Origin of the sequence: Deinococcus indicus (assembly GCF_002198095.1) — a bacterium.
Lineage (GTDB): Bacteria > Deinococcota > Deinococci > Deinococcales > Deinococcaceae > Deinococcus > Deinococcus caeni.
In genome coordinates this window covers 1-54756 of record NZ_NHMK01000014.1, presented here as the reverse complement: position 1 = coordinate 54756, position 54756 = coordinate 1, and the positions used below count along the sequence as shown (strand labels likewise).

General features: G+C 71.2%; 58 protein-coding genes, 1 tRNA gene and 1 rRNA gene (1 of these 60 only partly in view). 33 read left to right on the top strand and 27 right to left on the bottom strand.

Annotation, left to right across the window (positions count from 1 at the left end; all coding sequences use genetic code 11):
• The 3 genes from CBQ26_RS10790 to CBQ26_RS10780 form a co-directional block, all read left to right on the top strand.
• Positions 1 to 627: the final stretch of a DUF512 domain-containing protein gene (locus tag CBQ26_RS10790; protein ID WP_172418048.1), read on the top strand. The gene continues 876 nt to the left of window position 1, outside the view; 627 of the gene's 1503 nt are visible here — the last part of the coding sequence; its start codon lies off the left edge, out of view; it ends in the stop codon at positions 625 to 627.
• A gap of 334 nt (positions 628 to 961) precedes the next feature.
• The gene (gene mscL, locus CBQ26_RS10785; RefSeq protein ID WP_088248649.1) at positions 962 to 1339 is read left to right on the top strand and encodes a large conductance mechanosensitive channel protein MscL; all 378 of its coding nucleotides are present in this window, start codon (positions 962 to 964) and stop codon (positions 1337 to 1339) included.
• 78 nt (positions 1340 to 1417) lie between these two features.
• On the top strand, positions 1418 to 1870 hold the full coding sequence (locus tag CBQ26_RS10780; RefSeq protein ID WP_088248648.1) for a DinB family protein: 453 nt from the start codon (positions 1418 to 1420) through the stop codon (positions 1868 to 1870).
• A gap of 92 nt (positions 1871 to 1962) precedes the next feature.
• Here CBQ26_RS10780 and CBQ26_RS10775 read toward each other — a convergent pair whose 3' ends face one another.
• Complete coding sequence (locus tag CBQ26_RS10775) at positions 1963 to 3171, bottom strand: vWA domain-containing protein (RefSeq protein WP_088248647.1); 1209 nt, start codon at positions 3169 to 3171, stop codon at positions 1963 to 1965.
• 133 nt (positions 3172 to 3304) lie between these two features.
• On the opposite strand from CBQ26_RS10775, the gene CBQ26_RS10770 reads away from it, so the two are divergent.
• Positions 3305 to 5098 carry an HRDC domain-containing protein gene (locus tag CBQ26_RS10770; RefSeq protein WP_088248646.1) on the top strand — a complete coding sequence of 598 codons (1794 nt, stop codon included), beginning with the start codon at positions 3305 to 3307 and terminating at the stop codon, positions 5096 to 5098.
• Positions 5099 to 5119: 21 nt separating this feature from the next.
• On the opposite strand, the gene CBQ26_RS10765 is transcribed toward CBQ26_RS10770, so the two are convergent.
• From CBQ26_RS10765 to CBQ26_RS10745, 5 genes are all read right to left on the bottom strand, one after another.
• On the bottom strand, positions 5120 to 5479 hold the full coding sequence (locus tag CBQ26_RS10765; RefSeq protein WP_088248645.1) for a (2Fe-2S) ferredoxin domain-containing protein: 360 nt from the start codon (positions 5477 to 5479) through the stop codon (positions 5120 to 5122).
• A gap of 4 nt (positions 5480 to 5483) precedes the next feature.
• Positions 5484 to 6209 (bottom strand): ABC transporter ATP-binding protein, encoded by a 726-nt coding sequence (locus tag CBQ26_RS10760; protein WP_088248803.1) that lies wholly within the window; start codon positions 6207 to 6209, stop codon positions 5484 to 5486.
• 79 nt (positions 6210 to 6288) lie between these two features.
• Positions 6289 to 7308: a FecCD family ABC transporter permease gene (locus CBQ26_RS10755; protein WP_088248644.1), complete on the bottom strand. Its 1020-nt coding sequence runs from the start codon at positions 7306 to 7308 to the stop codon at positions 6289 to 6291.
• Between the two features lie 4 nt (positions 7309 to 7312).
• Positions 7313 to 8185, bottom strand: coding sequence for an ABC transporter substrate-binding protein (locus CBQ26_RS10750; RefSeq protein WP_088248643.1), 873 nt, complete (start codon positions 8183 to 8185; stop codon positions 7313 to 7315).
• Between the two features lie 575 nt (positions 8186 to 8760).
• Positions 8761 to 9423: a lysophospholipid acyltransferase family protein gene (locus CBQ26_RS10745; protein WP_088248642.1), complete on the bottom strand. Its 663-nt coding sequence runs from the start codon at positions 9421 to 9423 to the stop codon at positions 8761 to 8763.
• 152 nt (positions 9424 to 9575) lie between these two features.
• Between CBQ26_RS10745 and CBQ26_RS10740 the strand changes: the two genes are divergently transcribed.
• Positions 9576 to 10208: an NAD(P)H-binding protein gene (locus CBQ26_RS10740; RefSeq protein WP_088248641.1), complete on the top strand. Its 633-nt coding sequence runs from the start codon at positions 9576 to 9578 to the stop codon at positions 10206 to 10208.
• Between the two features lie 55 nt (positions 10209 to 10263).
• Here the strand turns inward: CBQ26_RS10740 and xseB are convergent, their stop codons facing one another.
• Positions 10264 to 10527, bottom strand: a complete 264-nt coding sequence (xseB, locus tag CBQ26_RS10735; RefSeq protein ID WP_088248640.1) for an exodeoxyribonuclease VII small subunit — start codon at positions 10525 to 10527, stop codon at positions 10264 to 10266.
• Positions 10528 to 10556: 29 nt separating this feature from the next.
• Between xseB and CBQ26_RS10730 the strand changes: the two genes are divergently transcribed.
• The gene (locus CBQ26_RS10730; protein ID WP_088248639.1) at positions 10557 to 11219 is read left to right on the top strand and encodes a flavin reductase family protein; all 663 of its coding nucleotides are present in this window, start codon (positions 10557 to 10559) and stop codon (positions 11217 to 11219) included.
• Positions 11220 to 11282: 63 nt separating this feature from the next.
• Here CBQ26_RS10730 and CBQ26_RS10725 read toward each other — a convergent pair whose 3' ends face one another.
• From CBQ26_RS10725 to CBQ26_RS10715, 3 genes are all read right to left on the bottom strand, one after another.
• Positions 11283 to 11903, bottom strand: coding sequence for a DNA-3-methyladenine glycosylase family protein (locus CBQ26_RS10725; protein ID WP_088248638.1), 621 nt, complete (start codon positions 11901 to 11903; stop codon positions 11283 to 11285).
• A gap of 88 nt (positions 11904 to 11991) precedes the next feature.
• A complete protein-coding gene (locus tag CBQ26_RS10720; protein ID WP_088248637.1) occupies positions 11992 to 12858 on the bottom strand; it encodes a serine protease in 867 nt (288 codons plus the stop codon).
• Between the two features lie 84 nt (positions 12859 to 12942).
• Positions 12943 to 14484 carry a S8 family peptidase gene (locus CBQ26_RS10715; RefSeq protein WP_088248636.1) on the bottom strand — a complete coding sequence of 514 codons (1542 nt, stop codon included), beginning with the start codon at positions 14482 to 14484 and terminating at the stop codon, positions 12943 to 12945.
• Between the two features lie 531 nt (positions 14485 to 15015).
• Here CBQ26_RS10715 and CBQ26_RS21885 point away from each other — a divergent pair.
• Entirely contained in the window at positions 15016 to 15552 is a 537-nt protein-coding gene (locus CBQ26_RS21885; protein ID WP_172418034.1) for a YbaY family lipoprotein, read from the top strand.
• Positions 15553 to 15573: 21 nt separating this feature from the next.
• Here the strand turns inward: CBQ26_RS21885 and tmpR are convergent, their stop codons facing one another.
• The 4 genes from tmpR to CBQ26_RS10690 are packed head-to-tail and all read right to left on the bottom strand — an operon-like array spanning position 15574 to position 19163.
• A complete protein-coding gene (gene tmpR / locus CBQ26_RS10705; RefSeq protein WP_229844139.1) occupies positions 15574 to 16335 on the bottom strand; it encodes a bifunctional dihydropteridine reductase/dihydrofolate reductase TmpR in 762 nt (253 codons plus the stop codon).
• On the bottom strand, positions 16332 to 16742 hold the full coding sequence (locus CBQ26_RS10700; protein WP_088248634.1) for an NUDIX domain-containing protein: 411 nt from the start codon (positions 16740 to 16742) through the stop codon (positions 16332 to 16334). The genes tmpR and CBQ26_RS10700 overlap by 4 nt, the downstream gene beginning before the upstream one ends.
• Positions 16743 to 16788: 46 nt before the next feature.
• Complete coding sequence (locus CBQ26_RS10695; protein WP_088248633.1) at positions 16789 to 18258, bottom strand: ABC transporter permease subunit; 1470 nt, start codon at positions 18256 to 18258, stop codon at positions 16789 to 16791.
• On the bottom strand, positions 18255 to 19163 hold the full coding sequence (locus CBQ26_RS10690; RefSeq protein ID WP_088248632.1) for a DMT family transporter: 909 nt from the start codon (positions 19161 to 19163) through the stop codon (positions 18255 to 18257). The genes CBQ26_RS10695 and CBQ26_RS10690 overlap by 4 nt, the downstream gene beginning before the upstream one ends.
• 156 nt (positions 19164 to 19319) lie before the next feature.
• Between CBQ26_RS10690 and CBQ26_RS10685 the strand changes: the two genes are divergently transcribed.
• From CBQ26_RS10685 to CBQ26_RS21880, 3 genes are all read left to right on the top strand, one after another.
• On the top strand, positions 19320 to 19592 hold the full coding sequence (locus CBQ26_RS10685; protein WP_191299784.1) for a hypothetical protein: 273 nt from the start codon (positions 19320 to 19322) through the stop codon (positions 19590 to 19592).
• Positions 19593 to 19662: 70 nt separating this feature from the next.
• Complete coding sequence (locus CBQ26_RS10680) at positions 19663 to 20310, top strand: SRPBCC family protein (protein ID WP_055362732.1); 648 nt, start codon at positions 19663 to 19665, stop codon at positions 20308 to 20310.
• A gap of 188 nt (positions 20311 to 20498) precedes the next feature.
• Positions 20499 to 20660, top strand: coding sequence for a hypothetical protein (locus CBQ26_RS21880; protein ID WP_172418033.1), 162 nt, complete (start codon positions 20499 to 20501; stop codon positions 20658 to 20660).
• Positions 20661 to 20695: 35 nt separating this feature from the next.
• Here the strand turns inward: CBQ26_RS21880 and CBQ26_RS10675 are convergent, their stop codons facing one another.
• Positions 20696 to 21025, bottom strand: a complete 330-nt coding sequence (locus CBQ26_RS10675) for a hypothetical protein (RefSeq protein ID WP_088248631.1) — start codon at positions 21023 to 21025, stop codon at positions 20696 to 20698.
• Positions 21022 to 21621 carry a TetR/AcrR family transcriptional regulator gene (locus CBQ26_RS10670; RefSeq protein WP_088248630.1) on the bottom strand — a complete coding sequence of 200 codons (600 nt, stop codon included), beginning with the start codon at positions 21619 to 21621 and terminating at the stop codon, positions 21022 to 21024. The genes CBQ26_RS10675 and CBQ26_RS10670 overlap by 4 nt, the downstream gene beginning before the upstream one ends.
• Positions 21622 to 21812: 191 nt before the next feature.
• Here CBQ26_RS10670 and hisC point away from each other — a divergent pair, with 191 nt between their 5' ends.
• Together hisC and CBQ26_RS10660 are read left to right on the top strand one after the other, a co-directional pair.
• Positions 21813 to 22898: a histidinol-phosphate transaminase gene (gene hisC / locus CBQ26_RS10665; protein ID WP_088248629.1), complete on the top strand. Its 1086-nt coding sequence runs from the start codon at positions 21813 to 21815 to the stop codon at positions 22896 to 22898.
• A complete protein-coding gene (locus CBQ26_RS10660; protein WP_373297148.1) occupies positions 22895 to 23248 on the top strand; it encodes a YkgJ family cysteine cluster protein in 354 nt (117 codons plus the stop codon). Before hisC ends, CBQ26_RS10660 begins: the two co-directional genes overlap by 4 nt.
• 7 nt (positions 23249 to 23255) lie before the next feature.
• Here the strand turns inward: CBQ26_RS10660 and chrA are convergent, their stop codons facing one another.
• Positions 23256 to 24404, bottom strand: coding sequence for a chromate efflux transporter (gene chrA / locus CBQ26_RS10655; protein WP_088248628.1), 1149 nt, complete (start codon positions 24402 to 24404; stop codon positions 23256 to 23258).
• 90 nt (positions 24405 to 24494) lie between these two features.
• On the opposite strand from chrA, the gene CBQ26_RS10650 reads away from it, so the two are divergent.
• The 3 genes from CBQ26_RS10650 to CBQ26_RS10640 all read left to right on the top strand — a co-directional run bounded on the left by CBQ26_RS10650 (position 24495) and on the right by CBQ26_RS10640 (position 25837).
• Entirely contained in the window at positions 24495 to 25298 is an 804-nt protein-coding gene (locus tag CBQ26_RS10650; protein ID WP_088248627.1) for a VC0807 family protein, read from the top strand.
• Between the two features lie 111 nt (positions 25299 to 25409).
• Positions 25410 to 25494, top strand: a tRNA-Leu gene (locus CBQ26_RS10645).
• A gap of 94 nt (positions 25495 to 25588) precedes the next feature.
• Positions 25589 to 25837, top strand: a complete 249-nt coding sequence (locus CBQ26_RS10640; protein WP_088248626.1) for a hypothetical protein — start codon at positions 25589 to 25591, stop codon at positions 25835 to 25837.
• 66 nt (positions 25838 to 25903) lie between these two features.
• On the opposite strand, the gene CBQ26_RS10635 is transcribed toward CBQ26_RS10640, so the two are convergent.
• Positions 25904 to 27052: a glycosyltransferase family 4 protein gene (locus CBQ26_RS10635; RefSeq protein ID WP_088248625.1), complete on the bottom strand. Its 1149-nt coding sequence runs from the start codon at positions 27050 to 27052 to the stop codon at positions 25904 to 25906.
• A 70-nt stretch (positions 27053 to 27122) separates the two neighbouring features.
• On the opposite strand from CBQ26_RS10635, the gene hisA reads away from it, so the two are divergent.
• On the top strand, positions 27123 to 27836 hold the full coding sequence (gene hisA / locus CBQ26_RS10630; RefSeq protein ID WP_088248624.1) for a 1-(5-phosphoribosyl)-5-[(5-phosphoribosylamino)methylideneamino]imidazole-4-carboxamide isomerase: 714 nt from the start codon (positions 27123 to 27125) through the stop codon (positions 27834 to 27836).
• A gap of 143 nt (positions 27837 to 27979) precedes the next feature.
• Here hisA and CBQ26_RS10625 read toward each other — a convergent pair whose 3' ends face one another.
• Positions 27980 to 29140, bottom strand: a complete 1161-nt coding sequence (locus CBQ26_RS10625) for a YihY/virulence factor BrkB family protein (protein WP_088248623.1) — start codon at positions 29138 to 29140, stop codon at positions 27980 to 27982.
• 145 nt (positions 29141 to 29285) lie between these two features.
• Here CBQ26_RS10625 and CBQ26_RS10620 point away from each other — a divergent pair, with 145 nt between their 5' ends.
• From CBQ26_RS10620 to dnaX, 3 genes are all read left to right on the top strand, one after another.
• The gene (locus tag CBQ26_RS10620) at positions 29286 to 29711 is read left to right on the top strand and encodes a thioesterase family protein (RefSeq protein WP_088248622.1); all 426 of its coding nucleotides are present in this window, start codon (positions 29286 to 29288) and stop codon (positions 29709 to 29711) included.
• A 119-nt stretch (positions 29712 to 29830) separates the two neighbouring features.
• Positions 29831 to 31564, top strand: a complete 1734-nt coding sequence (locus CBQ26_RS10615) for an NAD-dependent malic enzyme (RefSeq protein ID WP_088248621.1) — start codon at positions 29831 to 29833, stop codon at positions 31562 to 31564.
• A gap of 224 nt (positions 31565 to 31788) precedes the next feature.
• Entirely contained in the window at positions 31789 to 34107 is a 2319-nt protein-coding gene (gene dnaX, locus CBQ26_RS10610) for a DNA polymerase III subunit gamma/tau (protein ID WP_088248620.1), read from the top strand.
• Positions 34108 to 34331: 224 nt separating this feature from the next.
• On the opposite strand, the gene CBQ26_RS10605 is transcribed toward dnaX, so the two are convergent.
• The gene (locus tag CBQ26_RS10605) at positions 34332 to 34772 is read right to left on the bottom strand and encodes a hypothetical protein (RefSeq protein ID WP_088248619.1); all 441 of its coding nucleotides are present in this window, start codon (positions 34770 to 34772) and stop codon (positions 34332 to 34334) included.
• Positions 34773 to 34892: 120 nt separating this feature from the next.
• Here CBQ26_RS10605 and CBQ26_RS10600 point away from each other — a divergent pair, with 120 nt between their 5' ends.
• From CBQ26_RS10600 to CBQ26_RS10575, 6 genes are all read left to right on the top strand, one after another.
• A complete protein-coding gene (locus CBQ26_RS10600; protein WP_088248618.1) occupies positions 34893 to 36536 on the top strand; it encodes a glycoside hydrolase family 10-like protein in 1644 nt (547 codons plus the stop codon).
• Positions 36537 to 36622: 86 nt separating this feature from the next.
• The gene (locus CBQ26_RS10595; protein ID WP_088248617.1) at positions 36623 to 37141 is read left to right on the top strand and encodes a flavin reductase family protein; all 519 of its coding nucleotides are present in this window, start codon (positions 36623 to 36625) and stop codon (positions 37139 to 37141) included.
• A 57-nt stretch (positions 37142 to 37198) separates the two neighbouring features.
• Positions 37199 to 37933: a metallophosphoesterase family protein gene (locus tag CBQ26_RS10590; protein WP_088248616.1), complete on the top strand. Its 735-nt coding sequence runs from the start codon at positions 37199 to 37201 to the stop codon at positions 37931 to 37933.
• 140 nt (positions 37934 to 38073) lie between these two features.
• Positions 38074 to 38499, top strand: a complete 426-nt coding sequence (locus CBQ26_RS10585; protein WP_088248615.1) for an EF-hand domain-containing protein — start codon at positions 38074 to 38076, stop codon at positions 38497 to 38499.
• 107 nt (positions 38500 to 38606) lie between these two features.
• On the top strand, positions 38607 to 39692 hold the full coding sequence (locus CBQ26_RS10580; protein ID WP_088248614.1) for a M20/M25/M40 family metallo-hydrolase: 1086 nt from the start codon (positions 38607 to 38609) through the stop codon (positions 39690 to 39692).
• Between the two features lie 150 nt (positions 39693 to 39842).
• Positions 39843 to 41213, top strand: coding sequence for a S41 family peptidase (locus tag CBQ26_RS10575; RefSeq protein WP_088248613.1), 1371 nt, complete (start codon positions 39843 to 39845; stop codon positions 41211 to 41213).
• 84 nt (positions 41214 to 41297) lie between these two features.
• Here CBQ26_RS10575 and CBQ26_RS10570 read toward each other — a convergent pair whose 3' ends face one another.
• Entirely contained in the window at positions 41298 to 42545 is a 1248-nt protein-coding gene (locus tag CBQ26_RS10570) for an MFS transporter (RefSeq protein WP_268248321.1), read from the bottom strand.
• Positions 42546 to 42664: 119 nt separating this feature from the next.
• Between CBQ26_RS10570 and CBQ26_RS10565 the strand changes: the two genes are divergently transcribed.
• The 3 genes from CBQ26_RS10565 (at position 42665) to CBQ26_RS10555 (ending at position 44802) form a co-directional block, all read left to right on the top strand.
• A complete protein-coding gene (locus CBQ26_RS10565) occupies positions 42665 to 43567 on the top strand; it encodes an MBL fold metallo-hydrolase (protein WP_088248611.1) in 903 nt (300 codons plus the stop codon).
• Between the two features lie 48 nt (positions 43568 to 43615).
• Positions 43616 to 44233: a Dps family protein gene (locus CBQ26_RS10560; RefSeq protein ID WP_088248610.1), complete on the top strand. Its 618-nt coding sequence runs from the start codon at positions 43616 to 43618 to the stop codon at positions 44231 to 44233.
• Between the two features lie 77 nt (positions 44234 to 44310).
• On the top strand, positions 44311 to 44802 hold the full coding sequence (locus CBQ26_RS10555) for a DUF4385 domain-containing protein (RefSeq protein WP_088248609.1): 492 nt from the start codon (positions 44311 to 44313) through the stop codon (positions 44800 to 44802).
• A 45-nt stretch (positions 44803 to 44847) separates the two neighbouring features.
• Here CBQ26_RS10555 and mobA read toward each other — a convergent pair whose 3' ends face one another.
• The 5 genes from mobA to rimO form a co-directional block, all read right to left on the bottom strand.
• A complete protein-coding gene (gene mobA / locus CBQ26_RS10550) occupies positions 44848 to 45432 on the bottom strand; it encodes a molybdenum cofactor guanylyltransferase (protein ID WP_229844140.1) in 585 nt (194 codons plus the stop codon).
• Positions 45429 to 46874, bottom strand: coding sequence for an aldehyde dehydrogenase family protein (locus tag CBQ26_RS10545; protein WP_088248799.1), 1446 nt, complete (start codon positions 46872 to 46874; stop codon positions 45429 to 45431). The genes mobA and CBQ26_RS10545 overlap by 4 nt, the downstream gene beginning before the upstream one ends.
• A 252-nt stretch (positions 46875 to 47126) precedes the next feature.
• Positions 47127 to 48272, bottom strand: a complete 1146-nt coding sequence (locus CBQ26_RS10540; protein ID WP_088248608.1) for a prepilin peptidase — start codon at positions 48270 to 48272, stop codon at positions 47127 to 47129.
• 55 nt (positions 48273 to 48327) lie between these two features.
• Positions 48328 to 48837: a hypothetical protein gene (locus CBQ26_RS10535; protein WP_088248607.1), complete on the bottom strand. Its 510-nt coding sequence runs from the start codon at positions 48835 to 48837 to the stop codon at positions 48328 to 48330.
• 273 nt (positions 48838 to 49110) lie between these two features.
• Entirely contained in the window at positions 49111 to 50601 is a 1491-nt protein-coding gene (gene rimO, locus CBQ26_RS10530) for a 30S ribosomal protein S12 methylthiotransferase RimO (RefSeq protein ID WP_172418032.1), read from the bottom strand.
• 187 nt (positions 50602 to 50788) lie between these two features.
• Between rimO and minD the strand changes: the two genes are divergently transcribed.
• From minD to CBQ26_RS10510, 4 genes are all read left to right on the top strand, one after another.
• Positions 50789 to 51589 (top strand): septum site-determining protein MinD, encoded by an 801-nt coding sequence (gene minD / locus CBQ26_RS10525; RefSeq protein WP_088248605.1) that lies wholly within the window; start codon positions 50789 to 50791, stop codon positions 51587 to 51589.
• A 1-nt stretch (position 51590) separates the two neighbouring features.
• Positions 51591 to 51848 carry a cell division topological specificity factor MinE gene (gene minE, locus CBQ26_RS10520; protein ID WP_088248604.1) on the top strand — a complete coding sequence of 86 codons (258 nt, stop codon included), beginning with the start codon at positions 51591 to 51593 and terminating at the stop codon, positions 51846 to 51848.
• Positions 51849 to 51929: 81 nt separating this feature from the next.
• Complete coding sequence (gene ruvC / locus CBQ26_RS10515) at positions 51930 to 52433, top strand: crossover junction endodeoxyribonuclease RuvC (RefSeq protein WP_088248603.1); 504 nt, start codon at positions 51930 to 51932, stop codon at positions 52431 to 52433.
• Between the two features lie 5 nt (positions 52434 to 52438).
• Positions 52439 to 53155, top strand: coding sequence for a PrsW family intramembrane metalloprotease (locus CBQ26_RS10510; RefSeq protein ID WP_308430613.1), 717 nt, complete (start codon positions 52439 to 52441; stop codon positions 53153 to 53155).
• A gap of 59 nt (positions 53156 to 53214) precedes the next feature.
• Here CBQ26_RS10510 and moaD read toward each other — a convergent pair whose 3' ends face one another.
• Positions 53215 to 53907 carry a molybdopterin converting factor subunit 1 gene (gene moaD / locus CBQ26_RS10505; protein ID WP_088248602.1) on the bottom strand — a complete coding sequence of 231 codons (693 nt, stop codon included), beginning with the start codon at positions 53905 to 53907 and terminating at the stop codon, positions 53215 to 53217.
• Between the two features lie 342 nt (positions 53908 to 54249).
• Here moaD and CBQ26_RS10500 point away from each other — a divergent pair.
• Positions 54250 to 54756, top strand: a 23S ribosomal RNA gene (locus CBQ26_RS10500); the annotation flags it as partial.

The following is a 54756-nucleotide window of genomic DNA, read 5'->3' as shown; positions in this document are numbered from 1 at the left end:
GGCACCCGGTTCGTGTTCCCGTCGGACGAACTGTACCTGCTGGCGGGCGAGCCGCTGCCGCCCGAGGAGGAGTACGAGGGCTTCCCGATGCTGGAAAACGGCGTGGGCATGATCCGCGACTTCCTGACCGAGGCCCTGCCGGAACTCCCGGCGGCGCTGCCCGAGCCGCGGCGCGTGATCCTGGGCACGGGGTCGCTGTTCGCCGAGTCGCTGGACCGCGCCGTCGAGCCGCTGCGGGCCATCGAAGGCCTGACCGTGGAGGTCCGGTCCATCGAGAACAAGACCTTCGGGAAGGTCACGACCGTGGCGGGCCTGCTGACGGGCCGCTGCTTCCGGCACGCGATCAAGCCGGGCGAGGCGGACCTGCTGATCGTGCCGCCCACCACCCTGCGCTACGGCACGGAGCTGATGCTGGACGACGTGAGCCTGGACGAACTGCGCGCCGAACTGCGCATGGACATCCGGCCGGGCGGCGCGACGCTGGGCGAACTGGCCCGCGTGATCCTCCAGGGCGCGCAGAGCAGCGGTCACCAGTGGGGCATGAGCGCCCACGCCGTGAAGGACGGCGGCCGCGACGAACCGGTGTCCGTGCAGGTCGCCGAGCAGAACATGCGCGGTCAGGCCTGAACGATTAGGAGGCAACCTCCGAACGGTTGCAGTCGGGGCGGGCACCGGGTCGTGGACCGGGTGCCCGTTTCCCATGTCGTACTGCGCGTAGAAAATACCCTCCGGGCGGGGACTCGGCACCCCGGCATTCTTGCGGTCGGGTACTGGAACAGACGGAGTCGGCCGCAGCGTGATGCCCGCTGAAGTGGTATAGCCCGCTGGGGGGGGTTGTCTGGGATTGCTAGCATAAATTTCTGTTTTTCAATCAGAAATACCCCACATCCCCCCAGAGAAGTCTAGACAATCTTATGTGAATTGCATTGTCAAGCGATGAATCGAGTGTAAAACTTCACGCATGATCAGCGGATTCAAGGACTTCATCATGCGCGGCAACATCGTCGACCTCGCCATCGCCGTCGTGACCGGCGCGGCCTTCGCGGCCCTCGTCACGGCCTTCTCGAACGCCTTCATCAACCCGCTGATCAAACTCGTCACGGGCGGCGGCGCCGTCGGCGGCAAGTTCACCATCAACGGCGTGGACTTCGACTACGGGCTGTTCATCACCGCCCTGATCACCTTCCTGCTCACCATGGCCGTCATCTACTCCGTGGTCGTCGTGCCCTACAACAAGTTCCGCGAACGCATGGCCAAGCCCGTCGAGGCCGCCCCCGCCGGACCCACCAACGAGGAAAAACTCCTGATGGAAATCCGCGACGCCCTGCGCGCCCGCTGAACCCCCAGCATCAGACTGAACCCCAGACTGAAGCGCGGCCCTCACACAGGTGGGGGCCGCGCCCTTATGCTGCCATGCATGACCCGATCCGCGAACTACGCCCGCTCCTTCCAGATGCACCGCGCCGCCCTGATGGACCTCTACGAGCAGCTGCCCGAGGACCAGGGCGGCTTCAGCGCCTGGGAAGGCGGCATGAACTTCATGGCGCAGGCCGACCACCTGTCCGTCAGTGCCACCCGTTTCCTCAGCATGATCCAGGGCCAGACGCCCGCGCCCGCCCCGGAACCCAGCCAGACCCTCACCGAGGCGCGCGGCCGCCTGTGGGACACCAACGAGCAGACCCTGGCCGCCATCAGCGCCCTGACCGACGAGGACCTCGCCCGCCGGGTGCCCGCATTCGGGGGCCGCGAGATGCCCGTCACCGCCCTGCTCGACATGATCATCACGCACGAGGCGCACCACAAGGGCCAGGTGTGGGTCATGGCGCGCATGATCGGGGTCAAGCCGCCCATGTTCGTCAAGATGGGCTGAGCCACCCCGCAGCCACCGAATAGCACGTCAGGACATCAGAAAAAGCCGCTGGCAGCGTGAATGCGCCAGCGGCTTTCGGTGCGCCCTGTCGTTCAGTTCACCAGTTTGGTCTTGTTCGTCACGAAGTCCATCAGCACGTACTGGCCGATGTTCTGCGGCGTCGTGAAGTACGCCTTGCCGCGCGTCATCTCGCTGACGCGGCGCACGAAGCCCACCAGTTCCGGGTCGCGGGCCAGCATGAAGGTGTTCACCTGAATGCCGCTGCGGCGGCAGCTGGCGACCTCGCGCAGCGTCGCGCCCAGCACGTAGGGGTCCAGGCCGTACGCGTTCTTGTAGATGCGGCCGTCCGGGAGGGTCAGGGCGCTGGGTTTGCCGTCCGTGATCATCACGATCTGCTTCATGTCCTTGTTCTCGCGCTTCAGCAGCTGCTGCGCCAGCCGCAGGCCGCCCGCCGTGTTCGTGTGGTACGGCCCGATCTGCGCCTGCGCGAGCTTGGAAACCGGGACTTCCTCGGCGCTGTCGTGGAACAGCACGAACTTCACGGTGTCGCCGGGGTACTGCGTGCGGATCAGGTGCGCCAGCGCCAGCGCCACCTGCTTGGCCGGCGTGAAGCGGTCCTCGCCGTACAGGATCATGGAGTGAGAGCAGTCCAGCAGCACCACCGTCGCCGCCGACGAGTTGTACTCGGCCTGCCGGATCACCAGATCGCTCTCCTCAAGGTTGTCGAAGCCCTTGCCCATCACGTTGCCCAGCGTGGCGGTCGTGTCGAGGTTCATGGTGTCCCCGAACTCGTAGGCTTTCAGTTCGCCGCTCATCTCGACGCCGCTGGCGTACTCGCGGGTGTCGTGCGCGCCCGCGCTGCTGCGGCCCAGGCCGCCCATCAGGTCGCGCAGGCTCTTGTACCCCAGGAAATCGATGCTCTTGTCGGTCAGCTGGAATTTCGCGTCGCCGGGGTCGCCCGCGCCGCCGCCCTCTCCGTCCTCGAATTCCTTGCGGATGAACCCGTCCTGTTGCAGGCGGTCCATCAGCTGCTGAATCTGCTGCCCCAGGCCCGTCTCGCGGATGTCGTCGGCCTGCATGGCTTCGAGCAGCTGCTCCTCGGGAATCATGCCGCGCTCGGCCAGCGCCTCCAGGATCGCGTCGAACAGGTCGTCCATGCTGGGCCGGGCGTCCGGGTCCGGGTCGTACGGGTCGTTCATGCCCTGCCCCAGCAGCGCCTCCTGAATCATCTGCATCAGTTCACTGGAATCCAGCTGGTCCAGTTCCCCCTCGAACTTGCTGTACCGGGTAATGCGCGCCATGAAGACCTCCGTTCCCTTCCAGCATGGCGCGTTTGGCCGCCGCACTTTGTAAGGGTCTGGGCGTTTGCGCGTGAACGCCGCCGCGCCGGGACGCTATTCCCCCCGCTGCGCCGGGTGCGTCACAATGGCGGGTATGACTGATGCTCCTGCCTCCCTGCGTCCTGACGCCCGCCTCGTGCGCCTGCACGCCGAACGCGGTGATCCGCAGGCGCGGCTGTCCGGCGCGCTGGCCGCGCTCGAGGGCGCCGACTGGGGCCTGCTGCTGCGCGACCACGCCGCCCTGGCCCACCAGCTCGCCGCGCAGCTGGGCCGCGGCACCCTGCGCGTAGACCCGCGCCTGCGCGTGAACCGCGACGCCCTCGCCGACGCCGGACTGGCCGCCGCGCCCCTGGACGCCGACTGGCGCGGCGCACGCGCCGTGTGGTTGATGGAACCCAGCGCCGACGACCTGGACCGCGCCCGCCGCGCCGGGGTGCCGGTCATCGCGGACGCCACCCTGGCCCCCGGCGGCGACTGGCTGCGGCGCGGCGCGACACTCGCCGTGTACCGCGACAGCGTCACCCTGACCGGCCACGGGGACGCGCCGCTGGCCGCGCTGTTCGGCACGGGCCGCACCCCGGACGCCGCCGGCGCGCCCCCCAGCGACCTGAGCGTGTCCCTGGCCCTGCGGGACGCCGCGACCCTGCCGCTGCGACTGGCCCGCTCGGCCCGCACGGCGGCGCAGCTGGCCGAGCGGCTGGGCGGCGCGGCGCAACCCGCCGGCCCGACCGCGCTGCTGCTGTCGCCGGACGCGGCGGCCGACACGACCGCGCCGTCCGGTGGGGTGCTCGCGGCGGCCCGCAGCGTGGGCGGGGGCGTGCTGCTCACGCCGGGCCTGGAGGACCTGAGCGTCAGCCTGGGCCTGCTGCGCGCCGGAGCGGCCCGGCCCGAGCAGTCCGGGTCGTTCCAGCCGGAACGCGCGCCGGCCGACGCGAACCGGCCCGGCCGGGACCGCGACGGCTCGCCCGAGGGCCGGGGAGAGGAGCGCCGCGAGTTCCGCCGGGGCGGCCGTGACCGCGCCGCGTTCGACCGGAGCGGCCGTCCCCGCCGGGACGAGGGGCGCCGGGATGATGGACGCCGCGACGAGCCGCGCCGTGAGGACCGCCCGCGCCGCGACGCCGGCCCCGACCGCGTGACCTTCGAGGCGGCGCCCACGCCTGCGCCCGCCCCGATTCCCGCGCCGGCCGAGGAGATCTGGGAACCGGAGATCGTGTTCAGCGACACGCCCGCCCCGGCGCACCTGCCGCTGCCGACGCCTGTCAGCTCCGGCCCGGATGCCCCGAACCAGCCGGCGGGCCTGCCGGACGTGCGGCATCTGGACCCGCTGCCCGCCGACGCGCTGTCTGGAACGCCGGACACCCTGACGGCGCCGGACGACGCGGAGGAGCGCCCGGAAGCGACCGACCCGAGCACCCCCGACCTGACCACCCCCGACGCGAGCGCTGCCGCACCACAGCCGGAGGAGACGCCCGCCGCGCGCCGCGACCGGCCGTCCCCGGAGCGGGCCGCCCGTGGCGAGCGTCCGGCCCGTGGGGAACGCCCGGCCCGCCATGAGCGCCAGGGCCGCCCGCTGCCGCGCGGCGCGGCGCCCGTGACGGCCGACCCCACCCCGGTCACGCTGGTGCCGGACCTGCCCGGCGGCCGCGAGGACCCGGCAGCCGACCTGACGGACGAGCAGGCCGCCGTGTACGCCCGCCTGCGCGACTGGCGCAACAGCGAGGCCAAACGCCAGGAGATCAGCCGGTTCATCGTGGCGAGCAACGCCACCCTCGCCGAGATCGCCCGCCGCATTCCCTACACCGAGGCGGACCTGCAGGAGGTGCGCGGCATGGGCCCCGAGCGCCTGCGCAAGTACGGCCAGACGATTCTGGAAGTCGTGCGCGGCTGACCTGCACCCGCCGCTCCTGCGTTACCGCTGCGTGCCGTCCCCGGGGCCGTAGCGGTGCTCGGCGGGGAGGGGCGCGCCGTCATGCACCGCCTGCGCCACGCGGGCCGCCAGCGGGAAGTCCACGGCGGCGTACCACGCTTCCTCCAGGCCTGCCCCGGCCGGGTCGGCGCGGTACACGCACAGGGCCGGGCCGTAACTGCACGCGCCCAGGCAGCCGCTCTCGGTCAGGCGCAGCGTGCCGCCGCGTTTGTAGTACGCCAGCGAGGCGCGTTCCAGGTGGTTCCACAGGGCGCGGTGCAGCAGCGCCGACCCGCGCGCCTGACAGTTGGGCCCCTGGCAGACGAGCAGGTGGCCGTTCGTTCGGAAGTACTTGGCTGGCATCGCCCTAATCCTCGGGGATGACCAGCAGGCGGTCTGCGTCCTGCACCACCCTGACCCGCACCCCGTACGCCGCGTGCAGGTGCGCGGGCGTCAGGACGTCGGCGGGCCGCCCGCTGGCAAGCACCTGCCCGGCGTGCAGCAGCACCAGCCGGTCCGCGCGGGCCGCGAGGTTCAGGTCGTGCAGGACTGCCACGACACCCAGCCCCCCGGCGACCTCGCAGCGCAGGTAGCGCACGACTTCCAGCGCGTACGCGAGGTCCAGGTGGTTGGTGGGTTCGTCCAGCAGCAGGAAGCGGGGCTGCGCGGCCAGCGCGCGGGCCAGGGCGGCGCGCTGCGCCTCGCCGCCCGACAGTTCCGACACGCGCCGGTCCTCGAAACGGCGGGTGTCCGTGCGGTCCAGCGCGGCGTCCACGGCGGCCTCGTCCTCGGCGGTCCAGGGGGAACGGGGCAGCAGCCCGAAGCGCCAGTCGCCCGCGCCGCGCCCCAGGGCGACCACGTCCCGCACGCGCGCGGCGGCCGGCAGGCCCTCGCTCTGCGCCAGGAACGCCAGCGCCCGCGACCGCTCGGCGCGGCTCCAGTCCCGCAGGGGCCTTCCGGCCAGTCGCACCTCGCCGCGCGTGACCGGGGTCAGGCCGACCAGGGCGCGCAGCAGCGTGCTCTTGCCCGCGCCGTTCGGGCCGATCACGGCCGTGAACTCGCCCGGCGCGAACGCCGCACTCACGCCCCGCACCGCCGGGAACGACCCGGCCTGCACGTGCACGTCGTGCGCCTCCAGCCGGTCCGGGCTACTGGTGGGACTGCTGGCCGGACTACTCACTGGACTGCCGCCTCAGCAGCCACAGGAAGAACGGCCCGCCCAGCAGCGTGGTCACGATCCCCACCTGCGACAGCGGCGTGGTGCGGGCCAGCAGGTCCGCGTACACCAGCAGCGCCCCGCCCAGCAGCGCCGAGAGCGGCAGCAGCGTCCGGTGGCCGGGACCGAACAGCAGCCGCACCACATGCGGCACGATCAGGCCCACGAACCCGATCACGCCCACGTACGCCACCGCGCCCGCCGTGGCGACGCTGGCCGCCACGACCGTGATCAGCCGCAGCCGCTCAACCGGCACGCCCAGACTGCGGGCCGTCAGTTCCCCCAGTTGCAGGGTGTCCAGCGCGCGGGCCAGCAGCAGCAGCACCCCGCCGCCCAGCGCCGCGTACGGCAGGACCGTCAGCACGTCCAGCCAGCCGCTGAAGCCCAGGTCGCCCAGCGTGTACGCCAGCACCTGCCGCGCGCGGTCCTCGCCCCGCAGGATCAGTGCCGTGGTGGCCGCGCTCAGGACGCTGCCCACCACCACGCCCGCCAGGATCAGGCGGTTCGGCGGAAAGCGGCGGCCCTCGCGCGCCAGGATCAACGTGCAGGTCACGGCCGCGAGCGCCAGCAGCAGCGCCGTCACGGGAATCAGGGTGCGCGGCCAGCCCGCCACGATGGCGATGGTCGCGCCCAGCGCGCTGCCGCTCGCCACGCCCAGCAGGTACGGGTCCGCCAGCGGGTTACGGAACACGCCCTGAAACGCGCCGCCACACACGCTGAGGCTCGCCCCCACCAGCACGCCCATCACCACGCGCGGCAGGCGGATCTGCCACACGATCACGTCGTTCCCGGCCAGCTCCTGACCGGTCACGCCGCGCCACAGCGCCCCCAGCACCTCGCCCGGCGGCACGGTCACGCTGCCCAGGCCGGTGCCCAGCACCACCGCCGAGAGCAGCAGCAGCACCAGTCCGGCCGTCTTCAGGGGCAGCGCCAGGGCGCCGGCCGCTCCCCGGCGGTCACTCGCGGCGGCCTCCACGGGCTTACTTGAACAGTTCCGGGTGAACGATCTTCGCCAGACCGCGCAGCGCCTGCGGCAGACGCGGACCGGGGCGGCCCAGCATGGTGTTCAGCTCGGTGGGGATGGTCACGACCCGCCCGGTCTTCAGCGCGCCGATGCTGTTCCAGCCGGGCCGCGCGCCCGCCGTCTTCGCGTCCACGCCCAGGATCAGCTGCGGGTTGGCCTTCACGATGAATTCCGGGTCCACCTTCGGAAAGTCGCCCATGCTGGCGGGAATGATGTTCCGCGCGCCCGCCTTGGTCAGCAGCACGCCCATGAACGAGTTCGGGCCGACCGAGTACGGCGTCGGGTCGATCTCCAGGTAAGCGGTGGGTTTACGCACCACGTTCCTCGTCAGGATCTCCACGCGGGCGATGTCGCTCTTCATGCGCGTCACGAGCGCCCGCGCCTGCGCCTCGCGGTTCACGACGCGGCCCAGCGTCAGGGTCTTGCTGAACACCTCGTCGTACGTCTCGGGGTTCACGGCCACCACCGTGATGCCCGCCTGCGTCAGCGGTCCCTCCAGCTTGCCGTACTTGCTGACAAGCACCAGATCCGGCTTCTGCGCGATGATCGCCTCGATGTTCGGGTCGTACAGGCCGCCCATCTTCGGCAGTTTCGTCACCTGCTGCGGGTAGTCGCTGTACGTGTCCACGCCCACCAGCTTCTCGCAGGCGGCAATGGCGCACAGCGTCTCGCTGGTGCTGGGCAGCATGCTCACGATCCGCCTGGGCTCGGCCTTCACCGTCACGGTGCGGCCCAGGTCGTCCTTCAGGGTCAGCGGGTAGGAGGTCGCGGAGGCCGCGCCGCTCAGGGCGGCACTCAGGGTGATCAGGGTCAGGACCGGAAACTTCATGGGAACTCCTTCCCCCCGGTAACGCAGCGCGCCGCCCGGAGTGGGCGGCGGCGGGGAAACACAGTGTCCGTGGCAGGCCCCCGGCAGCGGAAGCGCTCACGGCGTGCCCCCAGTCCGCGAGGGGTCAAGCCACGCCCGCCCACTCCGGGCGGCGCGAACGGCGGGGGTGCTCGGCCTTCACCGCCGCCTGTCACATCAGGGGGCCGGGGTTACCGTTGCGCGACAGGACCGGACTCTCACCGGATTTCCCCCCGCAGCCGTCACCGCCCAGCATAGCGCACGCCGCCCCCGACGGATTCCGTCCGTCCCGCTGGGCTGTCTCCGGCTGAAGGACCTGCCGGGTCCGGGCGGCGCGACTCAGCAATGGTGGGGACACTGTTCAAGCGGCAGAGGGGACAAGTATGGAACACGTCTTCTGTCACGCCATGCCTGCTCACCCCCTCAAGGGGGAGGAGCAAACACGGCGTGTTCACCGCTGGTCTGCCCGGAAGTGATGAACCTGTCCGCACCACTGCTCGTACCGACTCCGATTGAATGGGCTGTCAAGCCCGCTGGCTCCACGTCCGGAACCCGTGTCAGTACGTCCGGCCGACCGGTACGGCCAGTTCCCGCAGTGCCCCGGCCAGTTCCGCCGTGACGTTCCTGATTCCGCCGCGCGGCGAGATCGGCGCGCCGAAACGCACGATCCAGCGTTTCCCCTCGCGGCTGATGCCGGCCGGCAGGATCGGCGCGCGGCCCTTCGCGGCGATCAGGGCCGCCCCGCCGTGCAGTTCGCCGCCGCCGCGCGTGCCCTGCGGGAAGATGCCGACCGTGCCGTCCGCCTTCAGGATCCGCAGGGACGTGCGGACCGCGCCCAGGTCGTTGCCGCTGCGGTCCACCGGGAACGACCCCCCGGCGCGGATCACGTCCCCGACGAGTGGCACGAACAGTTCCTTTTTCGCCATGAACTGCAGGAACCGCCCCGGCGGCAACGCCCGCGCCACCAGGAACGGGTCCAGAGCGCTGACATGGTTCGCCGCGACGACCAGCGGCGTGCCCGGCGCGGGAACGTGCTCGCGGCCATGCACTTCCAGATGCATCCCGCTCGCCAGGACCGGCAGGTACGTCACGTTCACCACGAAGCGGTACACGGCCGGAATGACGGCGGGCGGGCCGGGTTCCGGGCGGGCCGGGCGCGGGTCATGCACCGACTCGGGAGAGCCGGAGCCGTTCAGGTCGGGGCGGGCAACGTCACTCATCAAGTTCAGAGGATACGCCCGCCGCGCGCCCGTGCAGGCCCGGTCTGCCCGGCCGCCACGTCCGCAACGCTAAGGGCCGCGTGAAGACTGCCCGTGGCGCACCGTGAGCGGCCCGACAGTGACCGGCGGGGGCGGCGCTCAGGCTGGGCGGCATGAAGATCACTGTCATCGGAGCAGCCGGAGGCGTCGGCCGCCGCGTCGTTCATCAGGCCGCGCAGGCCGGCCACGCGGTCACGGCCCTCGTCCGCACGCAGGAGCAGGCGGACATGGTCACCCTGCACGGCGCAGCCCCCGTCCTGGGCGACCTGACCGGCGACTGGCAGCACGCCCTGGACGGCGCCGAGGCGGTCGTGTGGGCGGCCGGGGCGGGCGTCAGCGGCCACCCCCAGGCCATCGACGGAGACGCCCTGATCGCCCTGACCGACGAACTCGTGCGCCGCGCCCCGCAGGGAGGACCGCGCCGGCTGGTGGTCGTCAGTTCCATGGGCGTGGACCGCCCGGACCAGATGCCGCCCTTCCTGAACGCCGTGCTGCGCGTCAAGGTTGCCTCGGACGCGCACGTGCAGGCCAGCGGCCTCGACTGGACCGTCCTGCGGCCCGGCGGCCTGACCGACACGCCCGGCACCGGTCAGGTCAGCGCCGGACTGCCCGCCCCGCGCGGCATGATTCCCCGCGACGACGTGGCCGCCGCCGTCGTGGCTGCCCTGCACGAACCCGGCAGCGTCGGCCTGACCACCGAACTCGTCAGCGGAACCACGCCCGTCCGCGAGGCCATCGCGGGATAACGGCAGGGGGAGTGGACCGCAGGGCGGCCGCGACCCACTCCGCACCCGCCAGGGTCTACTCCGCGCCGGAGTCGTCTTCCGGGTCGGTGTCGGCCCCGTCGCTGGCCCCGTCGCCGGCCCAGTCGCCAGTCAGGACGCCGCGCACCGCCTCGATGCGCGCGCGGCACTGGGCGTAGGCCTCGCGGGCTTCCTCCAGCAGGGGCAGCACGCGGTCCAGGTCGGCCTCGCCGGACTCCAGTTCCGCCGCGATGCGCGACAGGCGCGCGTACGCCTCGCGGTACGGGACGGGGCCGGTCGGGGTGGGCTGAGGCTCAGTCATGACCGGCATGCTACCGCTACGCTGCCCGCATGACCCAGGCCCCCACCACCCCGCCGGACGCGCAGCACTTCGACCTGACCGCGCTGCCCGCCGCCGCGCGTTACAAACTGCTGACCGCCACCGTCGTGCCGCGACCCATCGCGTGGGTCGGGACGCTCGGCGCGGACGGGCACGTGAACCTCGCGCCGTACTCGTTCTTCGGGCTGATGGGCAGCGACCCGCCCGTCGTGGCGTTCGCGCCCGGCGACCGCGCCGACGGCACCCCCAAGGACACCGCGCTGAACATCCCGCCCGGCGGCGAGTTCACCGTGAACATGGTCAGTGCCGCCCTGGCCGACGCCATGAACGCCACCGCCACCGACTTCCCGCACGGGCACGCCGAACCCGACGCGCTGGGCATTGCCCTCACGCCCGGCGTGAAGGTGCGTGTGCCGCGCGTGGCCGCCGCGCCCGCCGCGCTGGAATGCCGCGAGGTGCAGACCCTGACCATCGGCCGCACCCGCATCATCCTGGGCGAGGTGCTGGGCCTGACCCTGCGCGCTGACGCCGTGCAGGACGCCGAAAGGCACCACGTGGACACTGCCGCCCTGGACCTGATCGGCCGCCTGGGCGGGCGCGGCACGTACGCCCACACCCGCGACACCTTCACCATCGACCGCATTCCCTTCGAGGAGTGGCAGAAGGGACAGTAGGGGTAGGCCTTGACGTGCGCGCAGGCGCCGTGCAGACGCTGTTGACCATCAACCATCAACCACTCACACCGGTTCCCCACCGCCCTTCACGCGGGCGTTGTCGGCCCAGACGTAGCGGGCGGCGAGGGTGCGGTACGGCGCCCAGCGGGCCAGTACGTCGGCGCTCGGGGTGTCCGGGTGCAGCCGCGCGAGGCCCTGGCGCAGCGCGAGGTCCCCGAGGCTGAACACGTCGGGGCGGGCCAGGGCGAACATCAGGAACATCTCGGCGGTCCAGCGGCCGATGCCGGGAAGGGGCAGCAGTTCGCGGATCACGGCCTCGTCGTCCTGCTCGCTCAGGTGCGTGAAGTTCACCGCGCCGGTCTTCGCGGCCTGCGCGATGGCCTGCACGGTCCGCACCTTCGCCCAGGACAGGCCCGCGCCGCGCAGGGTGTCGCCGCTGGCAGCGAGCAGGGTGTCGGCGCTCACCTCGCCCAGCGTGGCGGTCAGGCGGGCGTGGATGCTGGCGGCGGCCTTCACGCTCAGCTGCTGTCCGGTCACGTTGCGGATCAGCGTTCCGAACGGGTCGGGGGTGGGCGTCAGGACCGGCAGGTCGCCCACGCGGGCGATCACGGCGGCCAGGACGGGATCGAGGGACAGGTGCGTGGTCGCCGGGGCGTGGCTGGTCAGCGGAGCGGAGGGAGGCACGCGCCCATTCTCGCGGATGGGGTGGGGCCGGACAGGGAAAGGCGAACCGGGCGGGGGGACGCCCTGGTTCGCCTGTGGGTGGAGGCGGTTACTGCGCGGCGATGCCGGTGTTCTGCGCGATCCAGTTGATGAAGCCGTTCACGCGGGTGTACACGCCGTAGCCGCGGCACTCGGCCGGGCCGTAGCTGACGGCGCCCAGGACGTAGAACTTGCCGTTGTACGGCGCGGCGAGCGGGCCGCCGCTGTCGCCGTTGCAGGAGTCCTTGCCGCTGGAGTACTTCCCGCAGATGGTGTTGGCGGGGCGGGTGCCGCAGTCGCTGCCGGTGGGCGTGATCGGTATGGTGACTTCACGCAGCGCGGTGGGGCTGGACGCGCCGGTCTCGGTCTTGCCCCAGCCGCTGACGGTGGCGCTCTTGCCGTTCACGTCCAGGATGGCCTCGACGGCGTTGCCGGGGAGCGCGGCGGTCTGCACGGTGCTGCCCAGCGTGAAGGCGCTCACGCGGATCAGGGCGATGTCGTTGGCGTAGGTGCTGGGGTTGTAGCTGGGGTGCTTGATGATCTGCGCGGCGGTGCGCAGCTGCCCGGTGCTGGTGGTCAGGTTGTTGATGCCGGCGCGCACCCGCATGGAGCTGGCGCTGTAGCCGTCCACGCAGTGCGCGGCGGTCAGAACCCAGGTGGAGCTGATCAGGGTGCCACCGCACCAGCCACCCGCGAGTTCGGTGCTGGGCGTCACGCTGACCTGATAGGGCCGGTTGGTGACGTTGGTGACCGTGCCGTACACGATCTGGCTGCTCAGGTCCCCGAAGGCGGGGGCAGTGCCGGTGACGGTCAGCGACTCGGCGGGCAGAGCGGCGGCGGGCAGGGCGGCTTCCGGGGTGGGGGTGCTCTGGGTGGAGCAGGCGGACAGGGCCAGGATGCCCAGGGCGGTCAGAGCGGCGTGCAGGGGCTTGAACATGGTGGAACCTCGTGAGGGGAGAGGAGGGGGCGGGCGAAGGAAACGGACCGCCCCGTGGGGAGGACGGCCCGTGGTAGACGCGCTTTAGCGGGTTTCGGTGAGGGTGTAGCTGCCGCTGCCGGAGTAGGCGTACACGCGCCAGCGGTACGTGCCGCTCGTGCCGGTGTAGGTGATGGCCTCGGTGCTGGTGCTGCCCTCGGCGCTCGCGACGGTGGTCCAGGTGCTGCCCGAGAGTTTCTGCAGGTACAGGTCGAAGTCGGTGCCCGAGGGGCCGCTCAGGTTGCCCTTCAGGGTGCCGCCCGCGTAGCTGAAGCCGGCGGTGCCGGGCTGGTAGGAGTTGCCCCGGCTGGCGACCGTGCCGGTGTAGGTGGTGCCGGTGGGGGGCGGGGTGACGGTGCCGGTGCCGGTGTACAGCAGGCGGTTGGGGCTGCCGGTGCCGGCGCTCGTGACCTTGCCGGTGGTGGCGTTGTTGATGAGGGTGCTGGTTACACCGCTGCTGGTGCTGCCGCCGTTCGCCAGTGCCAGCGCGGCGGCGCCCGCCACGTGCGGCGAGGCCATTGAGGTGCCGCTGATGGTGTTCGTGGCGGTCGTCGAGCCGATCCAGGTGCTGGTGATGTTGCTGCCCGGCGCGAAGATGTCCACGCAGGTGCCGAAGTTGCTGAACGAGCTGCGGGCGTCCGTGTTGGTGGTGCTGCCGACCGTGATGGCGCTGGCAGCGCTGGCGGGCGAGACGTTGCAGGCGTTCTGGTTCTCGTTGCCGGCCGCGACGACCATCACGAGGTTCTGGCTGGCGGCGCTGTTCACGGCGTCGTTCACGGCCTGGCTGAAGCCGCCGCCCAGGCTCATGTTCGCCACGGCCTTGCTGGTGCCCTTGTTGCTCACGGCCCAGTTCACGCCGGCGATCACGCCGGAGTTCGTGCCGCTGCCCGAGCAGTCCAGCACCTTCACGGCGACCAGACTGACGCCCTTGGCGACGCCCCAGGTGCTGCCGCCGACCGTGCCGGCGACGTGCGTGCCGTGGCCCTGGCAGTCGGTGTTGTTGCCGTCGCCGGTGGTGTTGGTGCCCCACACGGCGCGCCCGCCGAAGTTGGTGTGGGCGGTGTTGATGCCGGTGTCGATGATGTACGCCTTGATGCCGCTGGCGGTGGTGTCGTAGGTGTAGTTCCCGTCCAGTGGGAGGTTGCGCTGGTCGATGCGGTCCAGGCCCCAGGTGGCGCCGGTCTGGGTGGCGCTCATGCGCATGACGGCGTCCTGCTCGATGTACTTGACGCGGGGGTCGGCCTGCAGGCGGCTCAGGTTCTGGGCGTCGAGTTTCGCGGCGAAGCCCTGGATGGTCTGGGTGTACAGCTGCTGGACCTGCACGCCCTGCGGGTCGAGGCCCAGCGAGCTGATCAGGGCGTCGGCGCTCTGGAGTTTGATGCTGCCGGCGTTCTCGCCGCCGCTCAGGACGACGATGTACTGGCCGGGGATGGCGTCGGGGTTGCTGGTGCCCAGGAGGGGAGCCTGCGTGCGCGTGACGGCCGCGTCGGTGGCGGTGTCGGCGCTGGGGGCGGCCGCGTTCTGCGTGCCGCACGAGGCGAGGGCCAGGGTAAGGGCAAGTGTTCCAAGAGCGATACGTGCGTTCATGGTGGACCTCCTGGGGTGTTCCTGGGGTGTCATGCGGGAATGACGGCAGGAGAACCGCTGCGCTGGGCGCGGTTTTCTGCGGTGCTTCTCGTATGAGGGTGGGAACTTGGCCGATGATACCCACAGCGGGGGCGGCGCTGCATGAATCGCTGTGGAATTGGTCACATTTGTCTTTTCACGGATCGGAATGGAAGAAAAAACCCGACACCCACACCGAAAACGCTGTCCCGTATATCCGAACGCTTCTGGCTGGACCGATCTTCTATGAGGCGTCTCTCATTTTACTCATTATATTTTGATGGTGCGCTCGCCGAACGAATGGCTCTGGAACGTCAAAAAAGGGCGGCCTTCCGCGCCGACCTCTGCCGGAAGGCCGTTCGAAAGCACGACCGGTCACTTCTGGCTCATAAAACGGGAACGGCGGAAATGCGGCAACCTCGCTTGACGGCCCGCCCGGACCGCCTTCCAGGCAGGCAAACAGGCAGTTGCGGGCCTCTTGCAACGCCACGCGGCACGGGGCACCATGAAGATATGAACTTTTTCACACTCGATTCCCGGTCGCTGCCGCGCCTGCTGCTCGCGTGCGCCCTGCACGCCGCGCCCGCCGGCGCCCAGATCGTCCTCACGCCGGTCACGCCGCCCACCGCTGCGCCGCCCGCCACTCCGCAGCCCATCAGCCCGCGCTCCACCACGTCCGAACCGGCCCCCAGGGCGGACCTGCCGGCCGGCTGGCGCGAGGTGCGCGGCACCCTGCGACCCGACCCGGCCCGCCCGTTGTCCGCCCTGCCGCCCGGCACGCAGGCCACCCTGACCATCCGCGACAGCGCCCGGCCGGACACCCCGCTGGTCCGCGTGAGTTTCCCGGTCCGGCGCCTGCCCACCCCGTACTGGCTGAACTTCAACCCCGCCCGCCTCCAGAGCGGACACCGCTACACCGTGCAGGCTGTCCTGACCGACCCGTCCGGCGTGACCCTGTGGCGCGCCCAGGCGCCGCTGCCCACCACGACGCGCGCCCTGCTGCCCCTCACGCCCCAGCCGAGCGCGTCCCAGCCGGGCACCTCACGCTGAGCAGGGCGGCGCGGTTCCGGACTACAGGTTCCAGCCGCCCGCCACTTCCAGTTCCTGTCCGGTCAGGTAATCGCTGGCCCGCACGAACGACAGCGCCGCCCCGACCAGTTCCGGCACCGTCCCGCAGCGCCCGGCCGGAATCTGCGCGACCGGCTGGCTGACGCTCGTCTCGATCACGCCGGGGCTGACCACGTTCACGCTGACCCCACTGCCGGCCAGCACCACCGCCAGCGACCGGCTCAGTTGCAGCACCCCGGCCTTGGCGATCACGTACGGCACGATGCCGGGCCGCGCCACGTTCAAGGAGGCCCCCGCGTACCCCAGGTTCACGATGCGCCCCCAGCCGCGCGCGCGCAGCAGCGGCGCCGCCTCCTGACAGGTGGCGAAGGTGGCGGTCAGGTTGCTGCCCAGCATGTCGGCCCACTCGGCGTCCGTGGTGTCCAGCAGCGGGCGGTTCACGTAGTTGCCCACGTTGTTCACCAGCACCGCCAGTCCCGAGTCCGGAAAGGCCGCGTGGGCGGCGCGGACCAGCGCCCGCGCCTGCGCCGGGTCGGTCAGGTCGGCCTGCAACGCGGCGGCCCGCACCCCGCGCTCCCGGCACAGCTGCGCCGTTTCCTGCGCGTCGGCCTCGCTGCCCCGGTAATGCACGGCCACGTCGAAGCCCTCGGCGGCCAGCGCGACCGCCAGCGCCCGCCCGATGCCCCGCGACGCGCCGGTCACGAGCGCCGTTCCCCGACCCTGGGGCGCGGCCTGAACCGGCGCGCTGTCGGTGCTGTCCGTCACTGCTCGCCCCGCCGCAGCGCCAGTTCCACCAGCGTGCGCGTCACGCCGTTCAGCGGGTAGTCCAGCGCCCCGGACAGAGGCACCCAGGCCCACTCCTCGATCTCCTCGTTCGGGGTGACCTCGTGCCCGTCGGTGCTGGCGAAGAAATCCACCAGCAGCATGTGCGCGGGCCTGTGGAACTCCGGGCTCAGGACCGATTCCTGCGTCTGCGCGTACAGCACGTCCCGCAACTCCAGGCCCACCTCCTCGCGGAACTCGCGGGTCACGGCGTCCAGCAGCGTCTCGCCCCACTCGACCTTGCCTCCGGGCACCCCCCACAGGCCGCGCCATTTCGTGGTGCGCACCAGCAGCACCCGGCCGCCTTTGTCCCACACGAGCGCCCCCACACACACCAGCGGTCTGTCCATGCGGCCCAGCGTACCGTCCGCCGCGCCCGGCCGTCCGGGTGAACGCCTACCGACCCCGCCGCCGCATCACGCGGCGTTCCAGGCCCGTGATCACCGCGTACACCAGCACCCCGTACCCGACCAGCAGCGCGATCGCCGCGAACTGCGCCGCCTTGTTCTGGTACACGCCCGCCACCTGCACGGCCAGTCCCAGTCCCTTCTGGTTGGGGTCCACGAACTCCCACACGACCGCCCCGATCAGCGCCAGACTGGCCGCCAGCCGCAGCCCGCCCAGCAGGACCGGCAGCGCGCCCGGCAGTTCCAGCCGCGTGAGCCGCTGCCACCACGACGCGCGCAGCGTGCTGAACAGCTCATGGAAGGTCGCCTCCAGCTCACGCACGCCCACCAGGGTCGCCACCAGGATCGGGTACAGGGCGCTCAGGGCCGACACGACCACCGCCGGCAGGAACCCGAACCCCAGCCACGACACCAGCAGCGGCGCGAGCACCACGATCGGCGTGCTCTGCGACGCCACCAGGAACGGACTGAGGAAACGTTCCAGCGCCCGCCACTTCGCCAGCGGGTACCCGATCAGCACGCCACCCAGCGCGCCCAGCAGCGTGCCCAGCAGCGCCGTGCGGACCGTCACCCCGAACGCCTCGGCCAGCGCCGGCGCGGTCCGGGTCGCCTCCTGCCACACCGCGCCGGGCGTGGGCAGCAGGAACGGCTGGTTCAGGGCCGCCGCGCCCAGCTGCCAGCCCAGCAGCGCCAGTCCCACCGCCAGCAGCGGCAGCAGCCACCCGGCGCTGCGCGCAGCCGGCACGCCCGAGCGCACGCGGGTGCTGTCCCCGGTGCCCAGCACCGCGCGCAGGTGCGCCTCCAGCCCGTCGGTGTACGCGCTCACGCGGCCCTCGCCGCGCGTGTCGAGCACCTCGACGATCCGCCCGCCGCGCAGGACCGCCACCCGGTCGGCCAGCCACACCGCCTCGCGGATCGAGTGCGTGACGAGCACCGTCGTGCGGCCCGTCTTCTCGTGCAGGTGCCGCAACTCGGCGTTGAACCGCTCGCGGACCAGCGCGTCGAGCGCCGCGAACGGCTCGTCCAGCAGCAGCACGTCCCCGCTCTGCGCCAGCGCGCGGGCCAGCGCCACCCGCGCCCGCATCCCGCCCGACAGCTGCGCCGGGAAGTACGAGCCGTACTCCTCCATGCCCACCAGTTTCAGCGCCTCGGCGGGCGGCAGGCCCCCCCCGGCCCCCAGGTCGGCGGGCAGCGCCACGTTCCGCAGGGCGCTGCGCCACGGCAGCAGCCGGTAATCCTGAAACACCAGCGCCGGGGGCGTCCCGATCCGCACCGACCCGGACGCGGGCTTCAGCAGGCCCGCCAGCACGCGCAGCAGCGTGCTCTTGCCGCCGCCGGACGGGCCGATCAGCGCCAGGAACTCGCCGCGCTGCACGTCCAGCGTCACGCCGCTCAGGATCACCTCGCCGCCCAGCCGCACCGTCACGTCCTGCACGCCCAGCGGTCCCGCGCCGCTCACGCGCGGCCCCCACCCAGCGGACCGGGCCGCCCGCGCGTGTTCACCAGCACCACGCCCGCCACCGCCACCACTCCGCCCAGCAGCGTCACCAGGGTCGGGACTTCACCCAGCCACGCCCAGGCGATCAGCACCGCGAACACCGGCGACACGTACAGGAACGAGGTCGTCACGCCCGCCCCCACCCGCGCGAGCGCGAACGTCCAGGTCAGGTACGCCAGCGCCGCCGGGAACAGCCCGATGTACACCATCGCCAGGTGCGCGTCCAGCGGCGCCGCGCGCAGTTCCGCGCCGAACCCCGGCAGGAACACCAGCATCGGCACCGTCCCCGCGATCAGCGACCACACCGTGAAATGCAGCGGATTCATGCGCCGCAGCAGCGGTTTCTGAAACACGAAGTACACGCTCGTGAACACCGCCGCCGCCAGGATCAGCAGCGCCCCGCGCGTGAACTCCAGTCCCTGCCCGCCCCCCAGCACGATCAGCACCACGCCCCCCAGACTGACCAGCGTGCCCGCCCAGCCCGGCGCGTTCAGCCGCTCCCCGCCGAAGCGCGTGGCGAGCAGCGCCGTGATGACCGGCCCCGCCGCGATGATCAGGCTGGCCGTGCCCGCCGGGACGCTCACCTCGCCGTAGTTCAGGCACACGTGGTACAGCGTGATGCCCGAGAAACTCAGCGCCGCGATCCGCGCCAGGTCCGCCAGTGGCGGCACCGGAATCCGCGCGACCAGCGCATACACGCCCAGCGCGAGGCTGGCCACCAGAAAGCGGTACAGCGTCACGTGCCCCGGCGTGAAGGCCTCCAGCCCCGCGCGGATTCCCGCGAAGGCCGACGCCCAGAACACGATCGTGACCAGGATCGCCCCCAGCGAGAGGGCGTCCAGGCGGGCGGGGGCAGCGGCACTCATATGCGCGCAGGGTAGCGCAGGGCGGCGCGGGCCACGCCCGACCGCACCACGCGACCGTGGGCGGCACTTGGGCGAATCCACATCCGCGCGCCGCCCGGCAGGGGAGAGGATGCAGGCCAGCTCCCCCGCCCCTCTTTCCCCTCGCAGGAGGCCCCGATGACCACCCCCGACCAACCCTCCCACCCCGGCCCCTCCCACCCCGGCAGCGACCGCCCGGACAGCACCGCCGGGAACGGCACCGGCACGGCGACCAGCACCCCGGAAACCGCGCAGGACCACACGGGCAGCGACCACGCCACGCACGGCGCGAACACCAACCTCGACCCCGACCTGCAGGGCGGCCCCGTCACGCCCGCCGACCGCGCCGCCACCCAGGAGATCGAGAACCAGAGCGCCGCGCCGGACGCTCCGAACATCAAGGGCTCTTAATCTGCCCGGAGCAAGCCTTCACCCCCACCCCCGCACACCCCACTAGACTGACTCTCACGGAGGACGACTTATGACCAACAACGAAAGTGGAATGGATCAGACCCGCATGATCAGCGGCGCCGCCGGCGGCGCCCTGCTGCTGATGGGACTGCGCAAAAGAGGCGTGCTGGGCCTGGGCATGGCCGCTGTGGGCGGGTACCTCGCGTACCGCGCCGCGACCGGCAACGACCCCGTCATGGCCGCCGCCGGCCTGAGCGGGAACGCTGCGGCCGCCAAGCCGATCTTCGTGGAGCACAGCGTCGTCATCGACCGCCCCGCGCAGGACGTGTACGACTTCTGGCGCAAACTGGACAACCTGCCCCAGATCATGAGCCACCTCGAGAGCGTCACCGCGCTCGACGAGAAACGCAGCCGCTGGGTCGCCAAGGCCCCGCTGGGCACGCACGTCGAGTGGGAAGCCGAGATTGTGAACGACAAGCCCGGCCAGCGCATCGGCTGGCACTCCCTGCCCGGCGCGACCGTCGACAACGCCGGCAGCGTGCAGTTCGAGAGCCTCCCCAACGGCGGGACCCGCGTGCACGTGGCCCTCTCGTACCGCCCCCCGGCCGGCCCGCTCGGCGCGGCCGTGGCGAAACTGTTCGGCGAGGAACCCAGCCAGCAGATCGCCGAGGACCTCCAGAAGTTCAAGGCCGCCTTCGAAGGCAACGCCAAGAACTGAACGGCCCTGCCCGGTGTCCTACCGGCAGAACAGAGAGAAGTGGGAGTGTCAGCTGAACATCTGCCGACACTCCCACTTTCTCCTGGGTGCGTGGCAGACCGGTGTTCGCCCAGCGCACGGACTGCCGTGCAGGTGCCTGGAACTCCGATTGATCCGGGCAGTCCCCTCTGAAGGGAGTGGAGACTCTGATGCGAATGGTGTTGATCTGTGCGGCGCTGGTCGTTCTCTATCTGGCGTGCTTCTATCTGGTGCAACTGCGTTTCGGCGAGGTCGGTGTCGGCGTGGCCATGCTGGCCATTCCGGTGACGAGCCTGCTGGTGGGAAGACTGTTCCGGGGCAGGTCAGCCTGATTGACTGATCGGACCCCGTCTGGCCGGAGCTGCCCTTACAGCGTGCCGTCGTCCGCTTCGGCGGGACCGCTTTCGGGGAGGTTCTGGGCGCCCTCCTCGATGACGGTCAGGGAGCGCAGTGTGGCGCCCTGATGCCAGCCGTAGGCGGGGTTTTTCAGGCCCAGGGCGGCGGCGATGGCCTCGGCGGTGTTGCGGGCCGGTTCGCCGTCCAGGCAGAACAGCAGGAATTTGCGGCCGCCGGGGCCGATGCGGATGAACAGGTCCTCGCCGATCTCGAGTTGCTGGGTGCGGCCCAGGCGTTCGGCGCGGCCCTGCGCGTAGCGGATCGCCTCGCGGATGGGCACGGTGACGGTGGGGTTGCTCACGGCTGCGCTCCGGTGGGGGCGCGCAGGCCGCCCAGCAGCATGTCCGCGAACTGTTCGGCCACGTCGCGCGGCGCGAGGCTGCCGCCGGGGCGGTACCAGGTGTACGCCCAGTTCACGGCGGACAGCACGAGGTACGCGGTCATCTTGATGTCCAGGTCGGCGCGCAGGGTGCCTTCCTGCACGCCCTGCGTGATCAGTTCGCGGTAGAAGGCGTCGATGGTGTCGCGCCAGCCGGTCACGCGGGCGTACGCCTCGGGGGACAGGTGTTTCCACTCGTGGAAGAACACGGTGGCGCTGTCCATGTTGTCCGCGACCACGCGGATGTGGCGGTACATGGCCTCGCGGAGTTTCTGGTCGGCGGGCATGGCCTCGGCGCGCAGCGTGAACAGCGCCTCGTCGAACTGCCGGGACGCCTGGTTGACGATCTCGATCAGCAGTTCTTCCTTGGAGGAGATGTGCGCGTACAGGCTGCCGCCCTGCATGCCCAGGTCCCCGGCGAGGTCGCGCATGCTGGTCGCGTGGTAGCCGCGCTCGGAGAAGAGGCGGCTGGCCGAGTCGAGAATCTGCTCGCGGCGGGGTTTGGCAGTGTCTGTCATGGTCGTGGGGTGGGCGCGTGGGATGCCGGGCGCTCCTGAGGGGCAGGGTAGCACGCTGCCAAACGGGCGTTTGGTGCGGCGTCTGTACCAATCCCAGTCCGGTGGGGTGGCGGGTCTGGCCTGCTGGGTCTGGGCCGCCGGGTCTGGGCTGGGTGGACGCCCGGCGGGGGGCGGGTGATACAACGAACCCCATGACCTCCACGCCCTCCGCCGACACCGGAACCACTCCGGCCGGGGTGCGCGCCGCCGTGCGCGACGTGCCCGCCTACCCGTTCACGCCGCTGGACGTGCCCATCAAACTCGACCAGAACGAGAACCCCTACGATTTCCCGGCGGACCTGAAGGCCGAGGCCCTGGCGCGCATGGCCGCCCGCCCCTGGAACCGTTACCCGGACCTGCACGCCGACACCCTGCGCGAACGCATCGCCGCCTTCGAGGACTGGGACGCGGCCGGGGTGGTCGTCACGCCCGGCAGCAACGTGCTGATCAAACTGCTGACCGAACTGGGCGGGATCGGGCAGACGGTCCTGACCGTGAACCCCACCTTCAGCGTGTACACCCTGGAGGCGCAGCTGCTGGGCGCCGAACTGGTGCAGGTGCCGCTGAACGCGGACTTCAGCCTGCCGGTCGAGGCGCTGAAGGCCGAACTGGCCGCGCGGGCGCCCGGCGTGCTGTACATCACGCAGCCGCACGCCCCGACCGGGCACGTGGACGCCGAACGCGATGTCCGCGCCCTGATCGACGCCGCGCAGGGCTGGATCGTGGTGCTCGACGAGGCGTACTACCAGTACGGCGGTCAGGACCACCGCGACCTGATCCGCGCCAACCCCCACTGCCTGAGCCTGCGGACCTTCAGCAAGGCCTGGGGACTGGCGGGCCTGCGCCTGGGCTACGCGCTGGCGCACCCGGAACTGGCCGGGCAGCTTCAGAAACTCGTGCCGGCCTTCAACGTCAGCCTGCTGGCCCAGACGGCGCTGGAAGTCGCGCTGGAGAACCCCGCCTACGTGCAGCAGCGCGTCGCCGAGGGCCTGCGCGAGCGGGCGCGGGTGCTGGACGCCCTGGCCGCGCACCCGACCCTGGAGGCGCTGCCCAGCGGCTCGAACTTCTTCCTGCTGCGCTCCCCGGACGCCAGCGCCACCTACACGCACCTGCTGTCACGCGGAATCGTCGTGCGCCGCCAGGACCGCCTGCACCTGCTCGAAGGCTGCCTGCGCGTGGCGGTCGGCACGCCCGCCGAGAACGACGCGCTGCTGGCCGCGCTGGCCGAACTGGCTTGACCAGGGTCGCCGGGCCGCTGCACCTGACGGCACAGGAAACGGCCCGGTTCACCCCGCCCGCCGGTGTGGCCCCGCGCAGTCCGCTCACGCGCGACTGCACCGCCTGCGGGGCCTGCTGCGCCGCGCCGGACATCCACGCGCTGGGCAAACCGCTGGGCGTGCCGTGCGTGAACCTCGGACCCGACCAGGGGTGCGGGCACCTGTGCGCCGTGTACGACACGCGCCCCGGCGTGTGCCGCGCCTACCAGCCGGACTGGGTGTGCGGCGAGGTGGCACCCCTGCCCACCCTGGAGGCCCGCGTGCGGCGGTTCCTGACCATCTACGGCCTGCAGGACGAGGCCGGTCTGTAGACCGTGCCTACAGCGCCGCCCACCCGACGCCCGCGCAGGCCAGCACCACGGCCCAGGCGGGCCACCGCAGGACGGTCAGGGCGGCGTAGGCCAGCACGGCCAGTGCGAGGTCACGCGGGCCGCGCACGGCGCTGGTGAAGACCGGGTCGTACAGCGCCGCCAGCAGCAGGCCCACCACGCCGGCGTTCAGTCCGGCCAGCGCGGCGCGCGCGGCAGGCCGGGCCGCCAGCGCCGCCCAGTGCGGCAGCGCGCCGACCATCAGCAGCGCGCCGGGCAGGAAGATGCCCAGCGTGGCGAGCAGCGCCCCGGCCGGGCCGTGCGCGGCGCCCCCCAGGAACGTGGCGAACGTGAACAGCGGTCCCGGCATGGCGTTCGCCGCGCCGTACCCGGCCGTGAACGTGGTGGCCGGCAGCCCCGCGAAACTGCCCTCCAGCAGCGGCAGGACCACGTGCCCACCCCCGAACACCAGCGCCCCGGCGCGGTACGTGGCGTCCAGCGTGGCCCAGCCCGGCCCCAGCGGCGCCAGCAGCGGCAGCGTCAGCAGCAGCGCCCCGGCCAGCAGCAGCAGCCCGGTCCCGGCGCGGCGCGACACCGGCACGGCGGGCAGGGCCGCGCCCCCCGCCCCGACTGGCCCGGACAGCCAGCGCCACCCGACGCCCGCACACACCAGCAGCGCCAGCAGCTGCGCGCCCGCGCCGGGCAGCAGCAGCAACGCCGCCGCCGTACCCAGCGCCAGCCCCGCCCGCACCCGGTCCGTGACCAGCGACGCCCACAGGCCCGCCACGGCCTGCGCGACCACCGCGACCGCCGCGAGCTTCAGGCCGGTCAGCCACCCGGACTGCCCCGGATCGCCCAGGCGGGTCAGGCCCAGCGCCAGCGCGGTCATCAGGGCGGCGCTGGGCAGCGTGAACCCCGCCCAGGCGGCCAGCAGGCCCGGCCAGCCGGCGCGCAGCAGGCCCACGCTCAGGCCCACCTGAGAACTGGCCGGGCCGGGCAGGAACCCCGCCAGCGCCACCAGATCCGCGTACGCCGCCTCGCCCAGCCACGCGCGGCGCGTCACGAACTCCGCGCGGAAGAACCCCAGGTGCGCGACCGGCCCCCCGAAACTCGTCAGGCCCAGCCGTAGGAACACCAGAAACACTTCCAGGACACGCATCCCCCGGATCGTACAGGCCGGAGGTCAGGACGTGGTGGGCCGGGCTCGGGCGCGGCGCACTCCTCACCTGCGGATGAGAGAATGCGCCCCATGAGTCAAGCGGCCCCCACCCCCCCCGAACCCACTCCCGCCCCGAAAGGCCGCGTGCCGAAAACCGTGTGGGATCTGGTGTTCACGCTGGTCATCCCGATCCTGATTCTCAGCCCGAACATCCTGGGCAGCGGCATCAGCGTCGCCGAGCAGGTGTTCGGCGGCGGCACGGCCGGGAACGTCCGCGCGTACCTGCTGGCCGCGCTGATTCCCGTGGCGTACGTGCTGTGGGACCTCGCCGTGAACCGCAACGTCAGCCCGGTCGCGCTGATCGGCGGGGCGGGCGCGATCTTCAGCGGCGCGCTGGCCTTCTGGTACGTGGACGGCTTCTGGTACGCCATCAAGGACTCGGCCCGCTCGTACCTGACGGGGCTGCTGTTCCTGATCAGCGCGGCGACCAGCGTGCCGCTGTTCCGGGTGTTCCTGGACGCCAGTTCTATCGGCGAGAGCCCCGAGCACCGCGCCGCCACGCAGCGGGCCATGCGCGACCCGGCCGTGCACCGGGGACTGGTGCTGGGCACGGTCGTGTTCGCGGTGGTGGACCTGATCGGCGGGGTGGTGAACAGCGTCGTGAACTACCAGCGCGTGACCGCGAAATTCGGCACGGACGACTTCAACGCCCAGGTGGCCGCCGTGAACGCCTTGATGCGCGTGCCGGGGCTGATCATCAGTCTGGTCGGCGTGTTCGGCGCGATCTGGCTGGTCAACCGCGCCGTGACCGCCCGCTACGGCGCGGGCGCCAGCCTGTTCGAGCCCGGCAAGCTGGCCGAACGCATGCGCGAACGCGGCGAACCCGTCGCCTGAACGCCGCCCGCCCCCGCCCTGGAAAGGCGGGGGTTGACAGTTTCGGCACTCGCCTATAAAGTAAGCGAGCCCTGAAACGCGCCCGAGCGCGGGCGAGATTACCAAAGGTGTGCCGAGGTGGCGGAATTGGTAGACGCACTAGTTTCAGGGACTAGCGCCGCGAGGCGTGTGGGTTCAAGTCCCATCTTCGGCACCACAAGGAAAGCCCCGGCATTGCTGCTGGGGCTTTCTTGTTGCATACCTCTTCCCGCCGACCCAGCCCCCGGCTGTCCGGTGCGGTACGCTCGGATATGGGCGTTCCTGCCAGACTGCTGCTCTCGCTCCTGATCGCCGCGTGCGCGCTGCTGGGCCTGTACATGAGCGCCTACGCGTTCAGCGTGCCCCGGCCCACGCTGCTGGCCGCGCAGGTCGGCGGCCTGACCGGCGCGGCCGCCCTGATCGCCGCCGTGTGGCGTCGGCCCGGCCGCTGGCTGTGGCTGGCACTGCCCGTGGTGGCCGGACTGGCGACCCTGCTGCTCTGGCAGGGCGGAGGCCTCTGATGGCCTCCGGATGAGGCAGTGCTGTCGGGGAAGCCGGCGCAGCGGCCGGGCGGGGGTGGGGAAGGGTCAGCGGCGGCGGCGTTCCTGCCGGGCGCGTTCGTACACGGCGGCCAGCGCGGCGGCCCGCACCGGCAGGTCGTACCGGGCGGCACTGAGGCGCGCGCCCTCCTGCAAGGCGGGCAGGCGGTCGGGGTGCAGGGTGTCCAGCAGGCCGTCGGCCAGGGCTTCGGGCGTGGCGGGGCGGACCGTGCCGTTCACGCCCTCCTCGATCAGGTCCAGCGCGGCGGGACTCTGCGCGGCGACCAGGGGCGTGCCCGCCGCGAGCGCCTCGATCATGCTCATGGGCAGCACCTCGCTGGTACTGGCGGTGATGAAGGCGTCGGCGGCCGCCAGCGCCTCGGGCACGCGGGCGTAGGGGACGGGGCCGGTGAAGGTCACGCCCTCGGGCGCCTGCGCCTGCAGGGGCGCGCGGCTGGGGCCGTCGCCGACCACCAGCAGGCGCAGGTCCGGGCGGCTGGCCCGCGCGCGCGTGAAGGCGCGCAGCATCACGTCCAGGTTCTTCTCGGGGGCGAGGCGGCCCAGGGACATGACCAGCGGTGTGTCCGGCCCCACGTGAAACTCGGCGCGGAAGGCGGCGCCGGTCGCCGCGCGGAACGACGCGAGGTCCACCGGGTTCGGCAGCAGGTCCACGCGGCCCGCGAAGCCGTACTCGCGCAGCATGTCCACCATCGCGCGGCCCGGCGCGAGCACGGCGTCCACCCGGCGCGCGAACGCACTCACGTGTGGGCGCAGCACGGCGCGGCCCACCCGTCCCGGCATGGGCGCGTAGTGCAGGTACTGGTCGTACTGCGTGTGCGCCGTGTACACCACGGGCGCGCCCGACAGCCGCGACCAGCGCAGCGCCAGTTGCCCCGCCAGGAACGGGTGCATGGTGTGCAGCACGTCCAGGTCCCGCAGCGGCAGGCGCGAGGTCAGCAGCGGTCCCGGCGCCAGCATCACGGGGTAGTCGGCCGGGGCGCCCAGCGCCCGCGCGCCCGCGAACGACGAGTTCAGGCGGTACACGCCGTCCTCGCGGGGCGGCATCTGCGGGTGGCGGGGCGCGAAGATCCGCACCTCGTGCCCGAGGTCGCGCAGGCCCCGCGCGAACAGGGCCGTGCTGGTCGCCACCCCGTTGCGGGACGGCAGGTAGGTAGCAGTGACAATCCCGACGCGCACGGGGGCAGTGTACCCCCCACGTTTTCCCGGCGCGACCCGGCGGCCCCGCGCGGCCCGTATCCTGTGGCGCATGAGTTTGCCGCTGATCATTCCCTGCGTGGACATCCAGTCCGGCCGCGCCGTGCGCCTGTTCGAGGGCGACCCGGACCGCGAGACCGTGTACTTCGACTCGCCCCTGGACGCCGCCCGCCACTGGGTGGGCCTGGGCGCCTCCCTGGTGCATCTGGTGGACCTGGACGCCGCCACCGGACGCGGCGAGAACCGCGCCGTGATCGCGCAGATCACCGCCGAACTGGGCGTGCCGGTCGAGGTGGGCGGCGGCATCCGCAGCCGCGAGGCCGCCGGGGAACTGCTGCGCCTGGGCGTGCAGCGCGTCGTGATCGGCACGGCCGCCGTGAAGGACCCCGCCATGGTGACCGACCTGATCGCCGAGCACGGCCCCCAGCGCGTGGTCGTCAGCCTGGACGCGCGCGGCCTGGAGGTCGCCACGCACGGCTGGGCGCAGGGCAGCGGCGTGATGGTCGGCGACCTGACCCCCGCCCTGGCCGACGCGGGCCTGGACACCCTGATCTTCACCGACGTGACCCGCGACGGCACCCTGCGTGGCCTGGACCGCGACCTGATGGCCCAGGTCCGGCAGCTGTGGCCGCACACCCTGATCGTGGGGGGCGGCGTGGCGAACACCGACGACGTGCGCCTGCTTCAGGACGAGGGTATCGAGGGGGCCATCGTGGGCCGCGCCATCTACGAGGGCACCCTGCCGTACCCCGTCACGCTGGAGTGAAGGCGGGGGGCGGGCCGACTAAGTACGTCGAAGCTAACATTGCGAGATTCCGGGAAGGCGCCGGAATCTCTCCATTCCCGCTTCAACGTACTTCCTCTGCTACGCGCTCCGCGCGGTTTATCTACAAGATAAACGCAGTGTACTTATTTCCGCCGGCCGCCCGTGATGCCCAGCACCCGCAGGACGATCACGGCCGGGACGGCCAGCACGGCGGTCACGGCGTTCCAGAGGGCGGCGCGGACGGTGGGCAGTACGCGGCCCTCCTCGCGGCGCGGCACCCTGGGCAGCACGCGCGGTACCGGCACGCCCAGCACCCGGCCCCGGCTGTCGCGGACCGGGCTGTCCGCCTGCTGTTTCGCGGCGCGTTCCTGATCGCTCTCGGTCGGGTCGATCTCGGCGCCCTGAGCGGCCAGCGCCTGCTTCTTGGCGGTGTTCGCCGCGCCGCCCGCGTGCGTGCCGAAGCGCTGCGAGTACACCCAGGTGACCTCGGCCCCGAAGAAGAAGATCATGGCCGAGTAGTAGATCCACAGCAGCAGCACGATCAGCGTGGCGGCCGCCCCGAAGGCGCTGCCCGGCGCGGCCTGCCCCAGGTACAGGCCGATGCCCAGTTGCCCCAGCGTGAACAGCGTGGACGTGAAGAACCCCCCCACCCACACCTCGCGCCATTCCAGTTTCACGTCGGGCAGCACCTTGTAGATCCCGGCGAACACCGGCGCCAGGAACAGCACCGACAGCAGCGCCGTCCCGGCCCGCACGAAGAACGCCCCGGCGCCGATGGTGTCTCCCAGCCGCTGCGCGATGGCCGACAGGTACGTGTTCACGCCCAGGAACGCGATCAGCAGCAGCCCGATGGCCAGGATCATCAGGAACGACTTCACGCGGGTCCACAGGACGTTCACGATGCCCTGCGGCGGGCCGGGGTCGGCGCCCCACATGGAGTTCAGGGCGTCCTGAAGCTGCACGAACAGGCCGGTGGCGCCCATGAACAGCGTCACGAACGCGGCGATGCTGGCGATCACGCTGCCCTTCTGCAGGGCGTCCGTGTCGATCAGGCCGCGCAGGAAGTCGGCCGCCTCCAGGCCCAGGTTCTGCGCGACGATCCCGGCCGGGCCGAACAGGTCGTCCAGGACCGTGCCGCTGCTCAGGAACTGCCCGGCGACCAGCACCGCCAGCAGCAGCAGCGGCGCCAGACTGAACATCGCGTAGTACGCGATGGCCGCCGCCAGTCGGGGGGCCTTGTCCTGCCCGAACGCCAGGAACGCGTCGCGCAGGAGCGTGAAGATATCGGCCGGTTTGAGGGTCACGCGCGGTCCTTCATGACCGGCAGTGTACGTGCCGGCCCCGTGAGGGTGCGCCAGAGCGGCTTAAGGGACCGTTGAGCGCTCCCCGGCCCCCCCGGCCGGACGGTGGGGTGTCCAGGCGGCCCCGGCGCGCACTAGCCTGCGGGGCATGCAAGCCATTCCAGAGGGGTTCACGCAGACGCTGAGCGTGACCGTGACCGACGACATGACCGTGAACTTCGGCGAACTGGGCCGACTGCACCCGGTGTACGCCACGTACTGGATGGCCCGGCACTTCGAGGAGGCAGGCCGCAAGATCATCCTGCCGTTCCTGGAAGACGGCGAGGGCGGTATCGGCACGCAGGTGGACGTGACGCACACCGCCAGCGCCCTGCCCGGCATGCGCGTGACTGTGACCGCCACCTTCGAGCGGCAGGAGGGACGCCGCGTGATCGCCCGCATGGTCGCCGTGAACGAACTCGGCGACGAGATCGGGCACGGCGCGACCACGCAGATGGTGCTGCCGCAGGCGCGCATCGACGCGAACTTCGACACCCTCCGGCGACGCTGGGCAGAGCAGACCGGAACCCTGTGACCCACCCCCTTTCTGTTCACGGCCTGAACAGAGCGGGGGGCCTGTCTGGGCGGCTGCGTGCATTGTGTGCGTGGCGTGCCTGAACCGGGTACAGCGACCTGCCGCTATGCTGGAGCGTCATGCCGAAAAATCTTCCTGTCTCCCGTTACTACGACGTGAAACGCGACCCCCAGGGACAGCGGTACATCGACGTTCACGTGACGGGACTGGCGCTGCTGCAGAACCCGCTGCTGAACAAGACCACCGCCTTCACGCCCGAGGAACGCCGGGAACTGGGCCTGGAAGGCCTCGTGCCGCCCCACACCAGCACCTTCGAGGAGCAGAAGGAACGCACGTACCTGCGGTACCTCAAGTGCGGCTCAGACCTCGAAAAACACGAGTACCTGCGCGCCCTGCAGGACCGCAACGAGGTGCTGTTCTACGCGATCCTCGAAGACCACCTCGAGGAGATGCTGCCCATCATCTACACCCCCACGGTCGGCGAGGCCGTGCGGAACTACTCCAGCAACTACCGCTACCCGCGCGGCTTCACGGTCAGCACCGGCGACATCGACCGGGTGGACGACATGCTGGAGAACGTCACCGTGAACGACGTCCGCATGATCGTCGCCACCGACTCCAGCGCCATCCTCGGCATCGGGGATCAGGGCTTCGGGGGCATGGCGATCTCCATCGGGAAACTGTCGCTGTACACCGCCGCCGGGGGCGTCGGGCCGGACAAGACCCTCCCGGTCGAGCTGGACGTCGGCACCAACCGCCAGGACCTGATCGACGACCCGCTGTACCTGGGCGTCCACCACCGCCGCCTGACCGGCGCCGCGTACGACGAGTTCCTGGACGCCTTCGTGGAGGCCGTGTCGCACCGCTACCCGAAGGCGATCATCCAGTGGGAGGACTTCAGCCGCGGCACCGCGTTCCGCGTGCTGGAACGCTACCGCCGCGTCGTGCCCAGCTTCAACGACGACATTCAGGGCACGGGCGCCATGGCGCTCGCCGGGCTGATCAGCGCCGCGCGCCTCAAGGGCGAACGCCTGAGCGAACAGGTGTTCGTGGTGGTCGGCGCCGGCGCCGCCGGCATCGGCGTGGCCATGGCCATCCGCCACGGCCTGCAGGCCGACGGGCTGACCCCCGAGGAAGCGAACGCCCGCGTGTTCGTCGTGGACCGCCACGGCCTGCTGATGCACGGCCAGCCGGACCTCGAAGACCAGCAGCTGAGCTTCGCACGCCGCCCCGAGGACCTGAACGGCTGGGCATTCGACGGCGAGTACCCCAGCATGCACGACGTCATCGTGAACGCCCGCGCCACCGCGCTGCTCGGCTTCACGGGCGTGCCCGGCCTGTTCCGCCAGGAGAGCATCCAGGCGATGCTGCTGAACACCCCCCGCCCCATCGTGTTCCCGCTCAGCAACCCCAGCAGCCACGTCGAGGCCCGCCCCGCCGACCTGATCCACTGGACGCGCGGCGGCGCCATCATCGCGTCCGGCAGCCCCTTCCCAGACGTGGAATACGAAGGGAAACGCTACCCGGTCGGGCAGGGCAACAACGCCTTCATCTTCCCCGGACTGGGCTTCGGAGCCGTCGCCAGCCGCGCCCGCGAGATCACCGACAACATGGTCATGGAAGCCGCCCGCACCCTGGCCGAATTCACCACCCAGTACGGCGAACGTGTCTACCCGCCCATCAGCGACCTGCGCGAACTGAGCATCCAGGTCGCCGTGAACGTCGCCCTGCAATCCATCCGCGACGGCGTGTGCGCCGAACGCCGCATCCGCAACATGACCCGCGACGAACTGGAAACCGTGATCCGCGACCGCGCGTGGCAACCCCGCTACCTGCCGCTGCGCAAGGGTTGATGGTTGATGGTCGAAGGTTGATGGAGGAGGGTCATTCCTGTCACCTCCCATCACCCATCAACCTCCGACTTTCAACCCTTCCCCCCGTCACTGCGCCCCGTTGCCCCTGGGCTCTAGAATGCTGAGGTGAAGCGGCGTGTGTGTGGTGGTGGGGTCGGGTTGAGCGGCGGCAGGCCGTGTGGTTCAGCGTTCGGGCCTCGCCTCCGCGCCGCCGGGGGGTGCCTGTGAGCGCCATCTATCAGCGGGCCCGGCCGGTCCGCTGGGAGGACGTGGTCGGTCAGGAGCACGTCAAGGACGTCCTGAAGGCGGCGCTCGCGCAGGGGCGGGTGGGGCACGCGTACCTGTTCAGCGGGCCGCGCGGGGTGGGGAAGACCACCACCGCCCGCCTGATCGCCATGACCGCCAACTGCACCGGTCCCATGCCGAAACCCTGCGGTGAGTGCGAATCCTGCCTGAGCGTGCGGGCCGGATCGCACCCGGACGTCATGGAGATCGACGCGGCCAGTAACAACTCCGTGGACGACGTGCGCGACCTGCGCGAGAAGGTCAGTCTGGCCGCCATGCACGGCGGCAAGAAGATTTACATCCTCGACGAGGCGCACATGATGAGCCGCGCGGCCTTCAACGCCCTCCTGAAGACGCTGGAGGAGCCGCCCAGCCACGTGATCTTCATCCTGGCGACCACCGAACCCGAGAAGATCATCCCGACCATCCTCTCGCGCTGCCAGCACTACCGCTTCCGCCGCCTGACGCCCGAGGAGATCGCCGGGAAGCTCGCCGGGCTCGCGCAGCGCGAGGGGGCGCGCGCCGATGAGGACGCCCTGCACCTGATCGGCCGGCTGGCTGACGGCGCCATGCGTGACGGCGAGAGCCTGCTGGAGCGCATGCTGGCCGCCGGGACCGCCATTACCCGCGCAGGCGTGGAGGACGCGCTGGGCCTCCCGCCGGGCGAACGGGTGCGCGGGATCGCCGCCGCACTCGTCGCCGGGGACGCGGGGGCAGCCATCAGCGGCGCGGCCGCCCTGTACCGCGACGGGTTCGCGGCCCGCACGGTCGTCGAGGGTCTCGTCGCGGCGCTCGGCGCGGCCCTGCACGCCGAACTGGGCCTGAGCGGCGAGGGCCGCCTGGACGGCGCGGACGTCCCCAGGCTCCTGAAACTCCAGGCGGCGCTGGACGAGCAGGAATCCCGCTTCGCCCGCGCCGCCGACCAGCAGAGCCTGGAACTGGCCCTGACGCACGCCCTGCTGGCCGCCGACACCGGGGGAAGCGGGGGCGCCCCGGCCGGCGCTAGCGCGGCCGTCCCGGCGGACCTGACGCAACGCCTGAACCGCCTGGAAAAGGAACTCGCCAGCCTGCGCGCCCGCCCCGCCGCCGGGGGACCGGTGGTGAGCGCCCCGGTCGCGGACTTCGACCCTGGCGCGCGCCGCGCCCCTGCCGCCCCGACCCGCACGCCCGTTCCCGACGCGCCGCCGCCCGCCCCGACCGGCGGCAGCTGGCCGGACGTGGTGCGGCAGGCCAGCATCCAGCTGCGCGCCTTCCTGAAACCCGCCCGGCAGCACGCCGAACCCGGTTACGTGAGCCTGTCGTACGACGAACGTAGCGCCTTCCACGCCAAGCAGGTCGCCGCGAAATTCGACGATATCGGCCGCATCGTCCTGAAGGTGTTCGGGCCGGTCACGTTCGAACTGATCGCCCCGGAAGGGGGCCGCCGCGTGAACCTCGGCGGGCCGGGCGGCGGCGGCAACGGCGGCGGAGCGCCCGCACCCACGCCGGCCACCGCGCCCCAGCCGGCAGTTTCCCAGCCGACCCCCCAGCCGGCGGTGGCGCAGGCCGCGCCCGTGTCGCCCACCCCGGCGTCATCCACCCCGGCAGCCCCGGCCCCCGAGGTCGCGCCGTTCGATCCGGGCCGGGCCGGGCCGCGCCGCGCCGCACGCGGGCCGGACTTCGATCCGCTGCCGTCCGGCGCGGGGGGCGGCGCGGTCGCCACGCTGCCGCCCCGCCCGGAACGCCGCGTGCCGCCCCGCAGTCCCGACGACGTGGCCCCGGCCCCGCTGCCCGACGATCCCTTCGCCGGCGAGCACCTGACAGGCGCGCCGCCCGCCCCGGCCGACGCGACCGGCGGCGACCGCCCGCCCCCACCGGCCCGCGAGCGGGAACTGTACATCGTGGAACCCATCACCGAGGAACCCGACTGGAACGCTTTCGGTGGCCCCGACCTGCTGGGAGGCCTGCCGCCCGAGGAGGACATGCCGTTCGGGAACGTGACCCTGCCCGCCCCGGCTGCCCGCGCCGTCCCGGCCAGTCAGGTGCCGCCGCCCCCGCCCCGGTCCGCTCCGGCTCCCGCCGCGCCGGAAGTGCCGACCCCCACCGCGCCGGTCACGGCGGCCCCGTCCCGTCCGGGGGACATCCGGGCGCACGCGAACTACGAACTGATCCGCAGCCGGTTCAGCGGCCGGGTCCGTGAGATCGGCAAGAACCGCAACGTCCCCGTCGCACCCGCCGCCGAGGACGACAGCGACGACACCGACGACTCCGAAACCTGAGACGGACTCCGATTGAACAGGCTGCAAAGCCCGCTGGGTCCGAGCGGATGCGATTCGGAGAGCTGCCCCGCAGAGAACGAGAGAGACGCCCCTCCGGACGTGGAGCTGGCAGGGGCGGTGAAGTTCCGGATTGTTGGCGAAACAAACGGCAGGCCGTATGAGACGGACTCCGATTGACTGGCTGGTCAGGCCGCTCAACCGGAGTCCGTATCAGGTGAAGAGGATCAGAGGGGGGCGCAGACCGGCACATTGGCCAGAGCGTTGGCCTCGTGGACGTTGATGTACTTCGCGTCCTTCAGGTCGGCGGTCATCTGGAAGCCCTTGATGGTCAGGTCGCCGCTGGCGTTGCTCTTGGTCGTCATGCCGATCATGCCGCCCACGACGTCGCCGTTGGATTTGCAGGCGTCGGTGGTGCTGGCCGTGCCCATCTTGTGGTAGTGCGCGAGGTAATCGGTGTTGGGTTTCAGGCCCTTGACGGTCAGGGTGGTGCGGCGGTCCCCGCCGGTCAGATCCACGAACACGGCCGTACCGGAGGGCGCGGTGTACCCGGTGAGCTTCTGATCCGTGAAGTTCTTGGTGACGCTCTTCCCGGAGACATCCGGGGCCTGGTTGCAGGCGGCGAGGGCGACGGTACCGACGAGGGCCAGCAGTGCACGTTTCTTCATGTGAAACCTCCGGGTTGTGGGTGTACGGCACGAGCCTAACATGACGGCCCGGCCGGGTGGGAGGGATTTGTGGCGTTCATGTCCTGGCGGGCCGGGTGCGGTAGCCTGCCGCTCACGATCATGACGTTCCCCCTGTCGCGCCGCGCCGCTCCGTTTCTGCTGTCCTCCGCTCTTGTCCTGTCTGCCGGTGTGGGGAGGGGGGCCGCGCAGGACGTGCGTGCGCCGCAACCGGCCGCGCCCGCGACGGCCGGGGCACCCACTGCTCCGGCCTCCACCACGCCGGCGTCCACCACTCCAGCACCGGCCGTCCCGGTGGCGGGGACGCAGCCGGGCGCGAACCTGCGCGGTCTGTGGATCGACGCGTTCGGGCCGGGCCTCAAGACGCGGGCGCAGGTCGCGCAGACCGTCGCGGACGCCGAGCGCATGGGCGTGAACACCCTGTTCGTGCAGGCGATCCGCCGCGCCGACTGCCTGTGCCTGAAGGCCAGCGTGCCCACCGTGACGGACGCCGACCTGGAGAAGAACTTCGATCCGCTGCGGGTGATCACCACGCTGGCGCACGCACGCGGCATGCGCGTGATCGCCTGGGCGAGCGTGACGGGCGTGGGCAACACGGCCGCACCGAACACCGATCCGGCGCACGTGCTGCGCCGACATGGCGCGGGGGCCGGCGTGAACTCCTGGCTGGCCCGCCGGCCCGACGGCAGCTGGCAGGAGGGCCGGGACACGTGGCTGGACGCCGGGATTCCCGCGGCCGCCGAGTACATGACGCAGGCGGTCCTGAGCATCGTGCGGAACTACCCGGTAGACGGCGTGCAGCTCGACCGGATCCGCTACCCGGACGGGGACGTGTGGGGTTACGATCCCAAGACCCTGGCCCGCTACCGCGCCGAGACGGGCCGCGCCGGGACGCCCGCGCCGAGCGATCCCGTCTGGGCGGCCTGGAAACGGCAGCAGGTCACGAACCTGGTGCGGCGGATCACGCTGGAAAGCAAGGCGCTGCGCCCGGAGCTGTGGGTCAGTGCGGCGACCATCACGTACCAGACCGCGCCGCGCGCCGGGGACCTCACGGGGTTCCGCCGGACCCGCACGTACGGTGACGTGTTGCAGGACTGGCCCGAATGGATGCGGGCCGGTCTGATCGACCTGAACGTCCTGATGAACTACAAACGCGACGGGCTGCCGGATCAGGCGCAGTGGTTCGACGGCTGGAACGCGTTCGCGCTGTCGGTGCGGGACCGGCCGGACGGCGCGCGGGCCGCCGTGGCCGCCGGGACGGCCATGTACCTGAACGATCCGGCCGTGACGGCCGCGCAGGCGCGCCGTTCGGTGCAGACCGGGATGGGCTGGGTGGGGTACTCGTACCGCACGCCGACCGCCGGGGTGTACGGGCAGCGCGAGTCGGCGGCGCAGGGCCTGAAGGCCGTGCAGGCCGTCCTGAGCGCGCCGGGGATGCCGCTGGAACGCCCGCTGCGCTGGACGGACGAGGCGCCCACCGTGCGCGGGTTGCTGGGGCGCGTGACGGGCGCCGCCACGCCCGGTCACCGCACGGTGCAGGCGGTGCAGGGCGGTCAGGTGGTGGCCGAGGCCCTCACGGACGCGCTGGGGTATTACGGGTTCGCGGCGCTGCCCGCCGGGAAGACCGAGGTGCGGGTCAGCGGTCAGCGCTGGACCGACACCATTCCCGAGCGGGGCGTGGTGCGCCTGCCGGACCTGCTGATCCGCGACGCGCCGCCCGTCCCGGCCCTCCCTCCGCGCCCCTGACACGGCCGTCCGTGTGGGGTGGGGGGCGGCCCTGTCCCGACCGGGGCGTCCACCCGATCGATCCGCCGACCCGGTACACTCGCCGCATGAGTGAACCGCAGCAGGACCGGGCGCCGCACGAGCAGGGGCCGCAGGGTGGACTGAACGCCACGGAATTCCGTCAGACGCTGGGCCGTTTCACGAGCGGCGTGACGGTCGTCACGGCCACGGACGGCCAGACGCGCCGGGGCATGACGGCCAGCGCCTTCGTGTCGGTCAGTCTCGCGCCGCCGCTGATCCTGGTCAGCGTGGACCGCCGCGCGCAGATGCACGCCCTGCTGAGCAGCGAGCACGTCACGCACTTCGGGGTGAACGTCCTGTCGGCCGCGCAGCGGCACCTGAGTGACCATTTCGCCGGGAAGCCCGGCCCCGAGGAGAGCGTCCCGTGGTTCGAGCACGAGGGCCTGCCCCTGATCGGCGGCAGCGTCGCGCAGCTCGTCTGCCGCCGCCACGAGGTCATTCCGGCCGGGGATCACACGCTGTTCGTGGGGTTCGTGGAGTACAGCCGCTACACCGACGACGACCCGCTGGTGTACTTCCGCGGGCAGTACCACGAACTGGGCTGACCGCCGGGCGCCCGGCCTGCGTCCTGGGAGCGTGGGGGGCTGGGCTACACTCCGGGCATGATTCGCCTCGCCATTCTCGCGGACCTGCACGCCAACCTGGCGGCCACGCTCGCGGTTCATGCAGACGTGCAGCGGCGCGGCCTGACCGACATCTGGGTGCTGGGGGACCTGGTGGGCAAGGGCCCCCGCCCCCGTGAAGTGCTCGACTGGACGCAGGCGCACGCCACGCGCGTCATTCAGGGCAACTGGGACGCCCGCGTGGCCGGCGCCACGCACCGCCCGCAGGACCTGTGGCCGCGCAGTCGCCTCACGCCGGCCGGCCTGACGTACCTCGGCGAGTTGCCGTACGGCATCGAGGAACAGTTCGGGGGCGCGTGGTGGCGCTTCGTGCATGCCAGCAGCCGGGGGCTGTTCCACCGTCTGTACCCGCACAGCAGCCTGCACGACCAGCTGGAATCCTTCGCGCCCAACCCGACCTTCGGGCTGACGCAGCACGCCGACGCGCTGGTGTACGCCGACATGCACGAGGCGCTTCTGCTGGACGTGGAGGGCCGGCCGCTGATCAACTGCGGCAGCGTGGGTAACCCGCTGGATTCCACGCTGCCCTGCTACCTGATCCTGGAGTTCGATCCGCACTCGCCGGCGCACAGCGCGACGTTCGTGCGCCTGACCTACGACCGCGACGACGAGATCCGCGCCGCCGAGGAGAGCGGCATGCCGTTCACGCGCGAGTACATCGCGGAATTGCTGACCGGCGCGTACCAGAAACGCCGCGCCCGGACCGGCGAGTAGCGGCCCGCACTCCTTCCCGCAGGCCCGGTGAAGGCGGCGCTCACGTTCCGGGCGGCCGCCTTGCGTAGCGTGGATGGGTCTCACGATCCGTCACCACTGGAGCCGCCGCTGGCTCCGCCGCATTCCCCAGGAGGTCAGGTATGTTCTTCCAGCAGAAAGACCGGCACGAACAGATGGCGAAACTCGATCCGCGCGACACGAACGGCGACGGGGTCGTCAGCCCCCAGGAGGCCGCTGCGTACATCCGCGAGTACCTGGAAAGCGCCTCGCCCGAGGAGCGGCAGGCCATCCTGAAAGAGTACGTGGGCGGCATGAGCCCCGACCAGCGCCGCGAGATGGGCGACGCCATCGTGCGCAGCCCCGCCAACCCCGTGCAGGCCGTGCGTCACGACGACGACGACGACCTGATCGACGCCTACACGAAGACCGCTCAGGCGCCCGCCCAGAACGGCCGCAGCCCGTTGGAGGAGGCGTTCGCGCCCGGCGGGATGCTCAGCAACCCCATGGTGAAGGCCGGACTGGTCGGGCTGGCCGGCATGATCGGCAGCCGCATGCTGCGCCGCTGACGACCCGCCGCGGTGAAGGCGTCTGTTCCGGTGACGGAGCGGGCGCCTTCACACTTTGTTCCCGATCAGCCCCCCGGCCTGTCCCGGCGCGTCTACAATGGCCCGCAATGCCTCTTTCGTACCTCACGCGCATCGCGCAGACCCCGGCTCCGACGTTCGCGGAGGGCCGGCGCGCGGACCTGATCGCGGACCTGTGGACCGAACTGGGCTACGCGACCGAACGTGACGGGGTCGGGAACGTCCTGACCCGCCTGACCCCCCCCGGCACCGAGGGCCGCCCCGCCCTGTTGCTGGCCGCGCACCTGGACACGGTCTTCGACGCCGCCACCGACGTGACCGTCCGCGAGGAGGCCGGCCGGCTGATCGGGCCGGGCGTGGGCGATAACAGCGCCAGCCTCGCGGTCGTCACGGCCCTGTTGCGGGACCTGCGCGGGCAGGCGGGCGCGCTGCGCCGACCGCTGTGGATCGCCGCGAACGTCGGCGAGGAGGGCCTGGGCGACCTGCGCGGCGCGAAGTACCTGCTGGCCCGGCACCGCCCGCAGCTGGGGGCGTTCATCGCGGTGGACGGTTACCTGGGCGTGGCGGTCACGCGGGCCGTCGGCGTGCGCCGCTACCGCGCCGTGTTCGTCGGGCCGGGCGGTCACTCGTGGGGCGATCAGGCGCCCAGCGCCCTGCACGCGCTCGGTCGGGCCATCAGCGCCCTGTACGCCCTGCACCTGCCCGCCTCGCCGCGCACCACCCTGAACGTGGGCGTGGCGTCCGGCGGGACCAGCGTGAACTCCATTGCCGGAACGGCCGAACTGCTGCTGGACCTGCGGTCCCTGGACGCCCGCGTGCTGGCGGACCTCGACACGCGCGCCGTGGCGATCCTGCACGCCGCCGCGCGCGACGCCGGCGTGCAGCTGCGACTGGAACGGGTGGGGGACCGCCCCGGCGGGGACCTGCAGAGCGGCCCGCTGCTCGGCGCTGTCCGGGACGCTGCCCGCGAGATCCGCACGGACATCCGGCTGGCGTCCAGCAGCACCGACGCGAACGCCGCCGTGCCGCACGACCTGCCGGCCGTCGCGGTGGGCGTGTACCGCGGCGGGAACGCCCACCGCACCGACGAGTGGGTGCAGACGTCCAGTCTCGCGCCGGGCCTGAAGTTCCTGCGGCGCCTCGTGGACCTGTACCAGCGTTCCCCGGCTGCCTGAACGGCCTGCCGTTCCCCCGCCGGGGGCCACGGTGGGCGGGGCGCCGCCCCCGCAGGCCGAAAAAGGCGTGCTGGCGCGGCAATCCTGTAACGTCCGTCGCAATCGCCGCCCACCAAATTCCCATCTGTTCAGAGCAGAATGGCCCTACCCATGAACGCCTTCCTGCGCCGCTCGCTCCCGCGCCGTGACCGCCAGGCCCGGCCCCGCCCGCTGCTGAGCGCCGCCCGCACCGCCAGTCTCACGGCGCTGCTGGCCTGCGTGGGCGTCCCGCCCGGCGCCGCCGCGCAGGGCAACGTCTCGCCGGCGCAGGCGATCTTCAATCAGGTGAACGACCTGCTGCGACTCGAGTACGGCGGGCTGTCCGGCGTGGACCGCGCCGCCCTGACCCGCGAGTACCAGCAGCGCCTGGACAACGTCTGCGCGCCCACCCCCGACACCTGCCCGGAAACGCGCGCCTACCCGGTCCTGGAAGCCCAGCTGACCGCGCTGGGCGACGAGCACAGCTTCTTCCAGACCCCCGAGGACTACCGCGAATTCGTGACCAGCGCCACCGGCGGCAACCGCCTTCAGTTCGGCGTGAAGCTCGCCCTGCTGGACGGCCAGAACCGCGTGGTCAGCGAGGTCGTGCCCGGCAGCGCCGCCGAGGAGGCCGGACTGCGGCGCGGCGACGTCCTGCTGCGCCTGAACGGCCGCCCGTACCTGTACGCCGACCTGCGCGACGCCCGCGAGAAAGGGCAGACCATCCGCCTGGACGTGCAGCGGCAGACCGACCGCCTGGAAGTGACCCTGACCGCCCGCGAGAGCAGCACCCTGGACCTGCCGCGCCTGAGTTCCGTGCCGGCCAGCGACCTGCCGGGCGACGCCGCGCCGGTCGCCGTGATCCGCATCCCCACCTTCCTGTCCGGCGGGCGGGTCGCGCAGACCGTTCACGATCAGGTCCGGCAGGCCCAGCGCAGCGGCGCGGCCGGACTGATCGTGGACCTGCGCGGCAACCCCGGCGGCAGCCTCACGGAATGCGACCGGGCCGTCAGCGCCTTCCTGCCCAGCCTGACCCGCGTGGCCCGCAGCGCCGACGCCAGCAGCCGCACGGTCGTCAGTCGCGGCACCCGCCTCGAGGACGGCCGCCTGACCGGCAGTGTCAGCAACCCGGCCCTCTGGACCGGCCCGCTGGCCGTGCTGGTCGACGAGGGCAGCGCCTCATGCAGCGAGTTCTTCGCCTACGAGATCCAGTACGCCGCGCGCGGCCCCGTCATCGGCGAGGTCACGGCCGGCGTCGGCAACACCGCCACCCGCGTCTTTCCCGTGGGATCGCAGGCGGCCGTGCAACTCACGATCCTCAACTACGCCAAACCCGACGGCACGCCCTACCCCGAACGCATCACCCCCGACCAGATCCGAGCGCAGGGAGAGGCCGAAACCCGGCAGCTCACGCAGGGCCGCGACACGCTGCTGCAACTGGGCGTGCAGGCCCTCCAGACCGCGCCGGTCCTGACGCTCGACCCCTTCCGCCAGCAGCCCTGAACCGGGGGGCCGCGCCAGCGGATCATCCGGACTGTCGTCTGTTTCGCTGGCCATCCGGAACTTCACCGGATTGCCGAGTCCGTATCAGGCCGCCGCCCCGTCCCGCGCTGGCAGGCCCCGCAGCGCCCAGCGTAGCCCGAGCGCCGTGACCACGCCGATCAGTGCCAGCGTCACCCACGGCAGCGCCGGGAACCCCAGGGCCGCGCCGCCGTCCACGAGTGCGCCGCCCAGCACGCTGCCCACCGCGCCTCCCACCCCCAGGCTGATCGCCGAGAACCCGAAGTAACTGCCGACCCGCTCGGGCGGCGCGAACCGGGCCGTCAGGGTCTGCTGCGTGGGGTACACGATCATGGTCCCCAGGCTGTACAGCGCCACGCACGCCAGCAGCTGCCCGAACGTCGCCGCCACCGACATCAGCCCCAGCGCCGCGCCGACCAGCAGCACCGCCGCCACCAGCGCCGACCGCACCGGCACGAAACGCTCGACCAGCCGTAGCAGCGGGTACTGCAGCAGCACCGCCAGTCCCGCCGACAGCCCGTACAGCGGCCCGGTCGCGCCGTTCCCGGCCAGCGCGATGGCTTTCAGCGTGACTGCCACGTTGATCTGCGTACTCAGGATGAAGTACCCGATCAGCACCAGCGTGAACCGCCGGAACCGCGTGTCCGTCGCCGCCAGCCGCAGGCCGTCCAGACTGCTCGCCGCGAGCCGTTGCGGGCGCAGGTGCGGCAACGTGACCGCCATGACCGCGCCCGCCAGCAGGTACACGGCCGCCGCCGACAGCGCCGCCGTCCGGAACCCCAGGCCCAGCAGCGCCGCCCCGATCAGCGGCCCCATCACCATGCCCGCGTTCCCGGACATGCTGGTCAGACTGAACATCCGCGTGCGGTGCTCGGGCGGGGTCACCTGAGTGATCGCCGCACTCTTCGGCGCGTCGAACAGGCCGCCGCCCACGCCCGCCAGCACCGCCGCCGCCAGCAGCTCCGCCCACGAGTCACTGAAGCCCATCCACGCGAACCCCAGCGTCCGCAGCGCGCAGCCCAGCAGGATCAGCGGTTTCGGCCCCCAGCGGTCCGCCCACGCCCCCCCGAACACTGTCAGGCCCTGCTGCGTCAACTGCCGCAGGCCCAGCACTGCCCCCACACTGGCCGCCGACCAGCCCAGCCCACCCCCGGCCACCGACCCGCTGAAATGCACCGTCACGAGCGGAATCACCGCGAAGAACCCGCCCCACATCAGGAAATTCGACGCGATCAGGCCCAGTTGCGCCGCCGACAACCGGAACGGCGCAGGAGTCGGGGCGGACGGGGGCGGAACAGGGGCGGGCGCACTCACGCCGCGCAGGCTACACCCGCACGCGCCCGTCGCAGCAACCGCCGGCTCCCGCTGCTCTGCACTGCGGGACAGGTGCGCCCGCGCGCCGCTGCCGCACCTGAGCGGGTACGCTGCCGGGCATGGATTCTCTTGTCTCGTTGGCTCCGGGGGTGCAGTACCTGCCGGGCGCGGTGAACAGTCTGGTGGTCGAGGACGGCCGGGGCGGGGCGCTGCTGGTGGATACCGGCCTGGACGACGGGCACGCCCGGAAGCTGCTGCGCGGCCTGACGGAACGGAACCTGACGCCGACCGGGATCCTGAACACGCACAGTCACGCCGATCACCACGGGGGGAATTCGTTCATCCTGCGGCGGTTCCCGGAGCTGAAGGTGTTCGCGCCGCCGCTGGAGGACGCGGTGATCACGCACCCGATCCTGGAACCCATCACGCTGTTCGGGGCGCGGCCGCCCAGGGAGTTGCAGAACAAGTTCCTGCTCGCGCCGCCCAGCCCGGCGCGGCTGGCTCCGGAACCGGGCCTGACGCGGATCGGGGGCGCGGTCGTGGAACTGCTGGAGGTGGCCGGGCACGCCAGCATGATGTACGCGGTGCGGGTGGGAGAGGTGCTGTACGCCGCCGACGCGCTGTTCGGCGGGGCGGCCCTGGCGAAGCACCCGCTGACGTTCTGCGCGGACTCGGCGTTGCAGAAGGAGGCGGCGGCCCGCCTGGGTGAACTGGAGGGCGTGCGCGTCACGCTGCCCGGCCACGGGGACCCCACCCCGGACCTGCGGGGGCTGGTCGAGGTGAACCTCGCGGCGTACGCCCGCACGACGGCGGCGGTGCTGGAGGCCGTGCAGGTGGGCGCGGCGGGCGTGGACGACCTGCTGGCGCGCGTGTGCGGCGCGCTGGGCGTGCAGATGACGAACGCCGGTGCGGTGCTGCTGAACCGCGCGGTCGTCAGCGCGCACCTGACCGAGCTGCTGGAAGCCGGGCAGGTCAGCATGAAGGTCCACGGGAACCGCCTGCTGTTTGTGGCGGGAGCCTAAAGGAAAACCGTATGGGCGGCCCGGCGGGCGCGGGGGTACGGTGAACGCATGACCAGTAAATCCAAGTCTGCCGCCAAGAAACCCGCCAGCAAGGCCACCAGCGACGGCAAGGCCGTCTCTGCGAAAGCCAGCGGGAAGGGCAGCGCGGACGCCGCGCACCTGAACGCCACCAACAACGCCCTGGTGGACCACAACTACCTGACGGAAGCCGAGTTCGGCACGGTCGCCGAGACGCTGCAACGCAACCTCGCCACGACCATCAGCCTGTACCTGAAGTTCAAGAAGTACCACTGGGACATCCGGGGCCGCTTCTTCCGGGACCTGCACCTCGCGTACGACGAGTTCATCGAGGAGATCTTCCCGGCCATCGACGAGCAGGCCGAGCGGCTGGTCGCGCTGGGCGGCAGCCCCATCGCCGCGCCCGCCGACATCGAACGCTTCAGCGTCGTGAAGGTCCCCACCGAGACCGTCCGTGACGCCCGCACGCAGGTCGCGGACCTCGTGGACGACCTGAGCCGCGTGGGCCGCGGTTTCCGCGACGACAGCCAGACCGTCGACGACGCCAACGATCCCGCCACCGCCGACATGTACAACGGCTACGCCGCCACCATCGACAAGATCCGCTGGATGCTTCAGGCGATGATGGACGACGACCGGATGAACTGAGTTCCCGGCAGATGGCCGATGGCATAAAGCGAAGGGCCACTGCCATCCGCCATCTGCTATATGCCATCTGCACTCCTATGCCGAAATTCGATTACTCCCTCCACTACGCCGAACTTGACCTGCGCGCGCACCCGGAACTGTACCGGGTGGGGGTGGGCGAGCAGGGTGTTCTGCTGGTCCAGCCGTACAAATCGGAGTTGCTGCCGCACTGGCGGTTCGCGACGCCGGAACTGGCGCGCCAGAGCAGCGAGGCGATCTATGCGATGTTCCTGGCGTACCTGCAGGCCGGGGATTTCGTGGGGGCGGACATGGCCCGCAAGTTCCTGCAGATGGGCTTCACGCGCGCCCGCCGGTACGCGAATCACCGGGGCGGCAAGAAGTACGACGGTCCAGTCCCGGAGGACAAGAAAGGGCAGAGCGGCGCGCACGGCCGCGCGGAACTGCCCCGCAGTCCGGAAGACCCGGTGAAGGCCGAGTCGGCCCGCATCTTCAAGGCGAAATGGGACGAGGCCGAGGCGAACGACCAGTACGCCGCGCTGAAGAAAGCCCACAAGGCGCAGTACGGCTGAAGACAGGAGTGTCGATGGTTGATGGGGTGCTGTTTCCATCGACTTTCAACCGTCAACCATCAACCCCTCCGGCGTGTTGACGTTCAGGAATGTCCGGGCCGTGAAGCCGCCCACCAGCGCCGTGTGTTCGGGCGGCGCGGCGCGTCTGAGGCGGCGTTCGCCACTGTCCAGCAGGGCGATGACGTGCGGCAGGAGGTCCGTGTGGTACAGCGCACCCAGCGGTTGCGGGCGGCCCTGCCCGTCCGTGGCCTGCACGCTGAGGCGGCCGGGCGTGACGGCGGCGCTCAGGGCGTGCCAGTAGTCGGGGGTCAGCCAGGGCAGGTCCACCCCGGTGAACGCCACCCAGCCGGGCGGGGCGTGCGTCAGGGCGCTTTCCAGTCCGGCCAGCGGGCCCTCGCCGGGGCGCCGGTCGGGGTGCGTGTCCCAGCGGCCCAGGTGGGCGGGCAGGGCGTACCGGCCGGGCGGGGCGATCAGCAGGCGCGTGGGGCAGTCCTGCAGGCTGGCGCAGGCGCGTTCCAGCAGCGTCCGGCCGTCCAGCGGGGCCAGGGCCTTGTCACTCCCGAAGCGGCTGGACCGGCCGCCTGCCGTGACGGCCCCGGTCAGCCACAGCCCCGGCGGGGAGTGCGTCACTCGCGCGGGCCGCTCTGGCGTTCCAGTTGCCGCAGGCCCCACGCGACCAGCCGGGGCACCGGGCGGCCGTAGGGGGGGTACAGGAAGCGCACGGGGCTGGGCGTCGGCTCACGCAGCACGGCCCGCTCATGACTGAAGGTCCGGAACCCGTGCTCGCCGTGGTAGTTGCCCATGCCGCTGGGACCGACCCCACCGAACGGCAGGTTGGGGTTGGTCAGGTGCACGACCGCGCCGTTCACGACCATGCCGCCGCTCGTCGTCTCGCACTGCACGCGGCGGATCATGTCCTCGTCGGTGGTGAACAGGTACAGCGCCAGCGGCGCGTCCAGACGGCGGATCAGGCCCAGGGCCTCCTCGGGCGTGTCGTACGTCAGGATTGGCAGGACCGGCCCGAACAGTTCCTCCTGCATCAGGGGCATGTCGGGGGTCACGCCACTCACGACGGTCGGCGAGATGAACCGGCCCGGCGCGTCGAACTCGCCACCCACCACGATCCGCGCGCCCTGCGCCACGCTGCCCTGCGTGAGGCGTTCCAGGCGCTGCACGCCCGCGCTGTCCACCATGCGCCCGTAGTCCGGCCCGGCCCGCAGCCACGCGCCCGTCCCGAACCGCCGCGCGATCACGGCCTCCAGGCGGCGCAGCAGCGGCCCTTCCAGGTGCCGGGGCACCAGCGCGTAGTCCGGCGCCACGCAGGTCTGCCCGGCGTTCAGCAGTTTCCCCCACGCCAGCCGCTCGGCGGTCACGTCCAGGTCGGCGCTCGCGTCGATCAGGGCGGGGCTCTTGCCACCCAGTTCCAGCGTCACGCCCGTCAGGTTGTTCGCGGCGGCCCGCATGACGTGCCGCCCGACCGCGCCGCTCCCCGTGAAGAAGATGTGCCCGAACGGCAGTTCCGTCAGGGCGCGGGCCACCTCGCCGTCCCCCTCCACGACCGCCACGAGCCGCGGTTCGAACACGCTGCCGATCAGGTCGCCCAGCGCGCGGGCCACGTTCGGGGCCTTCTCGCTGGGCTTGAGGATCACGGTGTTCCCGGCGGCCAGACTGGCGACCAGCGGCACCAGCGCCAGGTTCACGGGGTAATTCCAGGGGCTCAGGATCAGGGTCACGCCGCGCGCCTGCATCTGCACCTCGCTGCGCGCCCCCAGCAGCATGGTGGGCGTGTCCACGCGCCGGGGCGCCATCCAGCGCGGCAGGCGGCGGATGGCGTGCTGGATCTCCTCGAGCACCGGGTGCAGTTCCGTGATCTCGGCCTCGGCGCGGCTCTTGCCCAGGTCGGCTTTCAGGGCGTCCGCCAGCGCCACCCGTTGCGCGCGGATCGCGTCGTGCAGACGCCGCAGGATCGCCTGACGCTGCGCGGCGGTCGTCTGCGCCGCCTGCCAGCGCTGCGCCTGCTGCGCGGCGAACAGGGCGTGAAGGTCAGGAGTCGGCAGGCTGGAATCGGACATGGGCACCTCCGGAAAGTGGGAGACGGGCCGGGCACGCCCGGACACGGCAGAGCGGAACAGCGCAGAATTGAACCGAGTATAGAGCGGCCCCCACCCACCCGTGCAGGCCGCGCTGGCGTCGGGGGGGTGGGGGAGAGCCGATGGCAGAAGGCAGAAGGTCAATGGCAGAAGGCATATGGCAGAAGGCAAATGGCAGAGGTTCCGTGACCGGGCCTCTGCCATCTGCTATTCGCCATCTGCCTTCGGCCTCTCTTACAGCCCCAGCCCGTCGCGGTAGCCCTGGATGATCTGCGCGCCCCAGATCATCGCCACGAGCGCACCGACGGCCAGGAACGGCCCGAACTTGACGCGGTTCTCGCGTTTCATGGCCAGTTGCGCCACGCCGAACAGCGCCCCGGCGAACACCGCGACCACCAGGGTCAGCAGCAGCCGCTCCCAGCCCAGGAACGCGCCGATCACGGCGGCCAGTTTCACGTCCCCGAAGCCCATGGCGCTCGCGTCGGCCGGTTCGTCCGCGCCCTCGTCCGCGCTGTGCCCACGGTACTTCAGCCACCAGTACACCCCGGCCACCAGCGACGTGGCGCCCGCTGCGGCCAGCGCGCCCTGCACCATCAGGATCATGCCGGGGCCGTAGCCGGCGCTGCCCAGCACCACGCTGACCAGCAGGCCGCCCAGCGTCAGCAGTTCCGGCACGCGCACCACCCGGCGGGCCGCGCCGTTCACGGCGGCCGACAGCAGCGCCGCGCCCAGCCCCCACCACGGCCCCAGCCACGCGCCGGCCAGCAGCGCCAGACTGATCTGCTGGTACCCGATGGGCGCTTCCGGGAAGGAGCGCTCCCGGAAGCGGCGCAGCACCCACGACCCGAACTGGTTGATCGCCACGACCAGACCCGCGCCCAGCAGCGCGCCCTGCACCGCGCCCGCGAGGTCCGGGAGGCCCTCGGCGCCCGCCCGGCCGTTCAGGAACCCGAACAGGATGCCCAGCGCCGTGCCCGGCAGCGTCAGTTCGTCCGGGATGGTGTACGTGTCCAGGTCGATGGCACTCCCGACCAGCAGGATCGTGAACAGCACCATCAAGCCCAGCGCGCCCCAGCCGACCACCAGCGGCGGGAACAATGCGGCGATCACGCCGTACCCCAGCCCGGTCAGCAGTTCCACGACCGGGTACCGCGCCTTGATGGGCGCCCGGCAGTAGCGGCACTTCCCGCCCAGGCTCACCCACGACAGCACGGGCACCAGATCGGTGACGCCCAGCCGGTGATCGCAGTTCGGGCAGTGGCTCGGCGGGAAGGCGATACTCTCGCCGCGCGGCAGCCGCCAGATCAGCACGTTCGAGAACGACCCGACCAGCAGGCCGAGCAGGGCAGCGAAGATCACCAGGAGGACGTCAGGGGTCACCCCGGCAGTGTAGGCAACAATTCTCACAGACGTCTTGCCTTCACCGGCCCGGCCCCTACCCGGCCGGGGGGCCGTCCAGCGTGAACAGCGCGTCCAGCCACGCCCGCAGCGGCTCCGGCACCCAGGACACTCCCTCGGGCAGCGGCGCCGGGACGGGCGGAAGGTCCAGGCGGGCCACCTCACCCTGCACCGCCGCCAGCGCCGCCTCAAACTCCACGTAGCCCTTCTCGCCCGGCGGGATCAGGTCGGTGCGGGTCAGCGCCCCGGCGCGCATCAGGTCCGACCAGTTCAGGCGGTACACGTCCTCGAACACGAACGACCGCGCGGGCTTCCCCGGCACGTCCGCCACGAACCGCACCGGGGGGCGGCAGTCACCGTCCAGAATCGTCACGCGCGCCCCGCACCGCCCGCAGGTGAAGCCGCCCACATGCCCGTACCGGCTGCCCACGTACCGCCACGCCTCGTGCGGCACGAACCCGCACGCCGGGCAGACCGTGAAGATCGGCACGTCCAGCAGCTGCGCCGAGGGCCGCCGCCCCGAGCGGTTGAAGTACAGGCGAACCATGCCGCCCAGTCTGGCACGCACGCGCTGATCGAACAGAGAGGGTGGCGGGCGCCCCATTCCCAGGACCCCCGCCACCCGTCATACGGACTGCCGTTTGTTTCGCCGACAATTCGGAACTTCACCGCCCCTGCCGGCTCCACGTCCGGAACCCTTGTTGCTCCTTCTCTGCGGGGCAGCTCTACCTCTGCGGGGCAGCTCTACGAGTCGCATCTGCTCGGACCCAGCGGGCTTTGCAGACCATTCAATCGGAGTCGGTATCAGTACCCGTTGCGCTCAGTGCTTCCCGAAGTGCCCCAGCTGCGGCACGTTGGGTTTCCAGGCGGGCGTCTCCACGACCTCGCCGTACAGGTCGTACTCGTCGCTGTCCTCGATGCGTACGCGCACGATGTCCCCGATCTTCACGGTTCCGGCGAACTCACCGGCGAACAGGTACACCTGCCCGTCGATGCCCGGCGCGTCCCCCTTGGTGCGGCCGATCAGTTTCGTGCCCGGCGCGTCGTCCTCGTCGTCGTTGAACTCGTCCACGATCACGTCCATGACGGTGCCGACCTTCTCGGCCAGCCGCTCGGCACTGATGCGCTGCGCGACTTCCATGAACCGGCTCAGGCGTTCCTCCTTCACGTCCTGCGGCACGGCGCCCTCCAGCTTGTTCGCGTCGGCCTCGTCCACGTCGCTGTACGTGAACGCTCCCACGCGGTCCAGGCGGGCGTCCTCCAGGAACTGCAGCAATTCCTGGAAGTCCGCCTCCGTCTCGCCGGGGAAGCCCACGATGAACGTGGACCGGATCACCAGTTCCGGGCAGATCTCCCGCCAGCGGCGGATGGTGTCCAGCTGCTTGCCCGCGCCGGGGCGGCGCATGGCGCGCAGGACCTTCGGACTGGCGTGCTGCAGCGGCACATCCAGATACGGGAGGATCTTGCCCTGGGCCATCAGTTCCACGATCTTCTCGACATGCGGGTACGGGTACACGTAATGCATCCGCACCCACGCGCCCATCTCGCCCAGTTTCACGGCCAGGTCCGTCAGGTGCGCGCGGACCTGCTCACCCTGGAATTCGCTCTCGCGGTAGCGGACGTCCACGCCGTACGCACTGGTGTCCTGGCTGATGATCATCAGTTCCTTCGTGCCGCCCGCGATCAGGCGGTACGCCTCGTACAGCACCGACCCGGCGTCACGGGACACCTGCAACCCCCGCAACTTCGGAATGATGCAGAACGAACACGTGTGATTGCAGCCCTCCGCGATCTTCACGTACGCGTAGTGCTTCGGCGTCAGCTTCACGCTCGGCGCGAACACGTCCCCGTGCCGGGTGTCCTCCCGCTGCGGCTGCGCCGCGTCCGCCCGCGTGCCCGGCGCCGCCACTGGCAGCAGCCCCGTGAAGGCGTCCGTCTCGATGGGCAGCAGGGTGCGCACGTGACCCATCACGTCGTCCACCGCCTCGCTGCCCGTGATCGCCGCGACCTTCGGGTGCCGCTCCATGATCTTCTCCGGCCGCTCGCCCAGGCACCCGGTCACGATGACCTTCCCGGTCGCCTCCAGCGCCTCACCGATCGCACTCAGGGACTCCTCGACCGCCGGCGTGATGAACCCGCACGTGTTCACGATCACCGCGTCCGCGTTCTCGTAACTGGCCGCCACCTCGTAGCCCTCGAACCGCAGTTGCGTCAGGATCCGCTCGCTGTCCACCAGCGCCTTGGGGCACCCCAGACTGATGAACCCCACCCGTTTCGCGCCCGCCACAGCGGGACTGTTGCCTTCCGTCATCATCTACTCCTTCCCTTGCGCCGCACCCAGCACCCCGGGGGCACAGAGGTTCAGCCCGCCACTCTACAGGGACGGGCTGCGCCGGGCGACGCACTGGATTACAGGATGCGGGTGCCGGTGGGGGGGGCGTGGCCGGGCGGGCACTCGTGGGCGCGTCTCTCAGGGTTGGGCTGTACACTGCCTGAAGATGAATGCCAAGGTTATTGTGGTCACGTCCGGCAAGGGGGGCGTGGGTAAAACCACGACCACCGCGAACATAGGAGCGGCGCTCGCGAAACTGGGCGAGAAGGTCGCGGTCATCGACGTGGACGTGGGCCTGCGGAACCTGGATGTGGTCATGGGGCTGGAGTCGCGGGTGGTGTTCGATCTGGTGGACGTGCTGGAAGGCAAGTGCCGCATGAATCAGGCCCTGATCCGCGACAAGCGCGTGGAGAACCTGTTCCTGCTGCCGGCCAGTCAGACGCGTGACAAGGACGCGCTGGACCCCGAGGTGTTCCGTGGGGTGGTGCGTGACCTGATCGAGACCGAGGGCTTCGACCGGATCCTGATCGATTCCCCGGCGGGCATCGAGTCGGGGTTCCGCACGGCGGCCGCGCCGGCCGAGGGGGCGCTGGTGGTCGTGAACCCCGAGGTGTCCAGCGTGCGTGACGCCGACCGCATCATCGGGCTGCTGGAGGCGCAGCAGGTGAACGAGATCCGGCTGGTCATCAACCGCCTGCGGCCCAAGATGGTCGCGAGCGGGAACATGCTCTCGGAGGCCGACATCCTGGACATCCTGGGGGTCAAGCCGATCGGGATCGTGCCGGAGGACGAGGGGATCATCGTGTCCACGAACGTGGGTGAACCGGCTGTTCTCGGCAAGACGAAGGCGGGCGAGGCGTTCATGGCGACGGCCCGCCGCCTGAAGGGCGAGGACGTGCCGTACCCGAAGTTCGAGGAGGACAAGGGATTCCTGGCGGCGCTGCGCCGACTGTTCGGGGGGGCCTGACGTGTTCTCCTGGATGAAACGTGGCCGCAGCAAGGAGACGCTCAAGGACCGGCTGGAGCTGGTGCTGGCGTACGACCGCGCGCAGATTCCGCCCGGCAAGGTCGATGCGCTGCGTCAGGATCTGCTGGAGGTCGTGCGGCGGTACTTCCCGACCGGGAACAGTTCCGTGGAGATCGAGCAGCGCGGCGACATGGTGGTCCTGATGGCGAACATCCCGCTGGACGAGGACCGGCCGTCCCCGTCCGACCGGAGCCGCTGAGGGCTTCCGTGTGGCCCGCGCCCCCGCTCCGGCGGGGGTTTTTGCTGTGGCGGCGGGCAGGGCATGGCGTATCCTGGGGGGGTGATCGTACTTGGCATCGACCCCGGACTCGCGAACCTCGGCCTCGGGCTGGTGGAGGGGGACGTGCGCAAGGCCCGTCACCTGTACCACGTGTGCCTGACCACCGAGAGCGCCTGGATCATGCCGCGCCGCCTCCAGTACCTGCACGAGGAGGTCAGTCGCCTGATCGCCGAGTACCGCCCGGATGCCGTGGCGATCGAGGATCAGATTCTGCGCAAGCAGGCGGACGTGGCCTTCAAGGTCGGGCAGGCGTTCGGGGTGGTGCAACTGGCGTGCGCGCAGGCGGGCGTCCCGGTCCACACCTACGGGCCGATGCAGGTGAAACGGTCGCTGGTCGGGACCGGCCGCGCCGAGAAGGAACAGGTGATCTACATGGTCAAGGCCAGCCTGGGGATCCGGGAACTGTTCAACAACCACGCGGCCGACGCGCTGGCCCTGGCCCTGACGCACCTGGCGAGCGCGCCCATGCAGTCGCGGGTCGCGGCGGGCCTCGCGGTCCGGTAGAGCCCGTGACCGTGCCGCTGCTGCTGTCGCTGCTGTCGTCGGTGGCGATCACGCTGGCGTGGCTGTGGTTCTTCGTGCGGCGGGACCGGCACCCGGAGCCGCTGTGGCTGCTGGCCCGCACCTTCGCCTGGGGCATGCTGGCCTGGGTGATCGCGGCGGCGCTGGGCGCGGCCCTGGACCGGGTGCTGCCCGCGTCGCTGGTGGCGGCCGTGGTGGGGGTGCTGTTCACGGCCGTCGTCGAGGAGGGGTTCAAGTTCGTGGCGGCCACGACGGCCATCACGGAACTGGATTTCGACGAGCCGATGGACGGCCTGGTGTACGCCGTGACGGCCGCGCTGGGGTTCGCGCTGATGGAGAACCTGACGTACACCCTGGGGTTCGGCAGCGGGGCGGGCGCGTGGCACGCGCTGGTCGCCACCCTGGCGCACGCCCTGTTCAGTGCGCCGCAGGGGTACGCGCTGGGCGGCCTGCACTGGCGGCGCGGGCGGCGGTGGGTGGCGCAGGGACTGATTCTCAGCGTGGCGCTGCACGCGGTGTTCAACAGTCTGCTCGGTCCGGGCGGCTGGGTGGAACTGGCGGCGCTGGCCAGCGTGGTGCTGGTGATGGTGCTGCTGGCCCGCCGCTACTACCTGACGTTCGAGGCGCACGCGCGTGAGTACGGTCCGTCCGAGCATTTCCTGCGCCGGCAGGCGAGCCGCTCACCCGACCGGAAGCTGGGATAGGACGGACGACGACTCGGAAGACAGGAGTTGAAGACAGCGCAGAGGGAGAGGGCCGGCGTTCAGAGGGTGTCGTGGGCGGTCTGTCCGTCGACCCAGTGGGCGCCGTCCTCATCCACCTCGTGCTTCCAGACCGGAACGTGGACTTTCAGGTGCTCGATGATGAAGTCGCAGGCTTCGAGGGCCGCGCGGCGGTGCGGGCTGGCCACGCCGATCAGGATGCTGGCCTCGCCCGGATGCAGGCGACCCACGCGGTGCTGCACGAAGACGCGCAGTTCGCCGTGGCGTTCGCGCGCGGCGTCGGCGGCGCCCTGCATGACCCGGCGCGCCATGGGTTCGTAGCCTTCGTACTCTATGTACTGCACGGCCTTGCCCTGGTTGGGACTGCGGACGGTGCCCACGAAGTAGGCCTGCGCGCCGTACTGCGGGCGCACCAGGAAGGCGTCGGCGGCGTCCAACCGGAGCGGTTCGGACGTGACCTCGCAGTGGGTGGTGTCGTCCGTGTCGTCCGGGTCGTCCGAGCCGCCGGCGACGGGCGGTAGGAACGCCACTTCCGCGCCGGGCGTCAGGACCGTGTCCGGCGTGGCGTAGTTCTCGTTCACGGCGACCATGCAGCCTTTCAGGCTCAGGCCGTAGCGCGCCTCGATCAGGGTGGCCACGGCGCGCACGTCACTGCCGTCCGCCACGTCGAGCGTCAGGTGTTCGACGCCTGTTTCCCGCTTCAGACGGGCAAAAAACACCACATTCAGCTGCATATGCCCAGAGGCTAGCACGGCCTCACACGGCCTTTTTCTGTCTGTCGTTTCATGGTTGCCCATCAGGAACACCACGTCCCGCCCGTTCACCGTGAGGGCGCAGTGGCGTGCAGCACGCGTTTTTCTGGCGTCGCGCCTGGAGATGAAGCCTGTGGTGTGTGGGGGGTGTTGACAGATTCGCGCGGCGCCTGTATCTTTTCTGAGCCTCAAGCGAGGCGCGATGCATGACAAGCGAGCGTGAAAGAGCGAGAGAAACGCGAAATAACCGCGCTCCTCCAGCCGAACCCCCCAGCACCCAACAGTGCCGCGGGCCAAGCGACGAGGAGACGCATAGGAAAGATGGGTCAAGATACTAAGGGTCCACGGTGGATGCCCTGGCACTGGAGCCGATGAAGGACGCGATTACCTGCGAAAAGCCCGGGCGAGCTGGAGATACGCTTTGACCCCGGGATGTCCGAATGGGGAAACCCACCCGCTTGCGGGTACCCACTTAGGTGGGAGGGAACTCAGGGAACTGAAACATCTCAGTACCTGAAGGAGAAGAAAGAGACATCGATTCCCCTAGTAGCGGCGAGCGAACCGGGACGAGCCCAAACCAGCGGGTTTACCCGCTGGGGTTGTAGGACCACTGTTTACGATTCAGCCACTCAAGTCGAACCCGCTGGAAAGCGGGACCAGAGAAGGTGACAGTCCTGTAGATGAACGACTGGCTGACGGATGTGGCACCTGAGTAGGTCGTTGTTCGTGAAACGATGACTGAATCCGCGCGGACCACCGCGCAAGGCTAAATACTCCCAGTGACCGATAGCGCATAGTACCGTGAGGGAAAGGTGAAAAGAACCCCGGGAG

What these genes read in the sequence shown, in the direction of transcription:
- CBQ26_RS10770 (WP_088248646.1), top strand. Translation starts at nt 3,305, where the DNA reads ATGACTGATGCTCCTGCCTCCCTGCGTCCTGACGCCCGCCTCGTGCGC.
- moaD (WP_088248602.1), bottom strand. Translation starts at nt 53,907, where the DNA reads ATGCAGCTGAATGTGGTGTTTTTTGCCCGTCTGAAGCGGGAAACAGGC.
- CBQ26_RS10585 (WP_088248615.1), top strand. Translation starts at nt 38,074, where the DNA reads ATGTTCTTCCAGCAGAAAGACCGGCACGAACAGATGGCGAAACTCGAT.
- CBQ26_RS10680 (WP_055362732.1), top strand. Translation starts at nt 19,663, where the DNA reads ATGACCAACAACGAAAGTGGAATGGATCAGACCCGCATGATCAGCGGC.
- CBQ26_RS10750 (WP_088248643.1), bottom strand. Translation starts at nt 8,185, where the DNA reads ATGAAGTTTCCGGTCCTGACCCTGATCACCCTGAGTGCCGCCCTGAGC.
- CBQ26_RS10555 (WP_088248609.1), top strand. Translation starts at nt 44,311, where the DNA reads ATGCCGAAATTCGATTACTCCCTCCACTACGCCGAACTTGACCTGCGC.
- CBQ26_RS10605 (WP_088248619.1), bottom strand. Translation starts at nt 34,772, where the DNA reads ATGAAGAAACGTGCACTGCTGGCCCTCGTCGGTACCGTCGCCCTCGCC.
- mscL (WP_088248649.1), top strand. Translation starts at nt 962, where the DNA reads ATGATCAGCGGATTCAAGGACTTCATCATGCGCGGCAACATCGTCGAC.
- CBQ26_RS10595 (WP_088248617.1), top strand. Translation starts at nt 36,623, where the DNA reads ATGAGTGAACCGCAGCAGGACCGGGCGCCGCACGAGCAGGGGCCGCAG.
- CBQ26_RS10765 (WP_088248645.1), bottom strand. Translation starts at nt 5,479, where the DNA reads ATGCCAGCCAAGTACTTCCGAACGAACGGCCACCTGCTCGTCTGCCAG.
- CBQ26_RS10715 (WP_088248636.1), bottom strand. Translation starts at nt 14,484, where the DNA reads ATGAACGCACGTATCGCTCTTGGAACACTTGCCCTTACCCTGGCCCTC.
- CBQ26_RS10720 (WP_088248637.1), bottom strand. Translation starts at nt 12,858, where the DNA reads ATGTTCAAGCCCCTGCACGCCGCTCTGACCGCCCTGGGCATCCTGGCC.
- CBQ26_RS10670 (WP_088248630.1), bottom strand. Translation starts at nt 21,621, where the DNA reads ATGACAGACACTGCCAAACCCCGCCGCGAGCAGATTCTCGACTCGGCC.
- CBQ26_RS10740 (WP_088248641.1), top strand. Translation starts at nt 9,576, where the DNA reads ATGAAGATCACTGTCATCGGAGCAGCCGGAGGCGTCGGCCGCCGCGTC.
- CBQ26_RS10535 (WP_088248607.1), bottom strand. Translation starts at nt 48,837, where the DNA reads ATGGTTCGCCTGTACTTCAACCGCTCGGGGCGGCGGCCCTCGGCGCAG.
- CBQ26_RS10575 (WP_088248613.1), top strand. Translation starts at nt 39,843, where the DNA reads ATGAACGCCTTCCTGCGCCGCTCGCTCCCGCGCCGTGACCGCCAGGCC.
- CBQ26_RS10545 (WP_088248799.1), bottom strand. Translation starts at nt 46,874, where the DNA reads ATGTCCGATTCCAGCCTGCCGACTCCTGACCTTCACGCCCTGTTCGCC.
- CBQ26_RS10685 (WP_191299784.1), top strand. Translation starts at nt 19,320, where the DNA reads ATGACCACCCCCGACCAACCCTCCCACCCCGGCCCCTCCCACCCCGGC.
- hisA (WP_088248624.1), top strand. Translation starts at nt 27,123, where the DNA reads ATGAGTTTGCCGCTGATCATTCCCTGCGTGGACATCCAGTCCGGCCGC.
- CBQ26_RS10580 (WP_088248614.1), top strand. Translation starts at nt 38,607, where the DNA reads ATGCCTCTTTCGTACCTCACGCGCATCGCGCAGACCCCGGCTCCGACG.
- rimO (WP_172418032.1), bottom strand. Translation starts at nt 50,601, where the DNA reads ATGACGGAAGGCAACAGTCCCGCTGTGGCGGGCGCGAAACGGGTGGGG.
- CBQ26_RS10780 (WP_088248648.1), top strand. Translation starts at nt 1,418, where the DNA reads ATGACCCGATCCGCGAACTACGCCCGCTCCTTCCAGATGCACCGCGCC.
- CBQ26_RS21885 (WP_172418034.1), top strand. Translation starts at nt 15,016, where the DNA reads ATGAACTTTTTCACACTCGATTCCCGGTCGCTGCCGCGCCTGCTGCTC.
- CBQ26_RS10690 (WP_088248632.1), bottom strand. Translation starts at nt 19,163, where the DNA reads ATGAGTGCCGCTGCCCCCGCCCGCCTGGACGCCCTCTCGCTGGGGGCG.
- xseB (WP_088248640.1), bottom strand. Translation starts at nt 10,527, where the DNA reads ATGACTGAGCCTCAGCCCACCCCGACCGGCCCCGTCCCGTACCGCGAG.
- CBQ26_RS10620 (WP_088248622.1), top strand. Translation starts at nt 29,286, where the DNA reads ATGCAAGCCATTCCAGAGGGGTTCACGCAGACGCTGAGCGTGACCGTG.
- hisC (WP_088248629.1), top strand. Translation starts at nt 21,813, where the DNA reads ATGACCTCCACGCCCTCCGCCGACACCGGAACCACTCCGGCCGGGGTG.
- CBQ26_RS10700 (WP_088248634.1), bottom strand. Translation starts at nt 16,742, where the DNA reads ATGGACAGACCGCTGGTGTGTGTGGGGGCGCTCGTGTGGGACAAAGGC.
- CBQ26_RS21880 (WP_172418033.1), top strand. Translation starts at nt 20,499, where the DNA reads ATGCGAATGGTGTTGATCTGTGCGGCGCTGGTCGTTCTCTATCTGGCG.
- CBQ26_RS10650 (WP_088248627.1), top strand. Translation starts at nt 24,495, where the DNA reads ATGAGTCAAGCGGCCCCCACCCCCCCCGAACCCACTCCCGCCCCGAAA.
- CBQ26_RS10560 (WP_088248610.1), top strand. Translation starts at nt 43,616, where the DNA reads ATGACCAGTAAATCCAAGTCTGCCGCCAAGAAACCCGCCAGCAAGGCC.
- CBQ26_RS10730 (WP_088248639.1), top strand. Translation starts at nt 10,557, where the DNA reads ATGACCCAGGCCCCCACCACCCCGCCGGACGCGCAGCACTTCGACCTG.
- CBQ26_RS10615 (WP_088248621.1), top strand. Translation starts at nt 29,831, where the DNA reads ATGCCGAAAAATCTTCCTGTCTCCCGTTACTACGACGTGAAACGCGAC.
- CBQ26_RS10565 (WP_088248611.1), top strand. Translation starts at nt 42,665, where the DNA reads ATGGATTCTCTTGTCTCGTTGGCTCCGGGGGTGCAGTACCTGCCGGGC.
- CBQ26_RS10640 (WP_088248626.1), top strand. Translation starts at nt 25,589, where the DNA reads ATGGGCGTTCCTGCCAGACTGCTGCTCTCGCTCCTGATCGCCGCGTGC.
- minD (WP_088248605.1), top strand. Translation starts at nt 50,789, where the DNA reads ATGAATGCCAAGGTTATTGTGGTCACGTCCGGCAAGGGGGGCGTGGGT.
- chrA (WP_088248628.1), bottom strand. Translation starts at nt 24,404, where the DNA reads ATGCGTGTCCTGGAAGTGTTTCTGGTGTTCCTACGGCTGGGCCTGACG.
- CBQ26_RS10600 (WP_088248618.1), top strand. Translation starts at nt 34,893, where the DNA reads ATGACGTTCCCCCTGTCGCGCCGCGCCGCTCCGTTTCTGCTGTCCTCC.
- CBQ26_RS10590 (WP_088248616.1), top strand. Translation starts at nt 37,199, where the DNA reads ATGATTCGCCTCGCCATTCTCGCGGACCTGCACGCCAACCTGGCGGCC.
- CBQ26_RS10745 (WP_088248642.1), bottom strand. Translation starts at nt 9,423, where the DNA reads ATGAGTGACGTTGCCCGCCCCGACCTGAACGGCTCCGGCTCTCCCGAG.
- CBQ26_RS10775 (WP_088248647.1), bottom strand. Translation starts at nt 3,171, where the DNA reads ATGGCGCGCATTACCCGGTACAGCAAGTTCGAGGGGGAACTGGACCAG.